47 protein-coding genes and 1 tRNA gene (2 of these 48 cut by a window edge) are annotated in these 57,671 nt (G+C 56.2%); 15 read left to right on the plus strand and 33 right to left on the minus strand.

Annotation, left to right across the window (positions count from 1 at the left end; genetic code table 11):
* The 5 genes from ACR0BI_RS09545 to ACR0BI_RS09565 form a co-directional block, all read right to left on the minus strand.
* A protein-coding gene (locus ACR0BI_RS09545) for an ABC transporter permease (RefSeq protein WP_170393891.1) crosses the window boundary here: on the minus strand, positions 1–642 show its 5' portion. Its footprint begins 309 nt before the window's first position; only the first 642 of its 951 coding nucleotides appear in the window; it begins with the start codon at positions 640–642; the stop codon falls past the left edge of the window.
* Positions 639–1,616, minus strand: coding sequence for an ABC transporter permease (locus ACR0BI_RS09550; protein WP_480562239.1), 978 nt, complete (start codon positions 1,614–1,616; stop codon positions 639–641). Before ACR0BI_RS09550 ends, ACR0BI_RS09545 begins: the two co-directional genes overlap by 4 nt.
* 88 nt (positions 1,617–1,704) lie before the next feature.
* The gene (locus tag ACR0BI_RS09555; protein ID WP_170393895.1) at positions 1,705–3,270 is read right to left on the minus strand and encodes an ABC transporter substrate-binding protein; all 1,566 of its coding nucleotides are present in this window, start codon (positions 3,268–3,270) and stop codon (positions 1,705–1,707) included.
* Between the two features lie 149 nt (positions 3,271–3,419).
* A complete protein-coding gene (locus ACR0BI_RS09560) occupies positions 3,420–5,000 on the minus strand; it encodes an ABC transporter substrate-binding protein (RefSeq protein ID WP_170663475.1) in 1,581 nt (526 codons plus the stop codon).
* 209 nt (positions 5,001–5,209) lie between these two features.
* Positions 5,210–7,516: a Tex family protein gene (locus ACR0BI_RS09565; RefSeq protein ID WP_480562238.1), complete on the minus strand. Its 2,307-nt coding sequence runs from the start codon at positions 7,514–7,516 to the stop codon at positions 5,210–5,212.
* A gap of 167 nt (positions 7,517–7,683) precedes the next feature.
* Between ACR0BI_RS09565 and ACR0BI_RS09570 the strand changes: the two genes are divergently transcribed.
* From ACR0BI_RS09570 to ACR0BI_RS09585, 4 genes are all read left to right on the plus strand, one after another.
* On the plus strand, positions 7,684–9,150 hold the full coding sequence (locus tag ACR0BI_RS09570; protein ID WP_480562237.1) for a DUF4153 domain-containing protein: 1,467 nt from the start codon (positions 7,684–7,686) through the stop codon (positions 9,148–9,150).
* Positions 9,128–9,805, plus strand: a complete 678-nt coding sequence (locus tag ACR0BI_RS09575; RefSeq protein ID WP_170393903.1) for a response regulator transcription factor — start codon at positions 9,128–9,130, stop codon at positions 9,803–9,805. Before ACR0BI_RS09570 ends, ACR0BI_RS09575 begins: the two co-directional genes overlap by 23 nt.
* Positions 9,793–10,758, plus strand: coding sequence for a sensor histidine kinase (locus ACR0BI_RS09580; RefSeq protein ID WP_480562236.1), 966 nt, complete (start codon positions 9,793–9,795; stop codon positions 10,756–10,758). Before ACR0BI_RS09575 ends, ACR0BI_RS09580 begins: the two co-directional genes overlap by 13 nt.
* Before the next feature lie 210 nt (positions 10,759–10,968).
* Positions 10,969–13,182 carry an NADP-dependent isocitrate dehydrogenase gene (locus tag ACR0BI_RS09585; RefSeq protein WP_480562235.1) on the plus strand — a complete coding sequence of 738 codons (2,214 nt, stop codon included), beginning with the start codon at positions 10,969–10,971 and terminating at the stop codon, positions 13,180–13,182.
* A gap of 385 nt (positions 13,183–13,567) precedes the next feature.
* Here the strand turns inward: ACR0BI_RS09585 and ACR0BI_RS09590 are convergent, their stop codons facing one another.
* The 12 genes from ACR0BI_RS09590 to ACR0BI_RS09645 all read right to left on the minus strand — a co-directional run bounded on the left by ACR0BI_RS09590 (position 13,568) and on the right by ACR0BI_RS09645 (position 29,265).
* Complete coding sequence (locus tag ACR0BI_RS09590; RefSeq protein WP_170393909.1) at positions 13,568–14,674, minus strand: transporter substrate-binding domain-containing protein; 1,107 nt, start codon at positions 14,672–14,674, stop codon at positions 13,568–13,570.
* A 43-nt stretch (positions 14,675–14,717) separates the two neighbouring features.
* Complete coding sequence (locus ACR0BI_RS09595) at positions 14,718–15,980, minus strand: transporter substrate-binding domain-containing protein (RefSeq protein ID WP_170663470.1); 1,263 nt, start codon at positions 15,978–15,980, stop codon at positions 14,718–14,720.
* A 22-nt stretch (positions 15,981–16,002) separates the two neighbouring features.
* Positions 16,003–16,782, minus strand: coding sequence for a PP2C family protein-serine/threonine phosphatase (locus ACR0BI_RS09600; protein ID WP_170393913.1), 780 nt, complete (start codon positions 16,780–16,782; stop codon positions 16,003–16,005).
* On the minus strand, positions 16,782–17,771 hold the full coding sequence (locus ACR0BI_RS09605) for an FHA domain-containing protein (RefSeq protein ID WP_480562234.1): 990 nt from the start codon (positions 17,769–17,771) through the stop codon (positions 16,782–16,784). The genes ACR0BI_RS09600 and ACR0BI_RS09605 overlap by 1 nt, the downstream gene beginning before the upstream one ends.
* Before the next feature lie 200 nt (positions 17,772–17,971).
* Positions 17,972–20,140, minus strand: a complete 2,169-nt coding sequence (locus tag ACR0BI_RS09610) for a serine/threonine protein kinase (protein WP_480562233.1) — start codon at positions 20,138–20,140, stop codon at positions 17,972–17,974.
* 340 nt (positions 20,141–20,480) lie between these two features.
* Positions 20,481–21,770, minus strand: coding sequence for a dynamin family protein (locus tag ACR0BI_RS09615; RefSeq protein ID WP_480562232.1), 1,290 nt, complete (start codon positions 21,768–21,770; stop codon positions 20,481–20,483).
* Positions 21,767–23,809 (minus strand): dynamin family protein, encoded by a 2,043-nt coding sequence (locus ACR0BI_RS09620; RefSeq protein ID WP_170407302.1) that lies wholly within the window; start codon positions 23,807–23,809, stop codon positions 21,767–21,769. The genes ACR0BI_RS09615 and ACR0BI_RS09620 overlap by 4 nt, the downstream gene beginning before the upstream one ends.
* 68 nt (positions 23,810–23,877) lie before the next feature.
* On the minus strand, positions 23,878–24,741 hold the full coding sequence (locus tag ACR0BI_RS09625) for a hypothetical protein (protein ID WP_480562231.1): 864 nt from the start codon (positions 24,739–24,741) through the stop codon (positions 23,878–23,880).
* 22 nt (positions 24,742–24,763) lie between these two features.
* Positions 24,764–25,165 (minus strand): hypothetical protein, encoded by a 402-nt coding sequence (locus ACR0BI_RS09630; protein ID WP_480562230.1) that lies wholly within the window; start codon positions 25,163–25,165, stop codon positions 24,764–24,766.
* A gap of 25 nt (positions 25,166–25,190) precedes the next feature.
* Positions 25,191–26,840 (minus strand): dynamin family protein, encoded by a 1,650-nt coding sequence (locus ACR0BI_RS09635; RefSeq protein WP_480562229.1) that lies wholly within the window; start codon positions 26,838–26,840, stop codon positions 25,191–25,193.
* 8 nt (positions 26,841–26,848) lie between these two features.
* The gene (locus tag ACR0BI_RS09640; protein WP_170393929.1) at positions 26,849–28,849 is read right to left on the minus strand and encodes a dynamin family protein; all 2,001 of its coding nucleotides are present in this window, start codon (positions 28,847–28,849) and stop codon (positions 26,849–26,851) included.
* 2 nt (positions 28,850–28,851) lie between these two features.
* Positions 28,852–29,265 carry a hypothetical protein gene (locus ACR0BI_RS09645; protein ID WP_170393931.1) on the minus strand — a complete coding sequence of 138 codons (414 nt, stop codon included), beginning with the start codon at positions 29,263–29,265 and terminating at the stop codon, positions 28,852–28,854.
* 767 nt (positions 29,266–30,032) lie between these two features.
* Here ACR0BI_RS09645 and ACR0BI_RS09650 point away from each other — a divergent pair.
* Positions 30,033–30,117, plus strand: a tRNA-Leu gene (locus ACR0BI_RS09650).
* Positions 30,118–30,167: 50 nt separating this feature from the next.
* Here ACR0BI_RS09650 and ACR0BI_RS09655 read toward each other — a convergent pair.
* Positions 30,168–30,785 carry a TetR/AcrR family transcriptional regulator gene (locus ACR0BI_RS09655; protein ID WP_170393933.1) on the minus strand — a complete coding sequence of 206 codons (618 nt, stop codon included), beginning with the start codon at positions 30,783–30,785 and terminating at the stop codon, positions 30,168–30,170.
* Between the two features lie 161 nt (positions 30,786–30,946).
* Between ACR0BI_RS09655 and ACR0BI_RS09660 the strand changes: the two genes are divergently transcribed.
* The 5 genes from ACR0BI_RS09660 to ACR0BI_RS09680 all read left to right on the plus strand — a co-directional run bounded on the left by ACR0BI_RS09660 (position 30,947) and on the right by ACR0BI_RS09680 (position 35,490).
* Positions 30,947–31,876 carry an AEC family transporter gene (locus tag ACR0BI_RS09660; protein ID WP_170509273.1) on the plus strand — a complete coding sequence of 310 codons (930 nt, stop codon included), beginning with the start codon at positions 30,947–30,949 and terminating at the stop codon, positions 31,874–31,876.
* Positions 31,877–31,978: 102 nt separating this feature from the next.
* On the plus strand, positions 31,979–32,812 hold the full coding sequence (gene fghA, locus ACR0BI_RS09665) for an S-formylglutathione hydrolase (protein WP_170818327.1): 834 nt from the start codon (positions 31,979–31,981) through the stop codon (positions 32,810–32,812).
* Positions 32,813–32,815: 3 nt separating this feature from the next.
* Positions 32,816–34,276 (plus strand): Si-specific NAD(P)(+) transhydrogenase, encoded by a 1,461-nt coding sequence (gene sthA / locus ACR0BI_RS09670; protein ID WP_170393939.1) that lies wholly within the window; start codon positions 32,816–32,818, stop codon positions 34,274–34,276.
* Positions 34,273–34,728: a YaiI/YqxD family protein gene (locus ACR0BI_RS09675; protein ID WP_170393941.1), complete on the plus strand. Its 456-nt coding sequence runs from the start codon at positions 34,273–34,275 to the stop codon at positions 34,726–34,728. The genes sthA and ACR0BI_RS09675 overlap by 4 nt, the downstream gene beginning before the upstream one ends.
* A 141-nt stretch (positions 34,729–34,869) precedes the next feature.
* Positions 34,870–35,490: an HAD family hydrolase gene (locus tag ACR0BI_RS09680; protein ID WP_480562228.1), complete on the plus strand. Its 621-nt coding sequence runs from the start codon at positions 34,870–34,872 to the stop codon at positions 35,488–35,490.
* A gap of 1 nt (position 35,491) precedes the next feature.
* Here ACR0BI_RS09680 and ACR0BI_RS09685 read toward each other — a convergent pair whose 3' ends face one another.
* Positions 35,492–36,733 (minus strand): MFS transporter, encoded by a 1,242-nt coding sequence (locus ACR0BI_RS09685; protein WP_480562227.1) that lies wholly within the window; start codon positions 36,731–36,733, stop codon positions 35,492–35,494.
* A gap of 148 nt (positions 36,734–36,881) precedes the next feature.
* Between ACR0BI_RS09685 and zapE the strand changes: the two genes are divergently transcribed.
* Positions 36,882–37,940 (plus strand): cell division protein ZapE, encoded by a 1,059-nt coding sequence (zapE, locus tag ACR0BI_RS09690; RefSeq protein ID WP_170465594.1) that lies wholly within the window; start codon positions 36,882–36,884, stop codon positions 37,938–37,940.
* 43 nt (positions 37,941–37,983) lie between these two features.
* Here zapE and ACR0BI_RS09695 read toward each other — a convergent pair whose 3' ends face one another.
* Genes ACR0BI_RS09695 through ACR0BI_RS09710 form a run of 4 tightly spaced genes read right to left on the minus strand, consistent with a single transcriptional unit; the run spans position 37,984 to position 44,231 of the window.
* The gene (locus tag ACR0BI_RS09695; RefSeq protein ID WP_170393950.1) at positions 37,984–39,258 is read right to left on the minus strand and encodes a bifunctional folylpolyglutamate synthase/dihydrofolate synthase; all 1,275 of its coding nucleotides are present in this window, start codon (positions 39,256–39,258) and stop codon (positions 37,984–37,986) included.
* Entirely contained in the window at positions 39,255–40,187 is a 933-nt protein-coding gene (accD, locus tag ACR0BI_RS09700; protein ID WP_170393952.1) for an acetyl-CoA carboxylase, carboxyltransferase subunit beta, read from the minus strand. The genes ACR0BI_RS09695 and accD overlap by 4 nt, the downstream gene beginning before the upstream one ends.
* 59 nt (positions 40,188–40,246) lie before the next feature.
* Positions 40,247–41,146, minus strand: a complete 900-nt coding sequence (locus ACR0BI_RS09705; protein WP_480562226.1) for a CPBP family intramembrane glutamic endopeptidase — start codon at positions 41,144–41,146, stop codon at positions 40,247–40,249.
* A complete protein-coding gene (locus tag ACR0BI_RS09710; RefSeq protein WP_480562225.1) occupies positions 41,136–44,231 on the minus strand; it encodes an ABC transporter transmembrane domain-containing protein in 3,096 nt (1,031 codons plus the stop codon). The genes ACR0BI_RS09705 and ACR0BI_RS09710 overlap by 11 nt, the downstream gene beginning before the upstream one ends.
* A 233-nt stretch (positions 44,232–44,464) precedes the next feature.
* Here ACR0BI_RS09710 and ACR0BI_RS09715 point away from each other — a divergent pair, with 233 nt between their 5' ends.
* The 3 genes from ACR0BI_RS09715 to ACR0BI_RS09725 all read left to right on the plus strand — a co-directional run bounded on the left by ACR0BI_RS09715 (position 44,465) and on the right by ACR0BI_RS09725 (position 47,192).
* Positions 44,465–45,226: a DUF6478 family protein gene (locus tag ACR0BI_RS09715; RefSeq protein WP_170509260.1), complete on the plus strand. Its 762-nt coding sequence runs from the start codon at positions 44,465–44,467 to the stop codon at positions 45,224–45,226.
* A 10-nt stretch (positions 45,227–45,236) separates the two neighbouring features.
* Entirely contained in the window at positions 45,237–45,602 is a 366-nt protein-coding gene (locus ACR0BI_RS09720; protein WP_170407248.1) for a hypothetical protein, read from the plus strand.
* 63 nt (positions 45,603–45,665) lie between these two features.
* Entirely contained in the window at positions 45,666–47,192 is a 1,527-nt protein-coding gene (locus ACR0BI_RS09725) for an MFS transporter (protein ID WP_170422711.1), read from the plus strand.
* Positions 47,193–47,240: 48 nt separating this feature from the next.
* Here ACR0BI_RS09725 and ACR0BI_RS09730 read toward each other — a convergent pair whose 3' ends face one another.
* The 7 genes from ACR0BI_RS09730 to ACR0BI_RS09760 all read right to left on the minus strand — a co-directional run bounded on the left by ACR0BI_RS09730 (position 47,241) and on the right by ACR0BI_RS09760 (position 54,535).
* A complete protein-coding gene (locus ACR0BI_RS09730) occupies positions 47,241–48,584 on the minus strand; it encodes a S41 family peptidase (protein ID WP_170393963.1) in 1,344 nt (447 codons plus the stop codon).
* Positions 48,585–48,590: 6 nt separating this feature from the next.
* Complete coding sequence (locus ACR0BI_RS09735; RefSeq protein ID WP_170561994.1) at positions 48,591–49,724, minus strand: peptidase M23; 1,134 nt, start codon at positions 49,722–49,724, stop codon at positions 48,591–48,593.
* Complete coding sequence (gpmI, locus tag ACR0BI_RS09740) at positions 49,721–51,238, minus strand: 2,3-bisphosphoglycerate-independent phosphoglycerate mutase (protein ID WP_480562224.1); 1,518 nt, start codon at positions 51,236–51,238, stop codon at positions 49,721–49,723. The genes ACR0BI_RS09735 and gpmI overlap by 4 nt, the downstream gene beginning before the upstream one ends.
* An 86-nt stretch (positions 51,239–51,324) precedes the next feature.
* Positions 51,325–52,995 (minus strand): sulfatase-like hydrolase/transferase, encoded by a 1,671-nt coding sequence (locus ACR0BI_RS09745; RefSeq protein WP_480562223.1) that lies wholly within the window; start codon positions 52,993–52,995, stop codon positions 51,325–51,327.
* A 15-nt stretch (positions 52,996–53,010) separates the two neighbouring features.
* Positions 53,011–53,241 (minus strand): (Na+)-NQR maturation NqrM, encoded by a 231-nt coding sequence (gene nqrM, locus ACR0BI_RS09750; protein ID WP_170393970.1) that lies wholly within the window; start codon positions 53,239–53,241, stop codon positions 53,011–53,013.
* A gap of 15 nt (positions 53,242–53,256) precedes the next feature.
* Positions 53,257–54,282, minus strand: a complete 1,026-nt coding sequence (locus ACR0BI_RS09755) for an FAD:protein FMN transferase (RefSeq protein ID WP_170732681.1) — start codon at positions 54,280–54,282, stop codon at positions 53,257–53,259.
* Positions 54,283–54,349: 67 nt separating this feature from the next.
* Positions 54,350–54,535 (minus strand): hypothetical protein, encoded by a 186-nt coding sequence (locus ACR0BI_RS09760; protein ID WP_170393974.1) that lies wholly within the window; start codon positions 54,533–54,535, stop codon positions 54,350–54,352.
* Positions 54,536–54,655: 120 nt separating this feature from the next.
* Between ACR0BI_RS09760 and ACR0BI_RS09765 the strand changes: the two genes are divergently transcribed.
* Entirely contained in the window at positions 54,656–55,180 is a 525-nt protein-coding gene (locus tag ACR0BI_RS09765; RefSeq protein ID WP_170393976.1) for a CBS domain-containing protein, read from the plus strand.
* A gap of 4 nt (positions 55,181–55,184) precedes the next feature.
* Here the strand turns inward: ACR0BI_RS09765 and ACR0BI_RS09770 are convergent, their stop codons facing one another.
* From ACR0BI_RS09770 to nqrE, 3 genes are all read right to left on the minus strand, one after another.
* Positions 55,185–55,964 carry a metallophosphoesterase gene (locus tag ACR0BI_RS09770; RefSeq protein ID WP_480562222.1) on the minus strand — a complete coding sequence of 260 codons (780 nt, stop codon included), beginning with the start codon at positions 55,962–55,964 and terminating at the stop codon, positions 55,185–55,187.
* 134 nt (positions 55,965–56,098) lie between these two features.
* Positions 56,099–57,322, minus strand: coding sequence for an NADH:ubiquinone reductase (Na(+)-transporting) subunit F (gene nqrF / locus ACR0BI_RS09775; protein ID WP_170393981.1), 1,224 nt, complete (start codon positions 57,320–57,322; stop codon positions 56,099–56,101).
* Between the two features lie 10 nt (positions 57,323–57,332).
* Positions 57,333–57,671: the 3' portion of an NADH:ubiquinone reductase (Na(+)-transporting) subunit E gene (nqrE, locus tag ACR0BI_RS09780; RefSeq protein ID WP_050603817.1), read on the minus strand. The gene runs 270 nt beyond the window's last position; 339 of the gene's 609 nt are visible here — the last part of the coding sequence; the start codon falls outside the window, past its right edge; the stop codon is at positions 57,333–57,335.

Here is a 57,671-nt window from a genome sequence, read left to right on the forward strand (position 1 = left end):
CAGGCGCGCGGCTTGTACATATTCCTTGTTTTTCTCAACCAGAGCAGCACCACGGACGACGCGTGCGAACTGCACCCAGTCCGACAACGCAATCGCGATGATGAGAACATAGATTGCCATCTCATCGCGGTATTCCGGCGGAGTGATCCCTTTGGCGATCCCAAAGATCAGCATTGCGACCAGAATGGCCGGGAACGTCAGCTGCACGTCTGCGATACGCATGATCAGCGTCTCGATCCAACCTCCGAAATACGCAGCGATCAGACCGAGGATCACGCCGATGATCAAGGCAAGAAGCACAGCAGAGGCACCTACGAACAATGAAATGCGCAACCCGTAGAGGATGGTCGAGAACACATCGCGCCCTTGGTCATCCGTGCCTAGCAAAAAGGTCTCTTGCGTGAACGCATTGGGCGTACCTGGCGGTGTGAACCCGTTCATCAGGTTCAGTGTTGCTGGATCGAACGGGTTATATGGCGCGATCAGCGGGGCAAAGATCGCCGCCAGCACCAGAATGACCACGACCAAAGATGCGATCATGGCTACGGGAGAGTGCCGGAACGACCAAGCGAAATCGCTATCCCAGAACTTGGCCGTGCGCGATTTAGGCGCGACTTTCGGGGTTTCCATCGTTTCGGTCATGTGGCCCTCGCGTCGACACGCAGGCGCGGGTCAATGGCATAGTACAGAAGGTCGACAATCAGGTTGATTGTCACGAACATCACCGAGATCAGCATCAGATAGGCAGCCATAACGGGGATATCCACGAACTGGATCGCGTTGATGAACAGCAGTCCCACGCCCGGCCATTGAAACACCGTTTCGGTGATGATGGCAAAAGCGATGATCGACCCCAGCTGCAGGCCCGTGATGGTGATCACCGGCACAAGAGTGTTCTTCAGCGCGTGGTGGAAATTGATCACCCGGTCCGACAGCCCTCGGGCGCGGGCAAAGCGGACATAGTCAGCGCGCAGAACCTCCAGCATCTCGGACCGGACAAGCCGCATGATCAGTGTCATTTGATAGAGGCCCAGCGTGATTGCAGGCAATATCAACGCCTTGAGCCCCGAGGTCGTCAGAAACCCGGTGGACCAACTGCCAATCATAACGGTCTCGCCCCTCCCGAAACTGGGCAGTAGGTCAAGTTCAACCGAGAAAACATAGATCAGCAGGATACCTATGAGGAACGTCGGCAGCGAAACCCCGATCAAGGAAACAGTCATGATCACATTGGCAGCGATCCCTTGTCGTCGGATTGCAGTAAAGACACCGAGGGCAATGCCCATCGTGATCGCAAGAAAGCCGGATACAAAGGCCAATTCCAACGTCGCCGGAGCGCGTTCCACCAGGATGGTCGAGACCGGTCGCCCCTGGCGATAAGACACACCGAAATTGCCCTGAACGGCGCCTTGCAGGAACTTGGCGTATTGCACCACAAAGGGTTGGTCCAACCCAAGCTCGGTCCGTAGGCGGTCAATGTCGGCCTGCGTGCGCTCTTGCCCCAGCATGTTGTCGATCGGGTCGCCGACAAATCGGAACATCGAAAAGGCGACCAACCCCACGACCAACAGCACTATGACGGACTGGAACATCCGTCTGACGATATATGCGAACATATGTTTCCCTCGTAGATCGGTCTCTCTAGGCCGACCTTGACCAGATGGTCAAGAGAGTGCTGTCAACTCAACGCGACGTTGCCGCCGATCAATTCACATTCACCCAACGCAGCAGGAAGAAGTTGTCCGGACGCTGCGTGACCTCTACATTGCTGCGCGTGCCCCAAACCAGCGGCTGGACATACATCGGCACATAAACGTGTTCGTCCTGATAGATTTGAGTAACCTCGTCCAGCATCGCCTGACGCTTGGCCTCATCCAGTTCTGACTGGATCATCGGCAACAGCTCATCGACACGTGCATTCGAGAAGCCGCCGAAGTTCCAGCTACCCAGCTTTTTCTCTTCGTTCGGGGTTGCGACAAGGAACCGGACCGGATGCTCGGCGTCGAACGTACCGGGGCTCCAGCCCAGCAGGTACATGTCGTAATTATCTTCGCGCAGTTCCGGCCAATAGTTCCGCACTGGCATCGCGTCCAGCTCGGCGGTGATCCCGATCTGAGCCAGCATACCAACGACGGCCTGACAGACGGCCTCGTCATTAAGGTAGCGGTCATTGGGGCATTTCAGGCCAAATGAGAAACCATCTGCATATCCGGCCTCGGCCAGCAGCGCCTTTGCCGATTCCACATCAAACGCGGGGCGTCCGGCGTTGGCTTCGGAGAACCCGCTCATGGCTGGGCTGACGAGCTGCGATGCGGGCTCGGCATTTCCGCGCATGATCGTGGCCAGAATGGCGTCGACATTCACCGCTTGCGCAACTGCCTGCCGCACGCGCGCGTCACGGAACGGGTTGGGTTTGCCCGCATCGTCTGTGTATTTCAGCGTGTCAGCCTCGTGGTCGAAGCCCAGCATGATCACACGCGCTTCAATGCCCTGGATGACATCGACTTCTGCGTTCTGCTGCAGCCGTGCGACGTCCTGAATGGGGACCGGGTTGATCATGTCCACATCGCCCGATAGAAGCGCCGCTACGGCCGTGGCAGGATTTTGGATCGGATTAAATTCTGCACGGGTGATGTTGTGTTCAACATCCCCCCACCAGCCTTCATAAGGTTCCAACACGGTCTTAAGACCCGGCTCGCGCTCGGTCACCTTGAACGCGCCGGTGCCGTTGGCGTTGATGGTGGCGTAGTTTCCGGTTTCTTTGTCGGGGACCACGGCGTCGTTGGCCTCAGTCCAGTCTTGATCCATGATCATCCAGTTGGCAATCGATGACGGAAACAGCGGGTTAGGTGCTGTGGTCATGATATCAACGGTGTAGTCATCAACTACAATGACGTCACTGACAGGAGCGAACCAACTGCGCGTGTCCGCCGCCTCACCCGAGGCGCGTTGGTAGCTGAACAGCACATCTTGCGCGTCAAAGCTGCTTCCGTCGTGAAAGGTCACGCCCTGACGCAGATTGAACCGCCATCCTTCGCCGTCGCCGATCGGCTCCCAACTGACAGCCAACGCGGGCTCAACGCTCATATCCTTTCCGCGGCGGACCAGCCCTTCGTAGACGTTGTTCAGGAACCCGAGAACTGGGGCCGAGTTGACCGCGTGAGGGTCCATCGTCTGCGGATCGGTGGTCGAGGCCCACTTAAATTCGGCCGCCTGTGCGGCGCTTGCAAGCAACATGGTCAGGCCGATTGCACTGTTTCTGAGGATCATGGCGAAATCTCCCTGTTAGCGCTGAAACAATCCAGCTTTTTCGCTGCCACGTAAAGCCGTTCCTGCGCCGAGATCACATGTCCGTTACCGACGGCGCAAACAAGAACAGGGCGCGTTTCCGCGCCCTGCATACCATCACAAAGGATAGTTTAGTTCATCTCAAAGTACTTGATCTTCGGTGAATCTTCCGGCTCGACGATGGTGCCCACGCCCGATTTCATGCCCCAGTTCAGCACCTGATGGTGGATCGGGATATAAAGCTGTTCGTCCTGAACAACCTGCCAGATATCACCGATCTGCTGATCACGTGCGGGCAGATCAGTTTCAGAGGCAAGGGCCACGATTTTGGAATCCAGATCCGGGTTGGAGTAGCGTGTGCCATTCCACGAGCCGTACTTTTCGCCCTTCGAATGGACGAGGAAGTTGAAGATGTACTCCGAGTCATAAGTCGGAACACCCCAGCCCAGCATGTAGAAATCTGTTTCTAGGTTGTTGATCAACGGGAAGTGCTGGGCTTTCGGTTTGGCGTCCAAGTTAACTGTGACGCCGATCTGGGCCAGCATTCCAACCGCTGCCTGACAGATCGCCTCATCATTGATGTAGCGGTCATTCGGGCAGTTCAGGGTCAGCGAGAATCCATCAGGATAGCCTGCTTCGGCCATCAACGCCTTGGCCCCTTCGATATCGGTTGACGAGGACGCATCCATATCTGCATCCCAACCATTCACAAACGGAGGTGAGATCATACCAGCAGGAGCAGACTGACCACGCATCACGACCTGTTTGATCGCATCACGATTGATCGCCTTTGACATCGCCTGTCGAACGCGGACATCAGCCAGCGGGTTCTTACCATCCACATTGTCCGAGGTCAGATCAGCATCGCCCATGTTCATGCCAAAGAAAATCACCCGGTTCTGCGGCGCGGTGCGTACGTCCAGACCATCGGTTCCGGCTACACGCTCGAGGTCCTGTACGGGCACGTCCTGAATGAAATCAACCTCACCCGACAGCAGCGCGGCAACACGGGTCGCGGCGTTCTGGATCGGGGTATAGATGATCTCGGTTACCTGCAGCGGGAACTCATCCTTGCCCCAATAGCCGTCATAGGCGGCCAGGACGGTTTTCACGTCGGGCTCGCGGCTGACCAGCTTGTAGGGACCTGTGCCATTGGCGTTCTTGGCCGCAAACGTGTCTTCGCCGCCCTCATAGTCCTGAACCTTGACAGCGTTGTTTGCCTCGGCCCAACCTTTGTCCATCATGAACATGTTAGTCAGGTTGTTGGGCATGATCGGGTTCGGGCCGTCAGTTTCGATCTCGATCGTGAACTTGTCGGGCGCACGCACCTCTTTCACAGACGCCAGCAGTTCTTTGTAATCCGAATCCGGCGTCATCGCGCGGTTCAGCGAAAACACGACATCCTCGCTGTCGAACTCGGCACCGTCGTGGAAGGTAACGCCCTCGCGCAGTTTGAACACCCAGACATTCGGATTTTCTTCCGATGGTGCCCATTCGGTCGCCAGCGATGGAACCAGTGCGCCTGAGTGATCACGCATCACCAGCGTTTCCATGATCTGATGCGCCATGGCCGAGGTCGGGCCTTCGTTTTGCGCATGCGGGTCCAGCGTCAGCGCATCACCTGCACGGGCCCATCGCAGCGTCTCCGCCGAAGCGCCCGCCGCGATCATCGCCGTCGCACTGGCGGCAAGCATCAGAGTTTTGAATGACATAAGTCGTCTCCCCAGTTTTTGTTGTGGCCGCATTTTCATACGGTTGACCGAATTTATCGGCCATCATGGGCCAGCATCATCCAGATCATGGTCCGAGTTGCAACACCCGAATGTTAGTGCCCTGCTTTTCTTTCTGTCTGCCGGGGCTTAGGTGAATGTAGGTCATGCAGAAACACGCCTCGTATTCAGCCCTATGACAGGGTTGCCGCCTAACGTTTATTGAAGGCGTCTCTAAGAGCGTCACCAAAGGCCCCGTTCTGGGTGCTCTGACCCCCATGGCTGCGCCGCTTTTCCCCTGGCTTGGGTGTTCGTGCCGGTTTGCCCTTGCCACGGAGTGCATTGCCCTCGCGTGCCGAAGCGCCACCGTCCTTGCGCATGGACAGCCCAATGCGCTTACGTGGAACGTCGACTTCGACCACCGTCACTTTGACAACTTGCCCGGTTTTGACCACCTCATGCGGGTCCTTCACGAACCGATCGGCCAGTTGGCTGACATGAACCAACCCGTCCTGATGCACGCCAATGTCGACAAACGCGCCGAAGGCGGCGACGTTGGTGACGGTACCCTCCAGCACCATGCCGGGCTTCAGGTCCGTGATTTCCTCAACCCCGTCCGCAAACGACGCCGTTTTGAAACTGGGTCGCGGGTCTCGGCCGGGCTTCTCCAATTCGGTGAAAATGTCGCGAACCGTTGGCAAGCCGAAGGTGTCACTCACAAACTGCTCGGCGCGCAGGTCTTTCAGCGCGCCTTCATGCCCCATGATTTGGCGAATGTCGCGCCCACATGCTGCCACTACCCGACGGGCGACATCGTAAGCCTCGGGGTGAACCGAGGAGGCGTCCAGAGGCTCTGAACCGTCGCGAATTCGCAGGAAACCTGCACACTGCTCGAAGGCGCGTGGACCAAGACGGGCCACCTTTAGCAAATCCTTGCGAGACGCAAAGGCACCATGAATATCTCGGTGCGTGACGATCGCCTCGGCCAATCCCGGTCCCAGACCCGAGACGTGCGAAAGCAAGGGGGCTGAAGCTGTATTCAGATCCACGCCCACAGCGTTCACCACATCTTCGATCACCGACTCCAGTGACTGTGACAAGCGGTGCTGATCCACATCGTGCTGATACTGACCGACGCCGATGCTCTTGGGTTCTATCTTGACCAGTTCAGCCAAGGGATCCTGCAGCCGGCGGGCAATCGAGACCGCTCCACGTAGCGAGACGTCGAGGTCGGGAAATTCGCGCGCGGCAAGCTCGGATGCCGAGTAGACCGAGGCTCCAGCCTCGGAAACGACGACCTTGGTGGGCGCTTTGACGGTCTTGGGCAGAAGCGACAGCGTATCGGCCACCAAACGCTCAGTCTCGCGGCTGGCTGTGCCGTTGCCGATGGCAATAAGCTCGATTTTATGTGTAGCGATAAGGTTCAGGATTGCCGCTTGTGCACCACGCAGATCATTCTTGGGCTGAAACGGATGTAGCGTATCCGTTGCAACCACCTTGCCGGTTGCATCCACCACGGTGGCTTTAACCCCGGTGCGAATGCCGGGATCCAACCCAAGCGTCGGACGTGCCCCCGCCGGAGCAGCGAATAGCAGATCCTTTAGGTTGCGCGAAAACACTTGAATTGCCTCGTCTTGTGCGCGGCTGCGCAGGTCGGCCATCAGCTCGACCATCATCGAAAGCGATAGCTTGACCCGCCATGTCCAGCCCGCGACCTTGCGTAGCCACTTGTCACCAGGAGTATCACCGCGCGTGTTCAGATGAGCCGCAACCATGGCCTCGGCCCGCGCGGCTCCCGCTTCGGGTTCTGGAGCAATGTCGAGCGTTACGATCCCTTCCTTCGAGGCGCGCAACAACGCCAGCGCTCGATGCGACGGGGTTTTCGACCAAAGCTCGGAATGATCAAAGTAATCGCTGAACTTGGCACCTTCCTGTTCCTTGCCCTCGACGACCTTTGCGCTCAGCAACGCCTCACGTTGCATGAAGTTTCGGAGCTCTCCCAGCAAAGCAGCGTTTTCGGTAAGCCGCTCTGTGATGATGTCCCGTGCACCATTCAGCGCGTCTTTGGTCGTGGGGACAGCCTCATTCAGATACCCCTCAGCCAGACCTTCTGGTTCCGCCGCACGGTCGGACAGGATCGCATCGGCCAGCGGCTCCAGACCATTCTCGCGGGCAATCATCGCCTTGGTCCGGCGTTTGGGCTTGTACGGCAGATAAATGTCTTCCAACTGCGCCTTGGTTTCGGCTTGGGCAATCGATTTCACCAGATCGTCCGTCAGTTTCCCCTGATCCTTGATCGAGGACAGAATAGCCTCGCGACGGGCCTCAAGCTCACGCAGATAATTCAGTCGGTCGGAAAGGGTGCGCAATTGGGTATCATCCAGCCCGCCGGTCACTTCCTTACGATAACGGGCGACAAAGGGCACGGTCGCACCTTCATCCAACAACCTGACCGCGGCCCCAACCTGTTCCGCGCGGGCGTTAATCTCGGTGGCGATGGTGCGGGTGATACGGTCCAAAAGGGGCCTCCTGACTTGCGGTTGGAAGATCGTCTTAGCCACCGGCACGCACAAGGGGAAGAGGCTGCGCTACGAAAAGCACCTCTGCACAAAAAATGCACGACCCTTACGCGGTGATCTGCACCTGCCTAGGCCAGACAGAACCAACACAAACAAGGAGCAGTTAAATGGGACAGTTCATCGTGCGCGGTGTACCGGCATCAGTTTTACAAGATAGTTGGTGGCTGGACACCCCTGATCGAGGCACAAACCGAGCCGATGGCTTAGCGGAACCCGGCAATCGCCACGCTTTTTTGGGTTTGGTGTTTCTGGTTGCGCTCGCCGATTTTCTGTTTTTCGACCATTCTCCTGGCCTTTCAATCGCACTCTTTACGTTGGCGGTTTCCGCTGTAGTGTTTGCCTTGCTGCGCCGCCGTGGTGGACTTGTCGGGCCAACCCTTCTTTTGCTGCTTAGCATTCTTCCGGTGGTGGAATATGTTCAGGCCCTGTCCGTAGCTTTCTTGCTGGGTGGATCGACCATTGCGCTGTGTTGGGCCGTGCTGGGCAATCATGAGGTCGCTTCGGTTCGCCGGTTTCTGTCTCTGTTTCCAATATTGGCGCTCAGACACGGGATAGAGGCGGTTCAGAAAGGTCATTCGGTTTCCCGCGTTGACGGGGTTGCCCTTCGTGCACTGCGCAACTGGAGTTTCCCGATCGGAGGCGCACTGATCCTTGCTTCGCTGATGGTTGCGGCCAATCCGATCTTGTCTGATTGGATCGATCGGATTTGGCGATTTGATCTGCGGTTCGACCGACTGCTATTCTGGATCGGGGCGGCAATCACGATCTGGCCCTTTCTTGCGGTCACCTTGCGGCCTGACTTGCTTGCCCCCCGATTTGGCCCCGGACGCAAGCGCCCATTGCCTGCTTTTGGCCTGAATGCCCAATCCGTTGCAAATGCGCTAATGGTGTTCAACTTGCTGCTGGCGGTGCAAACGGGGATGGACATGGTTTATCTCTGGGGCAGCGCCAAGTTGCCCGAGGGGATGACCTATGCTGAATATGCTCATCGCGGGGCATACCCACTCTTGGTCACAGCTTTGCTGGCGGGCGCATTTGCCTTGGCCGCGCGACCCTATCTGAACGAGCGGCAGGGGCTGACAAGATGGATGATGCTGTGGCTGGCGCAGAATGTACTGCTGGTGATCTCATCGCTGATGCGCCTGTCGCTTTACGTTGATTTCTACGGGCTGACCTATTTGCGTGTTCATGCGGCAATATGGATGGCGCTGGTTGCTGTGGGCTTGTGTCTGACCGGTTGGCAAATTTTGCAGGGTAAATCGAACCGTTGGTTATTGCTGCGATCTGCGATCCTGGGGATTGGCGTGCTCTATGCATGCTGCTTCGTGAATTTTTCAGCCTTAATCGCCCGTTGGAATCTGGAAAATCCGATACGGTTTGATGCCTACTACGCATGTCAGCTCAATGAGATGGCGGCGGCAGAGTTGCTGAAGGACAAACGGGTACGCAATTGCGTAACCCCTCCGGTCGTCGACAATTGGAGGAATTGGGGCTTTCGCGCAGATCGGGTGATCCGTAATCTGGCCGTCGAACCCATGCCGGAGAAGGTAGATGAAAATCCTCGTCGTGGATGATGATCCACGCCTGCGAGAGCTGGTCTCGATCACGCTTGAGCGCGCGGGCTACCAAACGGTTACCGCCCGCGATGGCCAAATGGCTCTAACCCACGCGATGCGGGAAGCGCCTGATCTTGTCGTGCTGGACGTCGGCCTGCCTGAGATCGATGGGCTTGAGGTTTGTCGTCGCTTGCGGGCACGCTCGGACGTACCAATCTTGTTCCTGACCGCGCGTGATGACGAGATTGATCGCATTTTGGGCCTCGAGTTGGGAGCGGATGATTACGTGACCAAACCTTTCAGCCCCCGTGAGTTGGTTGCACGGATCAAAGCCATCCTGAAACGCAGCAAACCGGGTGCTGCAGAGCTTCTACTGCGGCATGGCCCGGTTGAAATGGATGTGTCGGCGCATTTGGTTCGGGTCGACGGCAATGCGCTTGCCTTAACCGCAACCGAGCTGTCGATTTTGCGTCGCCTGATGCAAACGCCCGCCGCCATCGTCTCGCGACCACAATTGGTTGATGCGATTTATGGCGCAGGCAGTCCGGTCTCGGATAGGACACTGGATAGTCATTTGCGGAACTTACGACGCAAGTTGGGGGATCAGGGCTGGGCCGGTGCCATCGAAACCGTGCATGGGATCGGATTGCGGATGGGTGCATGGCCGGGCTGAGACGCAAATGGCGCCCTTCGCTGGGTTTTGTTCTTGGCGGAGGTCTCGCGGGTACGCTCGCCCTGTCTCTGCTGGGTCTGATCGCGCTGCGGTATCTTGGACCTGAGATCGGGTTTCGAAACGCTGCGGGCTTGCTGGCGATCGTGATCGGATGTGCGACCGGAGTGGTCGGATACCTTATGGTTCGGCTTCTGCTCCGCCCCATAACGTCGCTGGCGACCTATACAGGGGCCATTGAACAAGGGCAACGCGCCGAGCCGCCCGATCACTACGGCACACAAGAACTGTCGCGCCTCGCCGGTTCGGTTCTGAGCATGGCGGATACACTGCAACGGCGCGAAGCTTCGATCCGCGTCTTTGCAGATCATGTCACGCATGAGTTGAAAACCCCTGTCACCGCGATCCGTGCGGCAGGAGAGTTGTTGGCCGAGGCCGAAACGCTCTCGGACCAGGATCACGCATTGCTGCAACAGATATTGGGCGCAAGCGATCAGATGCAAACGCAGCTCAGCGCTCTTAACACGGTTGCACAGGCACGAGTGCCGGAACATCATGGGGAGGCAAGCCTGAACGATCTTGCCGATCAGTTACGCGCTTCGTTTCCCGAATTGGACATCAGCATAGAAGGCGGCGATCAGGCATTGAACCTTGCAGCCTCTGGCCTGAAAATTGCCCTGCAACATCTTCTGGACAATGCACGCCGTCACGGGGCAAGGCAGGTGGTCCTGCACGCAGAACTCGGTCGATTGGTTGTCCAAGACGATGGTTCAGGCATATCCGACGGTAATCGGGACCGCATCTTCAACCCATTCTTTACAACCGCGCGCGAGAAGGGAGGGACCGGGATGGGCCTGACCATCGTTACAAACCTGTTGGGGGCACATGGCGGGCGGATTTTGCTGGTGCCTTCCAAGACCGGTGCGCGATTTGAGTTGGTGTTTCCGGGTGTGTGATATCACTCAATAGCCCAAACTAATTCGACCCGTGTCAATTTGCGCCGCTCAATACGATTGATCCCAAGCCAATCCTCATTTAAGGGAGGCCCTGTCAAATCAGAGTCACCCGTGGGGCCGTCATGTCCCCTTTGGGATTGGTGCCTATGTCACGGCGGCACATGCTCTTGGATCGCACGCCCCTGAAAGGCTTAAAAAAGGTAAGGGAATATGGCAGAAAAATCGAACTTCGACGTATTGTATACCATTGTAGACGAAGCGCCTGAGCTGGCGAGCGCCTCGTTCCTGCCCATTATCCGCAAGTTTGCGTCAGCAGCCGGTGTCAGCGTCGGAACCAAAGACATTTCGCTGGCCGGGCGCATTATCGCGACCTTCCCCGAGAATCTGACAGACGAACAGCGTATTACGGATGATCTGGCCGCGTTAGGTGAACTGGTGAAAACACCGGACGCAAATGTCATTAAACTGCCCAACATCTCGGCGTCGGTGCCCCAGCTGGTGGCAGCCATCGAAGAGCTGCAATCACAGGGTTATGACATTCCGAACTACCCCGAAGAGCCTTCGACGGACGACGAAAAGGCGATCCGTGCGCGTTATGACGCCATCAAGGGTTCGGCCGTGAACCCGGTCCTGCGCGAAGGCAACAGCGATCGCCGCGCAGCGCGCGCTGTGAAGAACTATGCCCAGAAGAACCCTCATTCGATGGGAGAGTGGAGCGCGGACAGCAAGACCAAAGTGTCTTCGATGCCGGGCAATGATTTTTACGCCAATGAGAAATCGGCAACGATCACTGCGGCGCAAGCCGGCGATGCCAAGATTGAGTTTGTGGGCAAAGATGGCAGCGTTACGGTTCTGAAAGACGCTTGGCCACTGGCCGAAGGAACTGTGGCCGACGCAACATTCATGTCGGTCAAGGCGCTGTCGTCGTTTCTGACCGAAGCCATTGAGGACACCAAGAAAGATGGCACCATGTTCTCGCTGCACATGAAGGCGACGATGATGAAGGTCAGTGACCCGATTATCTTCGGCTATGCAGTCAAGGCGTGGCTTGCCCCCGTGTTCGAAAAATTTGGTGCAGAGCTGGACGCACTGGGTGTAAACCCGAACTCGGGTCTGGGGGACCTGCTTGAGCGGGTTCAGGGCAACGCAGACATCATCGCCGCAATCAATGCGATCAAAGGGGATCGTCCGTCGATGTATATGGTGGATTCGGACCGTGGCATCACCAACCTGCATGTCCCGTCTGATGTTATCATCGACGCCTCGATGCCCGCAGTGATCCGTGCTGGCGGCAAGGGTTGGGACGAAACCGGCGCCAAGGGCGATACCAACTGTGTGATCCCTGACCGTTGCTATGCACCGGTGTATGATGAGGCCATCAAATTCTTCAAAGCCAATGGTGCACTGAACCCAGCCACCGCAGGAGCCGTCGCCAACGTTGGATTGATGGCGCAGAAGGCCGAGGAGTACGGCTCGCACCCGACGACGTTTGAAGCGCCCGCAGATGGTACAATCCGTATCGTTCTGGCCAATGGCGAAACGCTGCATTCCCATGACGTCGACAAGGGCGACATCTGGCGCGCCTGCACCGTCAAGAAGGCCCCGATCGAGAACTGGATCCAGCTGGCGATGGACCGTCAGCGCCTGACCGGGTCCGAGGCGATCTTTTGGCTGGATGCCAACCGCGCACATGACGCCGAGCTGATCAAGTATGTCAAACCAGCGCTTGAAGCTGCAGGCGTGGCCGACAAGTTCTTGACTATGGCCCCGCGTGAAGCAACCCGCCAGTCGCTGGAAACTATCACGGCGGGCAAGGACAGCATCGCCATCACCGGTAACGTATTGCGGGATTATCTGACCGACTTGTTCCCGATCCTCGAACTGGGGACGTCGGCCAAGATGCTATCAATCGTTAAACTGATGAATGGCGGCGGTCTGTTCGAAACCGGTGCAGGCGGTTCGGCGCCGAAACATGTTCAGCAACTGGTTGAAGAAAACCACTTGCGCTGGGACTCCATGGGTGAATTCTGTGCGCTCGGAGAATCCCTGAACTTCCTCGCTGACAGCAAGGGCAACGCCAAAGCGGGCGTCCTGGGCGCCGCTGCCGAGGCTGCCACGCAGGGAATTTTGGATAACAACAAGTCACCCAGCCGCAAAGTCGGCCAGCCGGATAACCGCGATAGCCACTACTGGTTCGCTCGTTACTGGGCCGAAGCTTTGGCGGGGCAATCCGATGATGCTGGGCTTGCCGCCGAGTTTGCACCGCTCGCGAAAGAGTTGGCGGACAAAGAAGAACAGATTTTGTCCGAGTTGGCGGCAGCGCAGGGCGCACCCGCCGATCTGGGTGGATACTACCACACTGATCCGGCCAAAGCGGCTGCGGTGATGCGTCCAAGTGCGACCCTGAATGCGATCATCGGATAAGCCAAGGGTTGCATAAACGCCTAAAAAGAAACCGGTCCGAAGAGGGCCGGTTTTTTCATGCCCTGAAAAAGAAAAAGGCCAGCCCCCATAGCCAGCCTCTTTCTGAGTGAGTGGCGGGGCTTACGCCTCACCGGTGCAGTTGAGTTCATCCTACGCTTATCGTTCACGCTGAATATTCGGGGATTCCCGTAGACGGCCGCCTTTTATGAGCGATTAAGGATAAAAATAGTCATTATGTATGTGCAAATAAGACCAAATGCTGACTGCGCCACGTCTGAGGCCTAGTCAGTTGGCTTTGCCGTTATCATTGAAGATTCTGACCCACCGACAAAAAAAGGGCCAGTCCGAAGACCGGCCCCTAAGAAAGGTCAAAACGACCGAGGGATTAGTTTGATGCTGCGTTCAGCTTTTCATTTTGTTCGCGCAGCGTGTCGGAAATAATCGCGTACCATTCGCCGGATTCGCGCATCTCGATCAAACCCTTGTTCATCATCGCGATGTACTCGCGCGCGAATGGATTGGTGCGGTGTGCAAGGAAGCTCATCGAAGACAGTGTCGAGACATACGGGTTCTCAACAATATCCGCCGAAGTCAAACCCATGTCTTTCATTGTCGAGGCAAACAGATCAACTTCGAATGCAGCCACGTCTGCTGTACCGGTCAATACGGCATCTAGACATTCGCGGGCCGAATTGGGTTGGACTACGGTTGTGTTCTCGCGGTTCAGCCCTTGTTCTTCCAGCACCACCATGCTCCAGCCTGCCATGCGGCAAACGGTCGAGCCCTCAAGGTCGGAGAAATCTGTCGCCTTTGCGTATTCGCTTTCAGGCAAAGTGAAGAAACCTCCGACAATGTCATATACCGGAACAGAAGCGACAAATTGGGTACACCGGGCTTCGGTCTCTGCAGACCACTCATAGGAGCGGTTGGTACAATCCGGTACAGTCCACGCGATCGAAATATCAAACGCACCCAGTGGCAACAGTGTGTCCAGATGCGAACTCCAGTCATCTACAAAGCTGACCGAGAAATCGCGGCTGTTACCAGCACGCTGAAGGCTTGTCGTCGCCAGACGGGTCATGATGCCACCGCCGCTCAGATCTTCAGTAGTGAACGGTTCCCAACCGTTGCCAGCGACCATCTTGATCGGAGGCGCGTAGACATTCGAGCGCTTGACGCTTGCAGCACGTTGTTCTTCTGCAGCGATCAGTTCTTGCGCGCTCTGACCGTTGGGCAGGCTGCCATCCTCACAGGGCAGCGCCAGTACCAGACCGGGGGTTAGCGAACCGGGATTGGTGATTGCATTGCGGTTAGCGTTAAAGATCGGCTGATAGTTTGAGGTGCCGTAGGCGGCAATGGCGATGGTCGCCAATGTGTCACCATCCTGAACCGTATAGTTGGAGCAGGCCTCTTGAGCGGCGGCTGCACCTGCGCTCAGGGCGGTGAAGGCTGATGCCGACAGTACTGCTTTCTTCAATTTCTTGTTAAACATGTCCACTTCCTCCAGACTTTGTTTCGTTGGGCCAATCAAGGCCTTAGCCATTTTCCATTTGATAGCGCAGTGCGGTAGATACGATGTCGCGCCACTCGCCTGATTGCTGCATGATCGCCAGACCCTGGTTGAGCGTCTCAAGGATCGCTTCCCCATCCGGATTATCTTTGTGGGTCATGACGTTAAGCGACTTGATTGCCGCTAGGTTGGGGTTTTCGATGATCTGATGTTCGTAGCCCAGACGCCCGATTGCTTCGACCGCCAGATGCGCTTCGATCGCGACAATATCGGCTGTGCCATCCATGACTGCGCGAAAACAATCATCGGGTGAAACGGGGCGCATCAAAGTGATTGCAGGCTCGTAAAGACCAACTGCATCCATATGCGACAGTGACCAACCTTCCGGCCTACAAATCGTTGTGCCCGCGAAATCTGCATAAGTCAGAGTCTCTTCGTAACCCGAACCGCTTTTTGCGAAGAACGTATCAACGACCTCGTAGAATGGGTTTGAGAAATTATAGGTTTCGCACCGTGAACGATCATTTTCCGACAACGTAGCGGCTTGTTCACAGTTCGGCCGCGACCAAGGGAATGTGGCGTCAAAGGCGAGAGTCGGCATCAATAGGTCCAGATGCGACGACCAGTCATTAACGAACTGAATCTTGTAGGACTGCTCGGGCGCGGCCCGCAGCATCGCGGTTTCAACCAGGTTGGTATAAAGCCCACGATTTGGCAGCGCTTCATCCGTAAACGGGGCGTAGTTACCACCCGTGATCAACAAAATCTGACGGTCACGAATTTCAGGGCTTTCGCCACCATCCGCGTTGCGGATCAATGCGGCACCTTCCGCACGCGCTGCTTCGATCTCTTTCTTGGCCGCAGCCTTGGCCGCGACTACGGCTTCTTCGCTGGTCTTTTTAGCTTCGGCCTCTGCAGCGGCCACACGGGCTTCGGCCTCGGCAATGGCTTTTTCAGCCCGTTCCTCGGCAGCTTTGACCAGTTCCGAGGCCATTTCGGCAGCCATGCGGCCAGCTTCGGTATCCGGCAGTTGCGCCGCGCGCCCGATATCTTCAAGACAAGGGAAAGTCAGAACATCACCGACGCGAATGATATTGGGGTTCGACCCGATCGTATCCCGGTTCGCATCATAGATGACCCGGTAATCTTCCGTCGCGTAGACGGCAATTGCCAGTTCCCGCAAGCTGTCACCGGGCTGGATTTCATAAGTCGAACACGCCTCTTGCGCCGATGCTGCACCTGTTGCAGCAGCAAGAGCGAGGGTGGATATGATAAGATGGTTTCGCATTTTGTCCTGTTTCACTGCCTGTCTAAGTCTGTGCCGGTTTGACCACGGCGATTGAAATGTTGTCCTGATCCGGGTCTGCCTTTGCATGCAGTGCTTGAAGCAGCGCATCAGCAATATCGCGAGCCGGGGAATGAATATGCGTGCGCACCAGCGTTTCGATCTCGGAATTGCCGAGATATTGCAGGCCATCACTGCCAAGGATCAGTACATCTGCCGCAATCAGCGCCAATGGTTGTTCCGGACAATCCACTTTTGGGATCGCAGCCCCCATGATCACCGAAGTCAGTTGGTTACGATCCGGATGGCCCTGCGCCTCTTCCGCGCTCAGTAATCCTTGTGCGAGCTGTTCGTCGATCACCGGGGCCATCGAGTGATCTTCGTTGACCTGTGACAGGGCATCATTGCGGAACAGGTAAAGTGGACTGTCACCGATCGAGATCCAGAATACGCGTTGATCCAGCATCAACATGCCCAGAAGGGTGGAGCCCAGATTGACCTCGTTTTCCTCACTATGGCTCGCCATAGCGGCGTTGGCCTGCATTGCGGCCAACGGCAGAGCGTCGAGCAGTGCGCTCTCAGCAAGGTCGGGCCCATCCAACTGGGCATCCATCGCATCGCGCCAGGCTGAAATGACCAACTGCGAAGCGACTTCGCCCGCTTCATGGCCGCCCATACCGTCGGCAATCACGACATAACCCGCGTCTGCCGCGTCAGAGACCCGCGCAGCAATCGCGTCTTCCTGCGAGTCGCGCTGACCCTGGTCCAGGATCAGGGCAATATCATATGCAGGAGTCGCCAGCATTAATCGGCATCCCGCCAGTCAAAGCCGTCATCACAGAAAGCGGTGAAGCGGATCGAGGTTTCGCTGATCCGGATCAGATCGCCGCTGGACAAGGCTATGGTGCTGAGCACAGGCTTGCCATTCAGGCGCACCAAGTTGGCCTTGCCGCCATGGCCCAGATAGCATTTCCGGTCCTCTGGGTCATATGCGATGACGGCGTGATTGCTACGAGAGATCCCGGTGTCGCCGAAATCCAGCTGAATAGCCTGATCGTCGTTCCGACCGATCTGCATCAATCCCTCGGTCAAGGTAATCGCGGCACCCCGGCCCGGTCCGGCGGTCACAACCAGCCAGCCAACCGGGAATGTCTGTTCGGCCGCTTCTGTCTTTTCAACAGGCTCAGCTGTTTCCATCAGCTCCTGAACATGCGTGTCTGCACGCTCGAAACCCAAAAACGTCGTCTTCACACGAGAACGCCGATCTTCAGCCGGTGCAGGTGCAGGTGCAGGTGCAGGTGCGACCATGGCGGGTTCCGGGGTTACATCAACAGACTCCGGTTCCGGTGTGGGTTCTGCGACGATTTCCACCTCGCCCGCAACTTCGGATACGACTTCAGGTTCGATGGCGTCTGGTTCTTCTACGGTGACTTCGGGTTCATCGTCCTGAACCTCGTCTTCCGCAGTCAGATGAAGCGTGACAATCTGTTCATCTTCTTCGACCTCTTGAACCTCGGCCACTTCTTCTTCGGTCGCCTGATCTTCGATCTGGTCTTCCGAAAACTCGGGCATCGGTTCTTCGGGGATCAGTTCGTCTGCTTCCTCGTAGCTGTCCGAGCTAACGTTTCCACCCGCAAGGGCCGCGCGCAGGGCGTTGAAATCCGCAATCGGAGCAGCGTTTTCTGTTTCGACCGCTTCCGCAACGGTTTCGGTTTCGGTTTCCACCGCATCTTCTTCTTTCGGTTTTCCGGCACCTTCTAGAAGCCGGCTCAGAGGGCTTTTGTATTTGAACATGGTGTCGTCACCTTCTTTGATTTCTGATGCGGGGTTTTACCCGCGGGACTGCTACAAACCGCTTCGCCGTAGGCGCAGGGCACTGATGAAGAGGAAACAGAGAAACATTTACGTCGCGACGGGTTGGTCCCCGACGGGGTGACGCGATGGGCGGCACCCCCAGCACACTGAAACTGGCGATAGTCACATCAACTGGGCGATCACTCCTGCGTTAGTTGCATGACCGCAGTACTTTCAGCTCCGTTGCGCAGAATGCTTAGGCGCGCCTCGGGTTGGTTGTCGGAAACAAGTTGAGCAAGGATGCCGTCCAGACTTTCGGGCTCATTGATCGAGACACCAGTCTGTGTTTCGCGCAGCAGCACATCCCCCCGCTGCAAACTGCCAGCAACTTCTTCCGGTACAGATGCGACGACGGTTTGCCAACCTGCCTCGCCCGCATGAGCCACATCAAACGAATAACCGTTCAGAAGGCCAAAACTGCGGAAGGCGGGCAGGGCCAGCAATCCATTCTGCGCGCGTGTTTCGCCCAGACTGCGATAGCGCGCTGCTACACGGATATACCCGTCTGGATCGACCGAGAAATTATCTAGAACATACGATGCAAGCGTTGTGTCCGGACGAATAGGTTCACCATTCAGAGTAAAAATCGTAGCGCCCCGTTCGACCCAATCCCCGATCACCGACCTATCTTGCCCGGCGTTCAATGCATTGATGGCAATGACACTCCCGGTCGAGCTGCGACGCTTGGACATCGTGAATGGAATCTCAATATCCCAGTGCCCAAATGCGACCTGGTTTTCGGCGAGATTTACCGGCGTCGCAGGTGCGATGGGTGTGATGTCTTCAACCGCAGGTTCCGCCACTTCAGGTTCCACCAAGGCGATTTCTTCGGGTTGCTGCTCTGACACAATGGCGGCTTCCGGCACCTCATTAGCCTGCTCGACAGGTTGTTCCTGCGCCGCTTCTGGTTCTGATGCCAAAGCGACTTCGGCCTGTTGCGGCTCTGTTGTGGCTTCGGCGGTCTGCTCGACAGGTTCCGGAGCTGCTTCTGCGGGCACCGGAGTAGTCGGAGCCTCTGCAGTCACCGGCGTTGCCTCGGGCGATTTCTGATCGCCCGTCATTACGAAGTATCCACCTCCGGCCAGAGCCGCCAATACAATCGCGATACCCGCGATCATCTTGCCACTGCCGCCCGAGCCGCTTTTTACAACGGTGTCGACTGCAGCAACGGCCTCGTCCTGAGGTGCAAATTTAGCAAGAGTGTCTTCCGTTTTTTCCTCGTTCCCGAGGGCCAGATCAGAGTTCCCGGCCAGCAGCGCGGTCACGACGGCCTCCGCATTCTCGCTTTCGGCTTTGATCCGTTCTTTTTCGGCCTCTTCGTCTTTGCGATCCATGCCAACAATGACCGAAACAGGGCGATACGCGAAACTGTCGAACATCACACCGGGACCACGGAACATACGCAGCCAGTCCAATGCGGTTTGCACACGGTCAGTGGCGTGCACTTCCATTGCTTTGTCGATCGCCTCAAGGAACCCGTCAGGATAACCTTTGAATCGCCCTGTCAGCGGTTCATAAGGATCGTCTTGGCCGTTGTTGAACGCATTCAAACGTGTCTGGCCATCAATCGGTCGCTCGCCGCAGATCGCATGATACAGCGTTGCAGCCAGTACATAGAGGTCACTGCTGGGGCCCTGATCCGCGCCACGCACATAAAATTCGTGCGGCGAATACCCGTCCTTAATCACGCGCAGCGTCAATAGCGCCGCTGACTTGTGTGCCGCCTGCTCGCGTGCTGCGCCAAAGTCGATCAGGATGGGTTCGCCATTCTCATCGATCAGGATATTGTCGGGTGAAATATCGCGATGTAGCATGCCGCTTTGGTGAATGAACGACACCGCAGACAGCATTTTTTCGGTGACCTGAACGATAAAGTCCGGTCCGCTCTTGTTTTCGGGTTTTTCGACATAATCCAGAAGATCGCATCCGCGGATCAGGTCCATCGCGATATAAGCGGTGTCGTTGTCCTCAAACACCTGATGCACGTCGACGATGTTGGGATGAACCAGCCGCGCATGGTTGCGTGCTTCCTGAATGAACAGGTCGATAATGGCGCGCAGGTCTTCTTTGTGGTCGGGGTTGGCAGGTTCGACCAGATCACCATTCCGCTGGCAGAGCGCCCCCGGATAGCATTCTTTGATGACCACATCGCGATCCAGACTATCGCGCGCGAGATAGGTGATCCCAAACCCGCCGTTGCTTAGGAACCGGAGGATTTCATACTGTCCGCGCAGCAGCTTTGCGCCTGGCTGCAATCCTTCGATCTGAGGTTCGTCGTGCGTTGCGCCGACCGCCTGGTTGTGGCTCATTTCTTCCCGCCCATTCTACTCGTTTATTGCGGCATAGATAACCAGGGCTTCAGCCCGCGAACTCACAACCAAACACAACCGCAGGACACTTAAGACGGTTAGACGTTTCAAATTTGACTTTATTGGGGCCGCCTGATGGCTTCACTATGGATCACAAAAATCGAAATCGCCTATATAGTGAGACCAGACTCTCATCCCACAATATGTTGTGTTTGCCTGATGGAAGAAATGGATTCTATACCGCCGAAATAGACGCTTGGTCCACGAATTCGAAACAATATCGCGCTGATTCCGAACGCTTCGAATCGCTGCGATGCGGCTCAATTCAAGCGGGAAAAACTTATGTGCCGGTTTTTGGGGGCGCCGACGCAACAGAGCTGCCCGCCCAAGCCAGATTGTCGCTGAGTTGTGCGAGAATGCTTATTGCATCCTTCAGCGGTGCGTCCCCGGTTTCAAACTGCAGCAACAGCAACAGGTCAGTGGCCTTTTCAAACTCGGCCGGAACCCAGTCTGCTTTGGGATCGATTTCGGTACCAGATTCTAACCTTTCGGCAAAATCCTCGACGATTTCCTGACAGCTTTGCAGGAAGGCCGCCGGTTCAATATCCGAGCTTTCACGCAGATCGTTGTAAATGCTGGCGATGGCCGCAAGCCAGTCTTCAAGGATCGGATTGTCCAGGGGGGGCAGGGCGGCCTCTAGGCTTGCCTGCACAGTATTGCCGTCGGCCTCAGCGCCATCTGTCGAAGCCGCACCAGTAAGGTTCTCCAGATAAGGCATAAACTCTTCAGCCAGATCTTTTTGGGCGGCCTCAAGATCATGGCGACGGTGATCAGAGGCTATGTGCAAAACCTGTTCTGCCAAGTTCTGCCCGCCACAGGTTTCCCACAAAGCAAAGTCGGGTTCAGGCTCTTGTTCCATGGCCCGTACCGCTACCGGGGTGCCGATGGTCACAACCGCGCGAAACAAATCGCCCTTCTCCTTGTTCAGGCGTGCGACTACCCGATCCAGAGCATCCCGCACCGGAGGCAAATCGGCATGTGTTACAGCCAACAAGCTGTTATTGTGTAGCTTTTGAGGGACCTGCGACCACAAATGGCGTTCGGTTTCACGCCAGGCGTTGGTGCCATTGGTGCACCAGATCGCACAATCCACATAGTCGAGCAAATTTAGAGTCTGTTTGTAGGTATCATCCAGTGCACCGGCACCGGGCAGATCAAACAGCGAAATCTCCTGCAGGGCAGGGGTGTTCAACCCGACCGAGATGAAATCGGGTTCGTCCGCCGCTGCCTTTTCCAGCGCTATACCCGAATAGACTTTGGGTTCCTTGTCCCACCAACCAACGGTTGTCTCAGGCGTATCAGCATAGGCCACGATCACCAGGGGCAATTTCAGATGCTGCGGCCCGGTGGGCAGAATGTCTGCCCCCGCCAGCATGTTGGCAAGGCTGGACTTTCCAGCTCCAAACTCCCCGGCAAAACCAATGGAAACCGCGTTCGAAAGCCGCTCGGCATGGGCCAGCGCGCGGGCGCGCATATCATCCAGCTCTGCCGATGAGTGCGCATTTTCGGTGGCGGTCAGGAAACGCTCTAGCTGGCGCACTTCCTTCTCGGTTCCGGGGAATTCAATCATTCTGCGGCCTCTGCCTGTCGAGTGTCCACGGGTGCAGTTCCGTGCACCGCCCCTAGTTCATCGCTGATGCGCCGCGCTTGGTCAACCGCACGTTGCGCTTCGGCGCGCGCGTTCGACCCATCGGGGCCTGCGCGATGTTCCAGATGCCCGGCCAGCAGCGCCATATAATGGTCAAGAACGGTTTTCATCCGTTCGATCAGGTCGCTTCTGGCGGTATCTACAAGATCGTCTCCGATCATCTCAAACTCTTGAACGATCATCCGTTCGGCGCGGTTCAACACACTGCGACGCGATATCAGTCGCGACAGCCATGTCACACGCAACTCAACCGTAATGCCACGCGTCAGCGCGCTTGTATTCGGACGGAACCAACGCACCGCGCTGGTATTCATGCGATTGTCCACGGGCTCCTGCCATCCGGGCAGGGCGCGCAAAGCAGCATTGGTCTGCATATCGATTGCGTAAAGCTCACTAAGCATACGCTGCCGCACCACCTGGGTCGCGCCCTGGACAAGCTCGCGCATCCGCTCACGCAGAGGCGTAAAGTTCAGCTCGGTATCTCCGTCTTTGGCCAGCAAAGGCGATTGCCCATCAGGGCCGCGCACAACGATCGAGACAGCCTCGGCGACGGTGTCATCCATAACGCCCCGCAAATTGGCCAATACATCGTCCATATCATTGGTGATGGCCTTGGATTTATCTTCAACTAGCGCGCGCAACTCAGAAAGCGTTTTGTTGTTTTCTTCGACATCCGCTGTGTCGGGACCATCCTTTTCTTCAATCGCACGAAGCCGCGCAGTGCTGCGCTCAAGCTCACCTTGGGCAAAACTGTTGAGGTGCTGCCACGCAATATTAAGCTGTTCTTGGCGCGGTCCTTCGGTCAGGGCTTTGGTCACATGACGGCGCAGATCGGGCAAGCCCGACGCGATCATCGCGGCAAATCGCAATACACCTTCGCGGCTGATGGGGCCGGGACCTTGTTTGATCTCTTCGACGCCGTCAAGATATTGCTTCATCTGTTCGGGATGCGCCCGCAGCCACGCCAATATCTGATCATGGTCGATTCCGGTTTCATCCCCGGTCAGCGCATAATGGGCCCATTGGGCGCTGCCCATCAGAACGTCAATCTCCGAGTTGCCAAGCGCCTGTTCAAGCCCATCCAATACGTCAGTGCGCACCTTGCCGGCATCTTCGGCGCCACCACCCAATTCGTCCACGCGGTTGATGAAGACCACGATCTGACCAAGCTCTAGCGCTTGCATCAGGCGGAATAGCTTCAGATCGGCCCGCGACAACGCCTGATGCGCAGACAGCACGACGACGAAAAAGTCGGATTCCTTGAGATACTGGCGCGAGATCTCTTCACGGATCAGCAGCGGGTCATTGACACCGGGTGTGTCTGTGACTGTCACCGGATACGGAAAATGGCCAATGTCAAAATAGACCTCGGCCTTACGGGTGATGTCGCTGTAAAGGCCCCGATCTGAACCGGGGTCATACTGGTCTTCATCTGTCGGGTCATCCCCGGCACAGACATAGCGCGCCAGGTCATCCGAGGTCAATTCATCCAGATCGTGATGCTCGCCAAGAAGGTGTTTGTAGCTTTCCCCCAAGCGTAGCTTGGCGCGGGTTTTCATTGCCTCGACCTGCTCTTCGATCATCTCGCGCTTGTAGCTGTCCTCTTCATCAGGGAACATGTTGCGCAACTCTTCACCTTCGGCGATCAGGGCCTGCCATTGGCGATTGTCGAAGAAATGAAACTCGGCGCCCGACGTCCGACCGGACGGATGACCGAAATGCATGTCGGTGATCACTGTCGTCCATGGGTTCACGTCCGAGGGTAGATATTCTGCATGCCCGGTGAAACCGTTGATCAAGCGCGATTTTCCGGCCTTGATTTGACCTACGAATGCTATCGAAGGCTTGAGGTTCGACAAGTCGTCAACGATGCGCGAGATGAAGTGACGCGTTTCGTCATTGCTCGTCCCGTTCATGTCTTCTGCGATGCGAATAAGCTCGCGGCGGTTTAACTCACTCATAAGATTTACCCTGGTAACTCGTATTTTGTTTAACTTTGCAAAGTGGACACTATTTGGCAGGAACGCGGTTATTCAACGGCGCTATTCAATGTTTTCCATAGGTTGACGACAGCGCCCAGCTTGCGGGCGTCATGAACGGCGGCGGCGGTTTCCTGACCGTCGCACAAGATGGCGAGACCCGCGCCTTGTCCACCTGTCGGGCGAATGACGATCAGCTGTGGATCAGTTAAAGCATCGGAACCATCGGCCTGCCATCCCGCCAGATCCCGGGTGAATCGGGCCAATATATCCGTGTCCGGATGTGCGTCTTGGCCCTGCGCACACAACCCGTCAAATTGCATCTCGTCTTCAGTCGACCCAATCAGTATTCGACCTAATGCGAACCGATCCGCGCCCTCAAAGAATTTTCCGGCTATACTGGTGGCGCCTTGTGACGCAGTTTCTGGCTGGGCTTCTGGTTCTAAGGTCTGGTCGGAAACGATGGCCATGCGTGGCTCTTCGATTAGTTCAATCCGCGCGCAGGCCGCTTGGACCTCCGAAAAGGTAACCCCTACGTCATCAGCCTCAAGCGCCGTATCCGGGCGCAGAGAAACCAACTCAAGCGGGCCGGGTGCCGTTGCAATTTCCGACACCACTTGCGCCAGTCGTTCGATCAGTTTTTCGCGTGCTTCGGTTTCAAAATCCGGGACAGGGCCCGAAGCACAGCGGAATACGTCGGTGACCCGAGAGCTGTTGACTTCGATAGCCAAAGTTGCCCCGTCAGCCGCCGTAAATTCCAAACGCCGAGGCAAGATCGTGCCCCGGATGGCCCCCAGCACCTCATTCCGGCGTAACAGTGCGCTGCTACCCGATAGGTAGATTGCAGGCGATAAGCGCGCGACCGAAGTCCGCCCGATCCCTTCGAGCATATCCAGTATTTCACTATCCATCATGCGTGACCCCCTCTGGTCCCGTCTACACCGCGGCCGCCACCGGCCCGAGGCTGAGATGTGATTTCGTAAGCGCCAGCCCGACATTCGCGCTGTCGCGGCAGATATAGCATACCACGTGATCAGGATATTCTGTTGTCCTGAGAAAGATGTGCAGCCGGTCGTTTGAGAACACCGCGATTTCCCCAAATCCGGGGTGTTCAGTATCGTCGATTTTTGCCGCACGCAGGAGTTCTTCGAATCCCTTCATACCGCGTCCCTGAAACAGATTAGCTACTGCAAGTGCGAGATTTTCGAGCGCATCAGCGCTGTCTTGGTCCGACGCGTCGACGCCCAATAACATGCCGGTCTCCATGTCGACATACCCGGCTGCGATGCAGTCGGGTATGGTTTCGATGGCCGAAGCCAGAGCAAAGTCAATCGACATTCAGATGCCCACCTTCGAGTTTAATCTAAATCGCATGCCACTCCGCTCCGCCGTTCTTGCGAGCCTCAGAAACGGCGCGCGGTATGTCTTGATTCCGCTTAGCGTCATGTTCCAACGCAATCTGGTCAAACTCGGACAAGAATGCTGCAAAGGCGCTTTTCAGGCCATTTGCATCGTCAGGCAGGTTCTCACGCGCCACGATTTCACCCCACATTGCTGCAGCACTGAGTGGCGTTTCTATGAGGCGATCGCCCAAATCATCTGCCTTGTCATCGGCTGCATCTTCAATCTCTTCGGCAGCAGCTTCACCCACCATTGATACGACGCGGTTTGGAGCCAGCGCATTCGATTCGGGCTCCGGTTCATATTCGTCTGCCGAGTTTTCCGACTGTTCCGCCAACAGGGCCGCAATCGACGAAACCGATACTTCGATATCTGATGATTCTTCGGCGTCTTCCGACGGCTCTTGTTCGGTGTCCGCAGCTTCGACTGCTTCCGCTTCGTCCTCTTCTTCGCCCAAGACGATCAGTTCGGCATCTTCCTGCTCTTCCTCATCATCGTCATCCATGAAATCAAACTCATCCACGTCGGTGATGGGGTTTGCCAAGAGGTTCAGATCCAGCGGATCTTCCGTCTTGTCAGAGAACAAGGCACGTAAGTCTTCATCAGCAGGCTCCGCTTCGGTAGCCATTTCCGCACGCATCCGCTCGGCTTCTTCTGCATCAATCCGCGCCTGTCCGGACTCCTCGGTGCGACGCTCCACGCGGGCAGGGCGTACTGGGAAACTTGTAACCACATCATTCTCGGCAGAGTCATCTTCCATCGGCGTGACAAGTTTCAGCGGTGCATCGCCAGAGGTTTTTTCGGGCCGCGATGGCTGAACTTTGGGTGCGTCTGACAGGGATTTGTCAATTTGATAGCGCGACAGCATATCCGCACGGCTGTCCATGATCTGCTCAGTGATCTCAAGGAAACTGTCGACCATCTTGCCGCCGCCGCTGCGTGACCAAAGCTCAGCGTCGCCGGTTTTGTCACGGGCCATGATGGCATCACGGGCCGAGAACAGGATCGTGCGATTGAACAAATGACCCGCTTCCCGATTTACACGGCGTAAGACCTTTTGACGGTCTTTCTGATTCAAGGCATCTGCGCGCGTCACCAATAGCAGCGACTTGTGCTGCAGACGTTCTGGCAGCGAAACCCAAGTGGCACGTTCAGTCTCGCGCCAAGCTTGGGTCGAGTGCGTGCACCACAACACACCATTGGCCTGGCCAACTGCGCGTTGCCAGACGTCCGTCGAAATCTTCGGGTCCGAAATGCCGGGTGTGTCGATCAGGTCGACCGCCTCAAGAATGTCGGCTTCAAGGAAGATGCGAATGAACTGCGCGTCGTTGACACCAACCTGTTCAAGCTGATCCAATTCGATATTCTGCGTACTACCATCATGGCGTTTGATATAGGCGGGTCGATTGCCCCAACTGAACCAGATCGGCGGCAGTTGCGTGGCTGTGACCTGCGTCGGCAGTGCCTGTTTGCGCAGCAGGAAATTCATCAACGTCGATTTGCCTGCACTGAATTCCCCCATGAGCGCAAACACAGGTTTGCGGCGGGACCACTGCTCGATGCGGTTCCAAGCCTTGGGAGAGACGAAGCGGGTTTGTGATTCTTTTACCATAACTCTTCTTATGCTGCTTCGTTACTAAGGTCTTTCAGGATATCGCCCAGAATATCGTCACGTGATTTCTGCGGCTTCTGCTCGGCCATCTGGGCCGCAGCCCTTTCAGGCGATTGCGAGATACTGAGCAGCGTGTCCTTCTGTTCGGCAATAAAGTCGGTCAACGTGGCCCGCACGTTCTCTAGTACGGCGGCGATCTGGTTTTCCTCGATGTCTTTGGTGATCGAGTTCGCCTCGGACGCGATCAGTCGCGTATAATCTGCGGCATAGGCTTCGAACCCTTTGCGGCGTTGCCACCAACGTCGCCACCATGTGCTCTGCAGGTCCAGTGCGATTGTGCGGCCAATCCCTAATGGCGGGGGTACACGCGGCACGATCGGAGCTTCAATGTTGAATTCACCCAAGTGGTTGCCCAGCAGCTTCTGATACAGTGCCTCCACGTCCGCTGCAGCAGCCGAATACAGAGCACCGGCATCCTTACGCATGGATCGGGCAAAGCTGAAATATGCCGCCTTCTGCAAGGTGCGCAGACCTGCCGGATCATATTGCCATGTACCCTGCTCACCATTCTGTTCCAGATGTGAGATCAGAGAATCCGTCGCACGTTTGACAAAATTTGCTTCTGCGGACGCAAGTCGCTCTAATACCTTGTCGCGAAGCTTGGTTGTCAGTTCCGAGGCTTTCTTTTCGTATTCAGCCGAAACCTTTGCGATCGCTTCTTCGGGCGACGCACCATCCAGGTCCCGAACGATACCGTCAGAGTTTGACAGCGTCTTGGCCACTGCAGTAGCCCGGATCTGGCTGGCAATGTTGCGCGCCCGATGGCGAACGCGATCCAAAAGGCGCGTTCCTGCACCCTCAGCGATACGCTCATTCATGGCGAGCAGCAGATCAGGCAATCCTGATAGCGCCCAGATCTTATCCAGCGATGCAGCCTGATCGCCAAATCCAGCCGCCAGATAGAAGGTGTTCAACGCCTCGCGCGATTCCTCAGTTAGAATGTCCGGGTTTCCGGTTAGCGCAGCCTCGGCCCACAGAGCGCTGCCAAAAACAACACTGGTGTTGGCGTCTATGTTGTTCTGTTTCAGTGTGTCCTGAATACGATCACGTATCTCAGGCACCTGATTGACCGGGTCAGACAGTTCATCGATGCGATTCACGAACAGGATGATCTGGCGGTTCTCGAACTGCGCGATGATCCGCATCAGCGCCATGTCCATCGTGGTCAGCGCCTGGCTGGCAGCCAAAACAACAACACACACCTCTGATCCACGCAGGCTGCGTAGGGTGATTTGTTCGCGCACCATAAAGGTATCATTCACACCTGGGGTATCGCAGAGCTTGAGCGAGATCGGATATTGCGGGATATCCATGAACAGCTCGGCCGATTTGGTCACATCGGCGAAACGACCCGTCTTGGGGTCGATATCCGGGTCATCCTCATCCCCGAGGCACACATACCGCTGTATCAGTTCATCATCGAAGTAATCATACTGGTGGCTCTGACCAAGAATCAGGTCAAAGTGCTTCCCAAGCCGCTCTTCTGATTTGGCCTTCATCTCGCCGATTTGACGGCGAATATCGTCCATCTCATCATCGGCACCGGCTCGATTGGCCAACTCGCCCAGACGACCGCCGCCAACCATCAGATTATCCCATTCTTCCTGCTCGAAGAATGTGAATTTGGAACGGGTGTCGCCTTCTGTGCGGGTGTTGATGTTCAGCGTTGTAACCACCGAGGTCCACGGGTTCACATCCGAAGGCAAAAGATTTGGCCGCCCGGCCAAAATGTTCACGATCGAGGATTTGCCGGCCTTCACCTGCCCCACCATCGTGACACTGGCGGTAAAATTCTCCATTTTGGTCTTGAGCGCAGCCAGCCGTGCGGAAGACCGTGCATCCGCCACCTCTGTCAGTTGGTCGATCTGTGTCGTCAACGAGGTCATTGCCTCTGTCATCTCAGACAGGGACTCGTTTCCGACAGACAGAAGGTGGTCGTTACGCGCCATGGTCAGCCTCCGGTACCAGTTGCAGCGATGTGGTTCCCTGCCCCGTCAGGCAGGCTTGCAAGCGTGTCGATTCGTGCGATCAGGTCCAGCGCGTTGCCGAGGATTGCGGCCTCGGTTCGCGGTGAAATCGATTCATATGCGAAAGAATCAGCCAGAACTTCGATTGAACTGAAGCCTTCACCATTTTCCAAACAAGCCACACGGCGTCCGGTCGGAAAATCATCTGTTTTGTTGGCAGGCAGCGGCATGCGGGCATTAGCCAGCAAGTAGCGATTGCCCGAATGCGTACGAAGAGCGACGCCGAATCCTGTGCCAGGGTGCTGACGGTTCAGGGTTTTCAGTTCGCCAATAAAGCTTTCACGCGCAAGGCTGACAGCGTCTTGCTCGGAAGCAACGGATTTGATCTGGTTGGTCACGACAGAGACCCTTGTTCTGGAGTTGAGCAGAAACTCGCACGGTGCCAGAAGGCAAAAAGACTCATTAACTCCTGCGCCCAATCAATTACGATTACCGCGGTGTTATTTTGACGCGAATAGGATATTTTGGCGTTTGAAATGTGGCACAATTATGATGGCGTCTCATAGAAAAACCTCAACCTATGAGAGTGTAAGCCACGACGTTGACGAGTTGCCCAAGTTTTTATGGCTTTGATTGCTTGTTAAAAAGTCCGAGGTTCCGTGGCGTCAAGGATTTACATGCTGCTTCTTACTTTTTTGAAATATATAGAAATAATTTCTATTTCTGTGATCGAAGGAACCTCTGATTGAAATTCGATACGAAACCACTCACCTCAAGTTACACTTTTTGGAATGTGCTCCACACAAAGAAGTCTTTGAGCGACTCAACGTATGCGAGTTTAAGATAAAGAGAAAAATTGCGATAAATGTTCGCTAAATGGAAACAAAAAGAAGGACCAGAAAACGGGCCTTCACACAGGTGAAATTACGACCAAAACCAGCACCTGAGCACTGTTCGTGCTGGAAAGACTGGCCAAACTGCATTCTCACTGTCCAAGGCACGTTCTTTAACATTTGGCACATGCGAGTTCTGGTTAAACTTACTTGGGCAAAAGATTGTTTCCAGCGAGACGATAATAAACTGCCCTCTCGCTTGATTTTACCTCTCGCACTCATTCAAAAGCTTTGCTATTCAGCGCGTCGTCGCGGTGCTTCGGCATCGGGTTGCGGGTGTGGCGAAATTGGTAGACGCACCAGATTTAGGTTCTGGCGCCGCAAGGCGTGGGGGTTCAAGTCCCTCCACCCGCACCAACACGACTTCTTACCATCAATGTGATTGATCGCTGGCGAACTTACGCAGTTCAAACGCCGTAGCGGGCCATAAACATGTCGACGGCCTGTAATGCAACCTCGTCTATCTCGTTCTGGTCAAATCGATTTTGGATACCGAAAGCCGCGCGGCCCCATAGTCGGACTTTGCACAGTTCAGAAAACTGCTCGGCCGCGATGTTGACGTCTTCAACCGCCAACTCACCTTTGCCAACTGCCTTGGTCAGATATTCGGCCATCTGGCGTTGGCCGTTCTTCGGTCCTGCTTCATAAAACGCTTTACCAAGCTCGGGGAATCGGTCGCGCTCGGCCACACATATGCGAAAGACTTGCTGCGCGAAGTCCGAGACGAGAAAAGCCGTAAGCTGAGTGGCTGCTATCGTCAGCACCTCGCGGGCTGGCTTGGTCTCATCGATCATCGAAAGGATGCGTTCAGACATCAGGCGACATTCGGTCTGGGCAACCTCGGTGAACAACAGTCGCTTGTCGGGGAAATAGCTGTATAGCGTTGCCTTCGAAACACCCGCCGCACGCGCGATGTCATCGACGCTTGCGCCTTCAAACCCATCCGCCATGAAAACCTCTCGGGCCCCACGTAACACCTGGTCGAATTTACGGCCTGTACGCAGGATGGTGGCGGCTTGGGTCATGGTGTCTCCGGATTGCGATATCCTGCAACACTATAAACCGTTCGGTTCAGTTTCAACGCTTTTCACTCCGATAGCGGTTTTGGCACAACGTTACGGCTTCAATCGTACCGCCGACCGTGCGTCAACCTTGCGAGCCTGACCAGCCATGTTAACACGTTGCCATGGTCGAGATATTTCTGCGCACTCTCCCCTTTTTCGCAATCATCGGCCTGGGGTTCTGGGCCGGACGCAGCCGGTTTTTCCCTCCCGAGGCGACAGCATATCTAACCAAGTTCGTGTTTTTCTTTGCTTTGTCGGCTATGCTATTCCGGTTTGCCGCCACCCTGCCCTTTGCCGAAATTTTCAACGGTCGGCTGGTGATCGGGTATCTGATCGGCACTGCTGGCGTCTATGCGCTGGCGACGGCTATCGCTTATCTCCGAGGGCTGGACATCCCCACCGCCGCGGTCGAGGCGCAATGTGCTGCTATTGGCAATGTTGGGTTTCTGGGCCTGCCCATGCTTGCGCTTTTATTCTCCGAAGCTGCCATAGGTCCAGTGATGTTGGTGCTGACAGTTGATCTGGTTGTGTTTTCCTCATTGATCGTGATCCTGATCAACGGTGGCCGCGATGGTCGGCTCAGCCTGGGGACGATGCGCCTGATCGGGATTGGCCTGCTGAGAAACCCCATGATCTTGTCAATCTCCGCCGGATTGCTCTGGTCTGCATTAAAAGCGCCTGTACCGGTGCCTCTGAATGATTTTCTGACGATTCTGGGCGGCGCTGCTACGCCAGGTGCGTTATTTGCCATCGGGGCATCACTGGCGGACAAATCGGCCGAGCGCATCCAGATCGCGGGTTGGTTAAGCTTTTGCAAGCTGGTGCTGCATCCGCTTTTCGTCGCACTAATGGTGATTTGGCTGATCCCGGTTGCCGCCTTTCCGGCGATGGTCGCAATCGCGGCGGCGTCTTTACCAGTAGCGGGCAATGTTTACATGCTGGCCGCGCACTACGGTGTGGCCCCGCAACGGGCATCTGCTGCCATCCTGTTATCTACCATCGCCAGCATTCTGACCGTCCCGCTGGCGATAGGATGGGTCAGCGGATTCTGATCTTCACCTTTTCGAAAAATGAGCTTTCCAGAGGTGGCTGCACTTTACGCCGACGCTGCAGAGCGTTAGCCATGGCCCGGACACAACGTAAGGATCAGCTTGATGGAAACCCTTTCGGAAAATGCCTGTTTTGGTGGTGTGCAGGGCGTTTATCGCCATGCTTCCTCGGCCTGCAAATGTGATATGACATTTGGCCTTTTTCTTCCAGCCGAAGCCAAGGACGGCCCCGTTCCTGTTCTGTGGTATCTGTCGGGCCTGACCTGCACCCATGAAAACGCCATGACGAAGGCGGGTGCCCAGGGTTGGGCGGCCGAACAGGGCATTGCGCTGGTGTTCCCCGACACTTCACCACGCGGCGAAGGCGTGGCAGATCACGAAGACTATGACCTTGGCCAAGGCGCAGGGTTCTATGTCAATGCCACGCAAGGCCCTTGGACGCCTCACTTCAACATGTGGGATTATATTGCCGAAGAGTTGCCGGCCCTTCTGGCCAAGAACTTTGCGATTGATCCTGATCGTCAGGCCATCACAGGACATTCGATGGGTGGGCATGGCGCATTGACGCTGGCGATGAACCTGCCCGGGCGTTACCGCTCTGTTTCGGCCTTCTCGCCGATCTCGAACCCGATGGGTGCGGATTGGGGCCGCAAGCAACTCAGCGCGTATCTGGGCGGTGATGAGGCCGCATGGGCCAAGCATGACGCGTCGGCGATGATGAAAAGCACAGGCTTTGACGGACCGATCCTGATCGACACCGGTGCAAACGATCAGTTTATGGATCTGTTGCGCCCGGAGGCACTGGCGCAGGCAATTGCCGAGCGTCGCCAGCAGGCCACCTATCGCCTGCAGCCCGGCTATGACCATTCCTACTATTTCGTGTCCACCTTTATGGAGGATCACATCACCTTCCACGCCGAAGCGCTGTATGGGGACTGAGGCATGAGCAAATATGACTATGACCTGATCATCATCGGCTCGGGCCCTTCAGGCCGGGCGGCGGCGATTCAGGCAGGCAAATTGCAGCGCCGGGTGCTGGTGATTGACCGCAAAGATCGTTTTGGTGGTGTCTCTGTTCATACCGGAACGATCCCATCGAAAACCTTGCGAGAGACGGTGCTGAACCTGTCAGGCTGGCGCGAGCGCAGTTTTTATGGGCGCTCCTACCGGGTCAAGGATCAGATCAGCGCCGAGGATCTGAAAGCACGGCTGCACATGACACTCGATCATGAGGTCGATGTGCTGGAGCATCAATTCAACCGCAACCATGTTGAAACGCTGAACGGGTTGGCGACGTTCACGGGTCCACACGAGATCGAGGTGGCTACGGATGCAGGCGAATCCACGCGTCTGACAGCAGCCAAATTCCTGATCGCCACCGGCACCAAGACCTACCGGCCAGATTACGTGCCTTTCAATGGCAAAACTGTCGTCGATGGGGATGATTTCCTTGAGATGGAGGAAATCCCGCGTTCGCTCTGCGTGATCGGTGCGGGCGTGATCGGCGTTGAATATGCAACCATGTTCTCGGCGCTTGATGTCCGGGTGACGTTGATCGAACCGCGCGAGACGTTTCTGGATTTCATCGACAAGACACTGATCCACGATTTCACGCATCAGATCCGTGAAAATGGCGTCGATCTGCGGTTGGGGGCAGCCGTCGAGAAAATTGAAGACGCCGGTAGCCATGTTGAGATCACGCTGGACAATGGGCGACACGTCCGGGCCGAGATGCTTCTGTTTGCAGCCGGGCGGATGGGGGCGACCTCGGCGCTGAACTTGGACGCGGTTGGCATTGAAACGGATCATCGCAATCGTATCAGTGTGGACCGCAAGACCTATCAGACCTCGGTGCCGCATATCTATGCCACCGGAGACGTCATCGGGCATCCGTCGTTGGCCTCAACTTCGTTGCAACAGGGACGGGTCGCGGCCTGTCATGCGCTGGAGACTCCAACCCTGCCGGAAAGCCCCTGGTATCCGTATGGGATCTACTCGGTCCCCGAAATCTCAACCTGCGGGATGTCCGAGGAAGAACTGCAGGAGCGTGGTATTCCCTACGAAGTGGGTGTGGCCCGGTTCCGCGAAACCTCGCGCGGGCACATCATGGGGTTGGAGCATGGCATGCTGAAGATGCTGTTCTCGCTCAAGACCCGCCGGGTCTTAGGGGTTCAGATTGTCGGCGAAGGCGCAACCGAGCTGATCCATATCGCGCAGGCGGTGCTGAACCTGAAAGGTACGGTGGACTACTTCGTGCAGAACACGTTCAACTATCCGACCCTTGCCGAAGCTTACAAAATCGCGGGGCTGGATGCCTTTAACCGGATGCCCATTCCGGACGAATTCAAGGTGCGCAAATCGACGCCAAAGGCAAAGTCAGCGCCAAAGGTCAAAGAGGCGTGACGACGCTTTACATCGATGGGGATGCCTGCCCGGTCAAGGCCGAGGCTGAACGGGTGGCAACCCGGCACAAGGTGCCGATGGTTCTGGTCTCAAACGGAGGGCTACGCCCCTCTGCCAACCCGTTGGTGCAGGTAGTGATCGTCGCCTCGGGAGCAGATGAGGCGGATAAGTGGATTGCCGAACGCTGCGGCACCGGCGATATTGTCGTTACCTCTGATATACCGCTGGCCGCCAAGTGTATTGAAGCCGAAGCACGTGTGCTTCGGCCCAGTGGCGAGGCTTTCACCGCGGCCAATATCGGTCAGCAATTGGCAATGCGCGATCTGATGGCGGACCTTCGCGCGGCAAACCCGCTGGGGACAGGTGGCGGAGGAAAACCATTTGGCAAAGCCGACCGGTCGCGTTTTCTAGATGCGCTTGAGCGCGAGATACGCGCTGCCCTTCGCAGGTAGTGCTCCCGCCGGTCAGAGACGCATCAAAGATGCATATCCTTCCGTTGGGCTGGGCAGCGCGTGCGGCGCTGCGGTTGGCGCTTGCATCTCTGACCTGCGCTTGGTTCAGTCGTTGTGATTGAACTGGTATGGGATTAAGTCATGGCCATTGAAGCCGTCATCTTTGACATCGGAAATGTGCTGATCGAGTGGCAGCCCGAGCGCTATTATGATCGGGTAATCGGCGAGGATCGTCGTCGCGCCATGTTTGACGAGGTCGATCTGCATGGGATGAATGATCTGGTAGATCAGGGCCATCATTTCACGGATACAATTTACAATTGGGCGGACAAGTACCCGGAATGGCACGATGAAATCCGAATGTGGCATGACAACTGGATCGAACTGGCCGCGCCCGAGATCCCACATTCAGCGCGACTGCTGCGCGCGTTGCGGACCAAGAAGATCCCGGTTTTTGCCCTGACGAATTTTGGGGTTCAGAATTTTGACTATGCCACTACCGTTTATCCGTTTCTGAATGAGTTTGATCGTCAATATGTCTCGGGTCGGATGAAGACGGTCAAACCTCGTATGCCAATTTACGAAATGGTTGAGGCCGATTGCGGCATCCCTCCCTCGGCGCTTTTGTTTGCAGATGACAGGATCGAGAATATCGAAACAGCAAGGGCGCGCGGATGGCAAACGCATCACTTCATCGATCCGCAGGGTTGGGCGGATCGATTGGTTTCTGAGGGGCTGCTGACCGCTGAAGAGGCCGCATAGCTCAGGCTGTCACGCCGGTTGGTGAGCGATTTTCGCGGATGGGCAGGTGAATGATGGCGCTGAACGCTCCGATAGCGACGCCGATCCACCAAACCATGGTGTAATCACCGAATTGGTCGTACATGCGCCCGCCTAACCAGATGCCCAGAAAACTGCCGATCTGATGGCTCAGGAATACGATCCCGTAGAGCGTGCCCATGTACCGCAGGCCATAGAGATGTGCGACAAGGCCAGATGTTAGCGGTACGGTCGCCAACCAGAGCGACCCCATCACAAGCGAGAATGCGATCACGGACAAGGGCGTGATTGGGAACACGATGAAGGCACCTGCGGCAAGCGTTCGGCCGGTGTAAACCGCCGCGAGCAGGTACTTCTTCGGAAAGTGATTTCCAGCCCATCCGGCCAAAAGGGTTCCGCCGATATTGGCCAACCCAATCAACGAAATCGCAATCGCCCCCAAGGCTGAAGTTGTGGTGATCCCCATCGAATGTAAGAGGCCTCCGGGTTGGATCGGGCCGCACATCTCGGTGACGAAGGCGGGGAAATGGGCTGTGACAAAGCCCAGTTGATAGCCACAACTGAAAAAGCCGATCGCAATCAGCGAATAAGACGGGTCGCGGAATGCCTTGGACAGGATCTGCCCCATACTCTCTTCTAGCTCCGTCCTGCTGACGGGCTGAGGCGCGCGCATGAATGGCAATGTCAGGATCAATGCAAGGATAGCCACCGCAAAGATCAGAAACACTTGCTGCCAGGGTAAGAAAGTCAGCAACCACTCCGCTGTGGGTGCGCCAATGACTTGCCCGAAACTGCCCGCTGCGGTGACAATCGCCAATGACATCGAGCGGTTCGCATCCGATGAGGCACGACCTACGACCGCAAGGACCACGCCAAACCCCGTCCCAGCGATCCCGAAACCCACGAGCCAGGCATACATCTGATGTTCAAACGGGGTAACGGACCATGCCGTCAGGACCATTCCCGCCGTATAGGTCAGAGCGCCCAGAATGATGGCGCGCCGATCCCCAATCTTTTCCGCAATGGCGCCAAAGATCGGCTGGCCGATCCCCCAAGCCAGGTTTTGTATGGCGATCGCCATCGAAAAATCGCTGCGTAGCCAGCCGAACTCATCCGCAATCGGTATCTGGAACACACCAAAAGAGGCGCGTACGGCAAAACTGACTGTAATTACGAGGCAGCCGACGATCAGGATCGGGTTCAGCAAACGGGTGGATTGCGACATTGAGGCTCCGAAGATTGGTTCCAGCAGACGTTAGCGGTACAACTCGGCGCGTCAATTCAGGAGTTTTGTGACGCCAGTTCAGCAAAATTGATGTGTCTGGAAAAAAGGTTTCTTTTCAACACACGAAGCGATCGGTATGGCTCAACTCATGACGGATCTAATTTCACACTATGAAGATCTTATTGCTGATGGGACACTGACCCGGGACGACGCGCAAGAGGCTGTGCTGCCCCGGTTTGAGCGCATTCGGGCAGCCTTGGCCGAACCGGTTAAGCGTGGATTTTTCCGCAAAGCGCCGCCGCCACCCAAGGGTTTGTATCTTTGGGGAGGTGTTGGGCGCGGCAAGTCGATGTTGATGGACATGTTTGTCGAGACATTGGGTGAAATCCCAGTTCGACGGGTGCATTTTCATGCGTTCATGCAGGAAATCCATTCCGGTCTGCACAAGGCGCGTGAAGACGGCGTTGAGGACGCTCTGGTCCCTGTGGCCGATGCAGTCATCAAATCGGCGCGGGTGCTGGCCTTTGATGAGATGCAGATCGTCGATATCACCGACGCGATGATCGTGGGGCGGTTGTTTGATCTGCTCTACAAGGGTGGTGTCGTTATCGTTACGACTTCGAACAGACATCCGGATGATCTATATAAGGATGGGTTGAACCGGCAGCTTTTTCTGCCTTTCATTCAGCATATCAAAGAGCAACTGGAAGTGTGGGAGTTGGTTTCACCCACGGATTACCGGCAGAACCGACTTGAAGGCTCGCCGGTTTACTTCACCCCCATCGGGCCCGAAGCGCGGGAAAAGATTCGTGAGGTGTGGAATGATCTGTCGGGTGGACCGGCAGAAGAGCTGGCCCTTCAGGTGAAGGGTCGCGAAGTTGTCCTGCCCGCCTTTCGCAACGGCGTTGCACGGGCCTCGTTTTATGACCTCTGCGGACGAATGTTGGGTCCAGGAGATTACCTGGCTATCGCAGAAGCGCTGAAGGTATTGGTTCTTGAAGACATCCCGCGTTTGTCACGCAATAACTTCAATGAGGCAAAGCGCTTCGTCACCCTGATCGATGCGCTTTATGAGGCGAAAGTTCGGCTGATTTGTTCCGCCGCTGCCGAGCCCGAGATGCTCTATGTCGAAGGAGAAGGAACCTTTGAGTTTGAGCGTACGGCCTCGCGCCTGCGGGAGATGCAAGACAAGGATTGGGGCAGATAGGGGGTGCTGCCCTGGCGCAGGATCTTTTTCATCAGGCGGAGGATCAGGCGTTTTCTCTAAGGATGTTTCCCGCAAGATAAAGCGACCCGCAGATCAGAATGCGTGCATCAGGGGTTTGAGCGGTGATTGCGGCGAGCGCGTCTGTGACGCTGTCTGCTGTTGTGGCGGTCAGATTCACCTTAGCAGCAGCGGCGGCGGTTTCGTCCGAGCTCAGTGTATTCTGCTCACCCGGGATCGATACGGCCGTCAAGCTGTCTGCCCTTTGGGCCAATGGCGCGAGATAACCGGTGACATCTTTGGTATTCAGCATACCACAAATCATATGCGTGGGACGTTCTGGTAGTGACGCTAAAACCTCGGCCAAAGCAGTGCCTGCAGCCGCGTTGTGACCGCCATCCAACCACAACTCAGCTTGAGGGGCCTGCTCAACCAGAGGACCGATTTTTAGCCGCTGCATGCGCGCGGGCCATTCGGCCTTGGCCACAGCGGCCTCGTAGGCATCATCACCCATTTGCAGGTGGCGCAACGCAGCCAGAGCCGCGCCTGCATTTTCGATCTGATGAGCACCCAGTAGGTTTGGCATAGGCAGATCGCGCAAACCGGTTTCGTCCTGATAAATAAGGCGACCGTTCTCAGTATGAACATGCCAGTGCTGCCCGTGGACCATTAGCGGAGCGCCCAGACGGGCTGCAGTATATTCGATGACTTCCAGCGCCTCATCTTGCTGCGGGCCGACGATGCAGGGAACGCCCGGCTTGATGATTCCGGCTTTTTCAGCGGCGATCTTGCCCAAAGTGTCGCCCAGGAACTGCTCATGGTCGATCGAGACGGGGGTGATGACCGTCAACTCGGGCCGTTCGATCACGTTGGTGGCGTCCAGCCGCCCGCCCAGCCCGACTTCGAGCAGCGTATAGTCAGCTTTGGTGCGGGAAAATGCCAGCAGCGCGGCGCAGGTGGTGATTTCAAAATAGGTGATGTTCTCACCGCCATTTGCGGCGTAACACTCATCCAGCACGGCGGTCAGGTCGGGCTCGGAAATCAGCTCACCTGCCAGTCGGATTCGCTCGTGAAACCGGGCCAGATGAGGTGAGGTATAGGCATGGACCGCATGCCCTGCCCCTTCAAGCCCCGCCCGGATCATGGCCTGGGTCGAGCCCTTGCCATTGGTTCCAGCGATATGAATGACCGGAGGCAGCTTAACCTGAGGATTGTCTAGTGCCGCCAGCAAACGCCATACCCTGTCCAAGGTCAGGTCGATGATCTTGGGGTGCAGCGCCATCATCCGGTCTAGGATGGCATCCGAAGATGGGGAGGTCATTTTTCGACCGCGTCCTCGGTGGGTGCCTCGGTTGGGGCTTCTTCCGGCTCGGGCGCAGGAAGGTCGCCTTTGACCGCAGGGGGCTGCTTCATCAGCATTCGGGTGATGGTGATCAGCTCATCCCGCATCTCGGTGCGTTTGGTCACTCGGTCGAGCATCCCGTGATCCAGCAGATATTCAGCGCGCTGGAATCCTTCGGGCAGTTTCTCACGAATGGTCTGTTCGATCACACGGGGTCCGGCGAAACAGATCAGGGCATTGGGTTCCGAAATATGAACGTCACCCAGCATCGCGTACGAGGCTGTAACGCCGCCTGTTGTCGGGTGGGTCAGGACAACAATATAGGGCAGGTTTGCTTCTTTGAGCATCTCCACTGCGACCGTCGTACGCGGCATTTGCATCAGGCTCAGAATGCCTTCCTGCATCCGCGCGCCGCCGGCTGCCGAAAACAGGATCAGGGGCCGCTGTAGCCTAACAGCCTCCTGTGCTGCAGCAATGATGGCATTGCCTACATACATGCCCATCGATCCGCCCATGAACGAAAAATCCTGCGCGGCAGCCACGATCGGGGTACGGCCGATTTCGCCAACGGCGACCAGCATCGCTTCTTTCTCGCCGGTCTTTTTCTGGGCCGCCTTCATGCGGTCAGGGTATTTTTTCTGATCCCGAAACTGCAGGGGATCGTCTTTCGGTGCCGGGACATCAACCTCGGAAAAAATACCGCCATCAAACAGATGTTGGAACCGATCGCGCGGCGTGATTGCCATGTGATGGTCGCACTGGGTGCAGACATTCTGGTTTTCCGCCAATTCGCGGTGGAACAGCATGGTTCCACACTCATCACACTTGTGCCAAAGGTTTTCGGGCACTTCGCGGCGCGAGAAGATCGAATTGATCCGGGGGCGGACGTAGTTTGTGATCCAGTTCATGTCGGAACCTTGATAATGCGGCGTTGACGTCAAATAAGACGCAATGCCGGGAAATGCAATCAGCGCCTGAGGACCAATCTTGCGGTGAGCCACCCCACGATCATCAGCGCAAAGTCGACTAGCAACCAAGGTCGCAACGCTTCGGCGTCCGATGCCTCATAAGGAAGATGGAACAAGGCCAGGCCACCAAGGTTGTCGGGGAGCGAAATGACAAGCAGAGCCGCGATGTTATTGAAAAAATGCAGCGCAATGGCGGGGCCCAGCGTGCCCGCTCGCGCGGTCAGATCGGCGGTCAAAAGCCCAAATGTCAGCGCCCAGATGGCAATCAAGACCGCATTGTCTCCGACCGTCGCGGGGCTGTAGTGGCCAGCTGCGAACAAGATTGATGGCAGAACCATCCAGATCAGCGGAGACCGAAACCGCGCGGCCAGGCCCTGTTGCATATAGCCTCGGAACAGGATTTCCTCGGCGCTGGTCTGAATCAGCACCGCAACAGCGGATAAGGGAAGCAGCAAAAGCCATTTGGTTAACGCGAGATTCGCCACCAATGGTGCACCAAGGTCATAGGGGGGGAGTATGAATATGACTGCACCCAGCAGAAGCAATGCGCGAACAACGCGCCAAAACTGCCAGATTGCGATGGATTGTTCGCCCAGGACCGAGGCAAGTGACCGGTGCTGAAATAATCGTGCCCCCAACGCCACGCCAATAGTGACAAAAATAAAGCTGGAGAGCACAATAAGGAGCGCTGTTGGCGACGATCCATTCAAGAATGTGACCGCCGACCCTGATGAGCCAAGACTGGCAACGATTGCGAACAAGATTGCATTGAGCGTGACCACAACCACTGAGACCAGCGCAAGACCAGCCAACAAGCGCCATATCTCGGGATATCTGCGGGCGGCACCTAGCAATTGCTGATGACTTGAATAGGCACCCCGCCTTTCATTAGTGCTCATGGGATTGCTCAGCACTTACCGAAGGCAGGTCATCCCCAATTGGAGTGTTGGGGTCACGCAACCGCTCGGACACCGTGGACAAATATCCAGCCACGGTTTCAAGCAACCTCATCGCAACGCCCGCGTCACTTTCAATCACAGCACGCAATTCCTCCGCGCCGATCCGCAGGAACGAGCAATCCGTGAGGGCCACCAAATCTAATTGTCGCGGCTCATTGGTGATAATCGCAAGATCGCCGATAAGGCGCCCGGGTTCTACTATCGAGAGCGAACGCATTTCACCGTGTTCATTCAGCCAATTCAGGCTCGCCGAACCCGAAATACACAAATACGCCGCATCGGGAGCCTGGCCACGTGCGAAAATGGTTTGACCTGCCGCGACCTCGTACCATTGGGCCGAAAACGCCAGAAGACGCTGGTTGCGCCCATCGACTCGTGAAAACAACTCGGTAGAAGAAATGATCTTGAGTTTCCGGCTCAGGTCGTCCGTCCCGGTATCTTCGGCATCGGTGGACACGCGCGAGACACCATCGATGCGACCGTCCTTTATTTCAACAAACAAATCATAGGCTTCCGGATGGGCAAAATGATCCTCCATAAAGATCATAATCGAGTCGGGTAATAACTCGCGCAGCTTCAGACGGGTCCGCAGGCGGCTTTCAGAGTCGTGGCTGGCCAGTGCCTTGTCGAGTATCAGGATATCGGGGCGTTTGATCCCGGCACGAGAAAAGGCAGCACGCTCCTGAAACACTGTCGGAAGGTTATTCCCACCTAACCCGGACGGCAGGTCGTAGATGATCGCGGCGGCCCTTCGGCGCAGCCCGGCCTCGTTCAGAACCTCCGCGACCAGATCTTCGATCTCTTCTGCATGAGCACCAGCCATGATGGATACCCGACCATACAGAGCGTTTTCCATTGCTGTCAGGCGGGGAACGTAGACGTCCGGTGACACCGGCACGAACATCGCACCCATAGCGCCCCGCAGCCGTTCGGCCTGACTGTGACGAATGGAAAGGATTTTGTCCTTGTACTCCTCAGGGAAACTCGGGCCGATTTGTTCAGCGGTCAGCATGAATGGGACGGTCAACAGCAGCGCACGTTCCTGATCGCCGATGGCTTCCTCGCCCTTGGTTTTGCGGCGCTCTTCGATATCGAGCAGACGGTGGTACATGTCTTTTGACATGCCAAGCCGCAAGAACAATGGGTGATCGGCCCCATCTCGCCCGAAAGTCTGGTTTAGGGTTTCCAGAACGGCCTGAGCGATGCTGAGCGCGTCATCATCAAGGCCATTGCCCGTAAGCAACGACAGAAACCGGTGGTCCCCCGCCAGAATGTCCGGTGCGATATCATGCGTCGGTGAAGCGAACAGCAGGTTCCCGCCCAAGGGCACGGCGGGATTGAACTGGTCAGGATCGAACCGATAGACATACTTGTCCAACCCGCGCTCTTGCAGGCGTGTCGCAACGGTATCTCGCAGATCGACTATTTCTTTCGCCAGTACCGGGTGTACTTCCGGGTCGAACTGAGAGCGCAAAGTGCGCCGGAACATAAATTCATCAATGCCCATCGCTTCGACAAGCTGGAACCACCAATCACGAATATCCTCGATGTCATCAAGACCCGCGAGGCTTGGATCGATCCATTCATCGGACAGTGAATCGGGTGGGTTCCCGGCGCGCACGGCTTCGATCTGGCGGCGTGAGGGGGCCTGCAATGCACCACTTTCGTGTTGAGGATGCGTGCGCAGCGGCATTAGCAGGTTATCACCCAATGTTCCGTCGAACAGGTAAGGGCGTGAATAGGCATAGCCGATCCGCGCCGCAATCACCGCCTGATGCAGGCTGTTGAGGTTGTGGCCAGCCATCAGAACCTCGCCTTGAACCGGCAGCACTTCGCGCGTCAGCAACTGCGCAAGCGCACTGCGTTCCGAAGCGTGTTTCGACTGAATCGCAACCCGAGCGCCTTGGGGAATGGTAAGATCAATATCCTCAAGGATGGTCTTGCCGTCATCATCACGAACGGTCACGTTGCGCAGTTCGATATCGCCGGTTAGGTGCGGGATTGCCTCGGGGACGCCCTCAAACAACTGTTCGGGTATCATATTCGATGGGGCAAACCGTTCGGTCACAATTTCCCAGCGCAGTGACATGTCCTGTACTTGGTTGTAGTAGGTCAGAAGATCCTTCCAAGGGCCGCTGAGGTCTTTATATGCACCCAACGCGGCGACCAATGCGCCTACTGTCACCTCGCCCGTGATCGCCAGATAGCCGCCTACTGAATAGAACAGGAAGGGTGTCATCTGAGTGATCAGATTGTTGAGGAACTTCATGAAGAACTTCTTGTTGTAGATCTTAAAGCGGATCTCGAACAAGGTTCCTAGCCGATGGCTGAATTGCGCCAGACGATAGCGCCAGCCGCCATTGGTGCGCAGATCGCTGATACCAGCAGCACTTTCGCCAATCTCAGAGCTCAGCCGCCGGACCTCCTGAATGCGATCCTTGTTTAGAAGGTTGATCTGACGCTGCAATTTGGGAATCAGCCAGGCCTGCAAAGGGATCAATGCAATACTGGCCAGACCAAACCACACGCTTTGCATGAAAAGAAACGTGACGATCGTCATCATCTGGCCGAACTGAAAAACGGGCTGCGCGATGGCATCTCCCATCAACCCGCCCATGGGTTCGGCCTCGGACGTGATCATCGATACCAGTTCACCTTGGCTGGTGGTGGCGAAATAGGATTTGGGAAAGCGCATCGAGCGGCTGATCAAGGTAAAGCGAAGGCGACGCAACATCCGCTCGGCGAGAATGCCTTTCATGGTATTGATGCGCATTTTCATCACGCCACTGGCGATGACAGTTGCCAAAAAGGCAAAGCACAGAATCAGCAGGTACTGCACCTGTGTCACGGTGATACCGAGTACTTTCACGGTGTCTGCGGGCGCACCAATCGCGTCGTTGATGATCTGCTTGGGAAGCTCCAACGAAGCGTAAAGGAACGGAAATGACAGAACGGTCAGCAATAGTAGGACCAATTGCTGTTTTTTCGAATGCTTCCATATGAATGAAAATAGGGTGGGTTCCATTCCCCTGCCTCATGATGAGCCTGCATGATCCGGGACAAATGCCGATTGCCCGAGCGCCGACGGTAAGCCTCGGCCCGAGCTATTGCAAGAATGGCGGCTCTTTGCGACGCAGAAACCAGCTGGATAGGAGATCACATTTAGGATTCGGGAAGATTTATCCGCTAATCAAGTAAGACTGGTTTGTCCCCTGCCCCGACTTTGACTAAAGAGGGGCTGTCTTGAAAGATGGGGCGATGGGCAGATTACTGGATCGATATATTCAACTAAAGGCTCTGGGGCGCTGGCAGCGTGCCGCGCAGCAGTCTGACCACCTCGCACTGCCTGAGCTTCGCCGCCAACGTGATGACGCCCGGCGGTTGCGCGGCAAACTTGAACAAGCAATTCAAAAAGCTGATGCTCGCCTGATCCAACCCTTGATTGGGGCGACCCAGTTTCCAAAACCCTTGGGAACGGATTGGTCGTGGCGACCGGACCTGTGGCGGACGCCACTGATCCGCAAAGGTATAGCCTCGGCCCCGCGCAAGGCGCGGATGGATGGGCAGGTCATCCTGTTTCACGATTGCAGCCAGGTCGAGATCGGGCTGCAGCAAATCCGAAATCGGCGAGACAAGGATTTGGCGCCTTTCAGTCTGGCCGTTGAGGTATTTGATTTTCAGGGATCTTTCCTGTCGCTCTCCGTTGATCTGCCCACTGATGCCGCCATAAATCTGTCCCGCCAGCATCTGATGCGGGTCGACACTCTGGTTGAGTGCGAGCGTTCTACCGTTGTCTTCGCCCGCCTGAACATTCAGCATGGCCCTAATACCGAGCAGGTTCTGCGCGAACTTGATCTTTCAACACCTGCGGCGACTGTAGATTTTGATCTGGCCCATCTGAACGTGAATGAGCGTCGAATTGAAAAACTCTGGCTGGATCTGATCATTGATCAACCCGCGATGAACCGTGTGGTGTTTCGTGACCTGACATTTTGCCGTTACCACCGGGCTGATCTGTAAAGGGTACTCAATGTCTCATACCACCCTGACACCAATCCGCTTCGAAAACGGCCTGTGGGAAGGCCATTTGACCAGCGAAAGCCCCCCTCAGATCAAGGTGCTGTTTCTTGGTGAGCCTTTGACTGATGTTGAGTTGGAACCAGCAACAGATGGCTGGGCCTTGCGCATCCCAGTGCCGCCCGCCGCCCTGTCGGAAGGTGTCCATACTGTCGTGATTCACGATGGAACAACAGGCCATAAGCTGGGGGATTTCACCATCATCGCCGGTTCACCCGCCGCAGATGACTTGAGGGCCGAAGTCGCTTTGTTGCGCGCCGAGTTGGACATGTTAAAGCGCGCGTTCCGCCGCTCTCAGGCATCTCAAAGCGAAACCTGACCACAGTACCGATAGGATTGTCCCTATCTTTTCAGGTCCATACGTGCATCATTGGATTGGCCTATGGATCGCAACAGCATCATAAAGGTCATCGCGCTGATGGTGACGGGTTTCGGGATCGGGATCGATTTTACCGGTGCCCTCATGCTGGTCCCGGCAATCGAAAACAGCTTTGACGCCGACATCACCAGCACCCAGTGGGTTCTGAATATTTACGCTCTGTTCTTTGCCATGACGATGGTGGCCGGAGGTCGCCTGGGTGACATGTATGGTCATCGCAAGATGATGATCATCGGTCTTTCGATCTTTCTGTTTGCGTCGGTTTTATGCTTTGTCTCACCCGGTTTGGACTACCTGATCGGCGCACGCGCCTTGCAGGGGATCGGGGCGGGATGCGTGTGGCCCTGCACACTGGCATTTGGAGCCACCAAAGTGTCGAAAGAAGAACACCGCGCATTGGTGATGGGGCTGATACTGGCGGGTGTCACCACGGGTAATGTCTTTGGACCGATGATTAGCGGCGCGGTGGTCAATCTGGGTGATTGGAGGTTGTTTTTCCTCGCCAATGTGGTGTTTTCCAGCATTTCGATGACGACTGCGATCCTGCTGATGGAGCGTGAGACCGAGCATAAGAAAGGTGAACACATCGACTTTGCCGGGATGGGTATCCTGTCTTTTGCAGTTTTGCTCTTGCTTTACGGTTTGGACGTTGGTGCCGATTGGGGCTGGACTTCGCTGCCGCTTTTGCTGCTGTTTTTTGTCAGCGCCGTTTTGTTCTTCCTGTTTCCGAAAGTCGAAAAGAGGGTCAAGGAACCCTTGCTAATGCCTCAGTTGATGCAGAACCGAGAGTTTTTGATTACCTTAGGTCTGAATATGTTCAACGTCTCGGCAGCTTTTGTCGGGCTGCTTTATTTTCCGCAGTATATGCAAAAAGTCTTGGGATGGTCTGTGTTCCAATCGGCGCTGGGTTTGGCACCGCTGACGGTGTTGCTAGCGGTCGGATCGATCGTCTCGGGTACGCTGTATAACGATTTTGGGCCCAAGCGACTGCTGTTTTGGGGATATATTTGCGCCACAGTCGGGGCGGCAAGCGTTGTCATCATGCCCTCCGGGACCGGATATTTTCAGATTCTTCCCGGAATGGCGCTGATTGGTTTGGGCGCAACGCTGACGGTCGGGCCTTCGGGAACAGCCGCTGTATGCGCGGTCAAGCCGGAACGCGCCGGACTGGTTGGCGGCCTGAGTTTCATGACCCATCTGGTCTATGGGGCAATCGCGGTCGCCTGTGCGACGGCGGTCATGTATGTGACAAGCCTGTCCAGCCTGAAAACCCGATTGACTGCGTCAGGCATCAACATGTCCGAGGCTGATCAGAAAGCGATCAATGGTGGAACGCTGAACACAGACTCGGCAAAAGCAGTGCTTGAAAAGTTGAATTCAGGTGAAACTGAAAAGGTTCAGGCCGCCATTGCGGCGGCCTTTGATACCGGAATGAATATGGCTTTTGTATTCGCCACGATCTCAGTCGCTGCTGGAATCGTCCTAGCGCTGATGCTGGATGAGAAAAAGCTGCACAAGGTCGAAGGGTAACCCGTACAGGTGTAAGTATGGGGCCGCTGGTGGCGGCCCCCCTCCCCTTTATTGTGACGGTCCAGTCGGATTGAATGCGGACAGGCCCTTGAGAATATCGATGGCATAGGCCAGTTGATAATCCTCTTCCCGCAGCTCCGCGGTGGCTTCGGCCTTGGCGCGATCTTCTTCGATCTGGCGAATCTCGTCCTCGCTGAGGCTGTCATTGTTCAGGCTGCCACGCAGATCGGCCTCGGACCGGGTGCGGGTGTTTGTATCTTCCTCTTCCTCGTCAACCGGGTTGTTGCGTGGTTGTTCAACGATGATGTCCGGGCTGACGCCAAGCGCCTGAATCGAACGACCCGAGGGCGTGTAGTAGCGAGAGGTTGTCAGACGCATAGCCCCGTCACCCCGAAGCGGCATGACCGTCTGCACCGATCCCTTGCCGAAGCTCTTAGTGCCAACCACGATGGCGCGATTGTGATCCTGCAAGGCGCCCGCGACAATTTCCGACGCCGAGGCCGAACCACCGTTGATCAGCACAACGATGGGCTTGCCCCCGGTCAGATCGCCGGGTGTTGCGTTGAATCGCTCACCATCTTCGAGATTGCGACCCCGGGTCGAGACGATTTCGCCCTCATCCAGGAATGCGTCAGAGACCTTGATGGCCTGAGTCAACAACCCGCCGGGATTGTTACGCAGATCCAGAACGATCCCATTGACGTTTTCGATGCCCCCGGCCTCTTCAATCTGTTCTTCCAGTCCTTCCTTAAGGTTCGGATAGGTTTGGTCATTGAAGGTCGTGACACGCAACACGACACTTGTACCTTCGGTACGTGCACGAACTGCGGTCAGCTTGATCGTGTCGCGAACGATCGTCACGTCGAATGGCTCCTGCTCGCCTTCACGCACGACTGTGATCACGATTTCCGATCCCACCGGGCCGCGCATCAGGTCCACGGCTTTATCCAGCGTCAGCCCCAAAATGCTCTCGCCATCCACATGAGTGATGAAATCGCCCGCTTCGATACCAGCAGCATCCGCTGGGGTGTCATCGATGGGCGATACAACTTTGACAAAGCCTTCTTCCTGCGTGACTTCGATACCGAGCCCGCCAAACTCGCCACGTGTCTGCACGCGCATCTGCTCGGCATCATCAGGCGACAGGTAGCTGGAATGTGGGTCTAGCGAGGTCAGCATCCCGTCAATCGCAGCCTCGATCAGCTCGTCGGTTTCTACCTCTTCGACATACTGGGCGCGAATACGTTCGAAAATGTCACCGAACAGATCAAGTTGTTCGTAAACGCTTGCCTTGTTCTCGGCCTCTTGCGCAAGCAGAGGGCCTGCGATCTGTGTTGTTGCGACTATCCCTGCCACGGTGCCGGCCAGTCCGGCCATCACAAATTTCTTCATACTCGTTTATCCATCCTTGTCCGTCCGGAACCATGATTCCGGGTCCACTGGGCTGTTATCCTGTCTTACTTCTATATAGAGCGTTTCTGACCAGTCAGTTCCAGTGCCATCACCGCTTGTTGACATAATAGCGCCGATTTCCGGAGTTTCACCCGGCATCAAACCTACCGGAGTACCCTCGGGTATCACTTCCCCGGTCAGACCATATACCTCTTGCAGACCTGAGAACACGAATAGCAATCCGGGCTGGGGTTCAAGGATCACAAGATTCCCGAGATCCAGCAACGGCCCGCGGTAACGGATCGTGGCAGCCGTTGGCGCGGTGACCAATGCGCGGGGTCGCGTGCCCAGCACCAGCCCGGGGCGCGTTACCCCCGCTGCGTCCGTTTCGCCCGCCCGGTGCAGCATGACCCCTTGTGCGGGCAAGGCGATTTGACCTTTCCGGCCCGAGACATCTGCATTTGTATCTTCAATCTCACCATCGGTGATCTCGGATAACCCACTGGCAAACCCATCCAGCGTTTCGGTCGAGGATATCAGGATCGCTGTACGCACAGGATCTTCTACGAAACGGCGAGGCAGATCGGTCCGGTCCGCTATCGCCTCACTAAGCTGCGTGCGGGCATCCTGAACACCCTCCAACCCTTCGGTCAGCGTATTGGCAGCGTTTTGTTGAAGCTGTCGCAGTGTCTGTACCTCTTGCAATTCGTTTGCAAGCGCCTGAGCCTGCGCGTTCAACCCAGGCGTGACTTCGGACAACATCATACCAGTGCGCGCGGCCCCAAGTGGGCCGGACGGGTGCAGCATAAGTACCGGAGGCGCGGTGGTTTCGATCGTCTGCAGAACACCTAACAGCTGCGCCACCTCCTGCTCTTGTACCTGCAATTCCGCAGTCAATTGCGCCTCGCGCAAGGCCGCGCGGCGCAGGCCGTCGCGCATGGCGCTCAGACCAGCCTCGTAGGCTTTTATGGTTTCGGTCAGAGCTTTGACACGGTCGCGGGCAGATTCGGCCTCAGTCAACGCGATCGAGGCTTGCTCCAGCATCTCGGCCGCTTCTAGTGCCGCCTTTGACGGGCTGGTTTGGGCGACGACAGGGGTGGCCCAAATCAGCGCTGCAGCAACGATCGGGCGCAATCTCATGTCAGCAAGCTTTCCCCTGTCATTTCAACGGGTTTCGGCAATTCCATAAGCTGCAACAAAGTTGGAGCAAGATCGGCCAAGCGCCCATCGCGCAGGCTTGCCCCTTCGGGGCCGCCGACCAGAACAACAGGCACGGGATTCAGCGTATGCGCCGTATGTGGACCGCCCGTTTCCGGGTCAACCATCATTTCACAATTACCGTGATCTGCGGTCAAAATCATCGCACCCCCGACCTGCTTCAGCGCTGCAACCACCTGCCCCAGCCCTTGATCAACAGCTTCACAGGCTTCAATCGCAGCTTGCAGATCACCGGTATGACCAACCATATCTGGATTGGCGTAGTTGGTGACGATCAGATCATATGCGCCGTGGATCGCCTCGACGAACTTTTCTGTCACTTCGGCCGAGGACATCTCGGGCTGCAAATCATACGTCGCCACTTTGGGCGATTTGGGCATGAAGCGATCCTCGCCACCCTCGGGCTGCTCTTTGCCACCGTTCAGGAAGAAAGTGACATGAGGGTACTTCTCGGTTTCGGCCAGCCGGAACTGGCGCAGGCCTTGCTTAGCAACCCATTCGCCCAGCGTGTTCACGATATCCCGCTTGGGAAATACAGTCGTCATATAATCGTTATGGCCATCGGAATACTCAACCATGCCCAGTAACGCCGACAACTGCGGGCGCGGACCGGAGTCGAACTCGGCAAAACCGGGCTCCCCAATTGCCCGCAGGATTTCTCGGGCACGGTCGGCGCGGAAGTTCAGGCAAAAGAACCCGTCACCGTCCTTAATACCGGAATAACCAGCAAGAACCGTGGGCGCGATAAACTCGTCGGTTTCGGATTGGGCGTAGGCATGGTCGACGGCCTCATGGGCCGAGGCCACGGTGCGCCCCTGACCTTTGACTATTGCGTCATAAGCCTCGGAAACGCGTTCCCAGCGATTATCGCGGTCCATGGCAAAGTAGCGCCCACAGACGGTGACGACATTTGCGCCATCGGGCAACCGGTCTTCGAGTTCGGCGATATAGGTAAAGGCCGATTTCGGGGCCACATCGCGCCCGTCGGTGATCGCATGTAGCGCCACAGGCACACCCGCATCGGTAACCGCTTTGGCGGCAGCCACGATATGATCCAGGTGCCCGTGCACGCCCCCATCCGATACCAGCCCCATCAGATGCGCTGTCCCGCCTGCAGCTTTCACCTTAGCGATGAAGCTCTGCAGCGCCTCATTGTGAAAGAAAGAACCGTCTTCTATGGCCAGGTCAATCTGCCCCAGATCCATCGCAACCACGCGCCCAGCCCCGATATTGGTGTGACCAACCTCGGAATTACCCATCTGACCACTAGGTAGACCCACATCCGGCCCGTGCGTTATCAGTTGCGCATGAGGACCTTCAGCCATGAGAGCATCAAAGGTTGGCGTATTTGCCAGATAAACCGCATTGGCCTTGGTGTCGTCGGATAGGCCCCAACCATCAAGGATACAAAGGACAACGGGCTTTGGGGCGGTCATGAAAGCTCTCCGATTGAGGCGGCGTTGCTGTCTTCTACCCCCTGCCCGCTCAAGGTTGAACCGTCATTAGGGCCGCGAATGAAGAATTAATCTGTCTTGTAGTCCCCAAAGGGTCGCGCTTTGCGGTTGCGGTATTTAACGGTCAGCTCAAGCGGCATCTCGTTTTCGTCGTAAATACCGATCACCACGCCTGTTCCTCGGCTTGATCCACGCATGTTTAGCAGTTGTTCTTCCGACCGGGTCGTGCGCTGCGACTGGCGCCGCGTCCAGGTGAACAGGTGATCATACATCTCGGCGATGATGTCTGTGTGCTCATCGCTTTCGCCCAGGTCCGTCAGCTCATTCGGATCATTCTCTAGATCAAACAAAAGCGGGCGATAGCCCCCTTCACAATGGATCAGCTTCCATTTCTCGTTTGCAACCATGAACATGACCGCATCCCGAACCGAGGCGTTCAGTGTCTGCGCTATGGGAGATGCAGAGTAGTCATATTCACAAATCACTACATCGCGCGGGGTGCTGTCAGCCTGAGCGTGCAGGATGGGCAGCAACGAATGCCCTTCCAGAATGTGCCCTGCGGGTTCACCGCCTGCAACATCCAGAAACGTGGGCGCTAGATCGATGGATTCGACCAATTCATCGCATGTGGTGCCGCGCGTGGCATCAGCCTCGGGCGATGGATCAAAGATGATCAGCGGCATTTTGGTCGAGGCGTCATGGAAGAAGGTCTTCTCTCCCATCCAGTGATCGCCCAGAAAATCCCCGTGATCCGAGGTCAGCACGATCATCGTGTCCTGCATTCGTCCGGTCTGATCCATCCAGTCAAACAGCCGCCCCATTTGGTCGTCAGCCTGCTTGATCAGGCCCATATAGGCTGGGATCACGGCCTCGCGTACATCCTGACGCGAGAAGGTCTGGCCGATTTTCGTATCCATGAACGCTTTCAGCACCGGATGAGCGTTCTGCCGTTCAGCTTCGGACCGAATGACAGGCAGAATATGTTCGGGACCATACATCGAGGCGTAGGGTTCCGGCACAATATAGGGCCAATGCGGTTTGATATAGCTAAGGTGGCAGCACCACGGCCCGTCATGGTTTTCCATGAACTCCATGGCGCGAGAGGTGAGATAAGGCGTTTCGCTGTCTTCCTCGGCGATATTCGCGGCCTCTGACGAATTCTTCAGGAACCAACCCGAAAGTACATTGCCCTCTTCATCCAGCCCCGAATTGGCGAAGTCGTGCCAGGGGTTGTCACTCTCATAGCCTTTGTCTTTCAGATACTCGTTGTACCTTTTGGCGCCATCCGGGTCATAAAACCCATCCGGCCCTTCGGGGCGCATCCCGTCATCGCGCTCAAAGACATCAAACCCGCATTCAGCGACGCGTGCCCCGATCAGGCTGTCGGGCTCAAGCCCCAAACGAGCCATGCCCTCGGCGTCTGCGCGCATATGAGTCTTGCCAACCAACCAGCAATCCATCCCTGCCTTGCGCAAGTGATCGCCCATGGTGACCTCACCAACTTTCAGCGGGATTCCGTTCCATGACGCGCCGTGCGAATGCACATAGCGGCCGGTATAGGTCGACATACGGGAACTGCCGCAGATCGGAGACTGGATGTAGGCCCGCGTGAACCGCACACCCATCGAGGCGAGACGGTCAATATTTGGCGTATGCAGATGTGGATGCCCGTAGCAGCTGAGATAGTCCCAGCGCAATTGGTCGAACATGATGAAGAGGACGTTCTTGGCTTTGTTCATGCCAAGAGGGTTATCCTAGCCTTCCATCTGTTGCAGCATCTTTTTCGCACGCTTGCACTGCAACTGGTCGCGCAGAGGGCTGTCGGGATCGATATCCTTTTGGCAGACCACACATTTATCGGCACCCGAGATCGCGTTCAGGCCACCGCAGCTGCCTTTGATGGTTTTGCCCATCAACATCACACCCAGCGCCATGCCAACCATGACGATCAGCAACAGGAAAAAGGCCAGAATAAAGGTGCTCATAGCGGTTCCTACCGGTCAGTTGGTCCCCAGCGCATCCTTGAAGGCGCTGCTTTGTACGGTGATATAGGCTTCTTCTCCGCTTGTCACATCCCGCGAGATGAAGAACACGGCAAGTTTATGCTCTTCGGCCAGTTCCAGACCCTTTTCCAGACCCAATGCCAGCATCGCCGTTGCCCACGCATCCGCCATCATGGCGTTGTCTGCTATAACAGTAACCGAAGTGGTGCGATGAGTAATCGGGCGGCCCGTCGTCGGGTCAATGATATGCGAATAGCGCACCCCGTCCTGTTCGAAGAAGTTCTTGTAATCACCCGAGGTCGCCATTCCCAGATTGTCGAGCGGCACGATCAACTGGATTGATTGCGCGCCAGTCTCGGGTTTTTCGATCCCGATCCGCCAGCTTTCGCCTTTATCATTCTCGCCCATGGTCACCAGATCACCACCGATCTCGACCATATAGTTCTCGATCCCGGCCTCGCGCAGCTGTGCGGCAACCGCATCGATGCCATAGCCTTTGGCAATCGCAGACAGGTTGATTCCGACTCCGGCCTCTGACTTGGTCAAAGTGCCCGCTCCGCGATCCAATTCTAACAACCGCGCTTGTCCCACTTGCCCAAGCGCTGTCGCGATCTCGTCATCTGCCGGAATTGGGTCTTCAGGTTTTCGCGGTCCAAACCCCCACAATTCGATCAGCGGACCAAGGGTAACATCAAACGTACCACCGGATTTCTCGTGAACCTCATTTGCGGCCTCGATGACGAAGGCAAATTCGTCTGACACTTGCATGGGGTCCGTGCTGCCTGAGGCCGAGAAGGTCGAGACCTCGGATTTCGGGTCCCAGTTGGACATCTTGGCATTGACCTGCGCCAGGGTCTCCTGAACCGCTTGCCCCAGCGCTGCTTCGTCCAAATCATCGCCGATTGCGGTGATGTTGAACGTGGTGCCCATCGTCTCGCCGGACAGGCGTACCACGTCAGGCTCTTTGCCAAACAAGCAGGCCGAAACAGTCAAAAGTAAGGCCAGTGCGATCAGTGGGCGCATGGTGCAATCTCCCGGGAGTGTTCTTGCCCGGCATATGCCAGTGAGCCTGTTCAGAGTCAAACCGGCCTCAAATCTTGAGCGGCAAAAACGCCAATGTAAAAAGCCCGATTGCTGCCGGGACGCCAAACAGCCAAGCGCGCTTTTGCCAACCTTCCGGTTGCTGTTTCCAAGCCATGCGAAAATTATGGCCGCAGACCACCACGATAAAAAATATCAGCGCGGCCACTGGTGGCGTCAGATACAGGTTGCTCACAAGCAATTTCCTTTTGAAGTGGCCAAGTTACGCCGGTTTTCGAAATTGCACCCTATACAGGGCCGGTCCCTGCGGTAAGGTAGGTTGTAAGGACAATACCGGTGAAAGAGGAGACCGCCCATGGCCCCAAGCTCTTACCAGCCTCCGACACGCGGCGACAAGGCCGCGGCGACAACCCGCAGTCAATCAGTTGAGACCAATCTGTCGCATACCCAGACAACGGTTGCGAAACTGATGGAAGGCAAAGGGGATGCCGTTTTTTCGGTGCGGCCCAACGACACGATTCACTCGGTCGTGGATATCTTGCGCGAAAAACGCATCGGGGCCGTTGTTGTGACGGATCAGAATGGTGCCCTGCAGGGTATCCTTTCCGAACGTGATATCGTGCGCCGTATGGCGGAAACGCCCGGCCAGACCCTACCCCAATCCGTGGCTGATCTTATGACGACTGAGGTTAAAACCTGCAGCCCCGAAGATTATCTGAACGATGTGCTGAAAACCATGACCGAAGGCCGGTTCCGGCATATGCCCGTGCTGAGTGATGGAAATCTGCGCGGGGTGATCACCATTGGCGATGTGGTTCATTTCCGCTTGAAAGAACTGGAATACGAAGCACTTAGAATGAAGCAAATGATCGTCGGCTAGCGACTTACGCTGATACGCGCGCGATTCCGGTGTGCGTTGTCGAGATAAATAGGACAGAACCAGGCGAGATTTCCGCAGCCGTCAACTGATCGGTGATGAACGCACCTGTATCGATCGAAATGACATCATGCTCGACCCGAGCTTCGTCGACGATGGTATGGCCATGCACCACCCATTGCTCGTCTTTCCTGCGTTTCTTGCGGAACTGAGGATGCCCCCAAAGGCAAGTTCTGTCCTGTTGCCGATCGACCGGCTGCGAAGGATCAAGCGCGGCATGAACAACCGTTACATTCCCGCTCGTCCAGGTCAGCGGCCGATCTTGTAACCAGTCCAGAAGCGGTTGTCCCATCGCTTGCTGCAGTTGTTCGGCAACGGCTTGCGGGTTGGACTGGTCAATATCCGCAAGCCCAAACGAAGCCAAAGTCTGAGCACCGCCATTATACAGCCAGACACGCTCCATCCGGGTTGGATCAGACAAAAACCCAAGCAGCATATCTTCGTGATTGCCTTTCAGGCAGATCGCCCGGGTTTCAGGGTTCGTCTCGAGGTGGTGTAGCTGACGCAACACCTGCGCGCTGTATCCGCCCCGGTCAACATAGTCGCCTACAAACACCACCGGACAGTCGTTATCCAGCGCAGGTAGCAGCCGTTGTAAAAGATCCAACCTCCCATGTATGTCTCCGATTGCGTAGAATTTTTCTGTAGGCGCCAATGAATGCAGAATCACCGTCTGATCAGGCGGTGTTTGAGATGCGATAAGCCTTTTGATCCATCCGGTGAACATAAGACCTGCTGTCCAATGCGGCAAATTATGAAACGGAATTCGCCAAATGCAGACGTTGATATTGGCAGCCTGCCCAACATCAGACCCAAAAATGAAAATGGTCGGCCCCAAGGGTTGGAACCGACCGATTCTGTTTATCCGCCGAAATCGTCGAGCATGATGTCTTCGCGGTCCACGCCCAGATCCAGCAGCATGTTGATGACCGACTGGTTCATGATTGGCGGACCACACATGTAGTATTCGCAATCCTCGGGTGCGGGGTGGTTCTTCAGATATTCCTCGAACAGAACGTTGTGAATAAAGCCAGTGTAGCCTTTCCAGTCATCCTCGGGCTGGGCGTCCGACAACGCAACGTGCCATTCGAAATTGTCGAATTCCTTGGCCAGCGTGTCGAAATCTTCGACAAAGAACATCTCTTTCTTCGACCGCGCTCCATACCAGAAGCTGATCTTGCGGTTGCGGTTTTCAAGGCGTTTGAGCTGGTCAAAGATATGGCTGCGCATTGGGGCCATACCAGCACCACCACCGATGAAGACCATCTCTTTTTCGGTCTCGCGAGCAAAGAACTCGCCAAAGGGACCAGAGATTGTGACCTTGTCGCCCGGTTTCAGGTTGAAAATATACGACGACATCTGACCCGGAGGAATGCCTTCGGATCCAGGAGGGGGCGAAGCCACGCGGACGTTCAGCATGATCATGCCTTTTTCATCCGGATAGTTTGCCATGGAATAGGCGCGTTCGATCGGTTCGGCGACGACGGATTTGTACTGCCATAGATTGAAGCGATCCCAATCCTCGCGGTATTCTTCTTCTACGTCGAAATCCGTATAGGCGAGCTGGTGTGCAGGCGCTTCGATTTGGATGTAACCACCAGCGCGGAAATTCACATCCTCGCCTTCCGGGAGGTCCAGCGTCAGAGCCTTGATAAAGGTCGCCACATTCTCGTTCGAGCGAACTGTGCATTCCCATTTCTTGACGCCGAAGACCTCTTCGGGAACTTCGATGTCCATATCCTGCTTGACTGCAACCTGACAGGATAGCCGGTCACCACAAGACGCCTCGCGCTTGGTGATATGGCTTTCCTCGGTCGGCAGGATCGAGCCACCGCCGGAATGCACGCGCACGCGACATTGCGCGCAGGTGCCACCACCACCACAAGCGGAGGGCACGAATAGCTTCTCTGCCGCAAGCGTCTGCAGCAGTTTGCCACCCGCCGGGACCGAGATTGTTTTCTCACCATTGATGGTGATGTTCACGTTACCGGTTGAAACCAGCTTGGACCGCGCCGCCATGATGATGGCAACCAAACCAAGAACGATAACGGTGAAAAGGGCTACACCTAAGCCAAAGGTTTCCATTCCGCCCTCCTTACAGTTTCACGCCCGAGAAGGACATGAAGGCCATCGCCATCAGTCCAGCGGTGATGAAAGTGATGCCCAGGCCTTGCAGACCATCGGGAATGTCCGAATACTTCAGCTTTTCCCGAACACCCGCCATCGCAGTAATCGCCAGAGCCCAGCCAAAGCCAGAGGACAGACCGTAAGTCGCCGCTTCGGCAAAATTGTAGTCACGTTCCACCATGAACAGTGAACCACCCAAAATGGCGCAGTTCACCGTGATCAGTGGTAGGAAGATCCCCAGCGCGTTGTAGAGTGGGGGGAAATACTTATCCAGCACCATCTCTAGGATCTGAACCATCGCTGCGAT

Source organism: Ruegeria sp. E5 (assembly GCF_056534105.1).

Bases quoted from the DNA above. Each gene is read 5' to 3' on its own strand.
- ACR0BI_RS09550 (WP_480562239.1), bottom strand. From the start codon at position 1,616: ATGTTCGCATATATCGTCAGACGGATGTTCCAGTCCGTCATAGTGCTG.
- ACR0BI_RS09555 (WP_170393895.1), bottom strand. From the start codon at position 3,270: ATGATCCTCAGAAACAGTGCAATCGGCCTGACCATGTTGCTTGCAAGC.
- ACR0BI_RS09560 (WP_170663475.1), bottom strand. From the start codon at position 5,000: ATGTCATTCAAAACTCTGATGCTTGCCGCCAGTGCGACGGCGATGATC.
- ACR0BI_RS09570 (WP_480562237.1), top strand. From the start codon at position 7,684: ATGGGACAGTTCATCGTGCGCGGTGTACCGGCATCAGTTTTACAAGAT.
- ACR0BI_RS09575 (WP_170393903.1), top strand. From the start codon at position 9,128: ATGAAAATCCTCGTCGTGGATGATGATCCACGCCTGCGAGAGCTGGTC.
- ACR0BI_RS09580 (WP_480562236.1), top strand. From the start codon at position 9,793: ATGGCCGGGCTGAGACGCAAATGGCGCCCTTCGCTGGGTTTTGTTCTT.
- ACR0BI_RS09585 (WP_480562235.1), top strand. From the start codon at position 10,969: ATGGCAGAAAAATCGAACTTCGACGTATTGTATACCATTGTAGACGAA.
- ACR0BI_RS09590 (WP_170393909.1), bottom strand. From the start codon at position 14,674: ATGTTTAACAAGAAATTGAAGAAAGCAGTACTGTCGGCATCAGCCTTC.
- ACR0BI_RS09595 (WP_170663470.1), bottom strand. From the start codon at position 15,980: ATGCGAAACCATCTTATCATATCCACCCTCGCTCTTGCTGCTGCAACA.
- ACR0BI_RS09600 (WP_170393913.1), bottom strand. From the start codon at position 16,782: ATGCTGGCGACTCCTGCATATGATATTGCCCTGATCCTGGACCAGGGT.
- ACR0BI_RS09605 (WP_480562234.1), bottom strand. From the start codon at position 17,771: ATGTTCAAATACAAAAGCCCTCTGAGCCGGCTTCTAGAAGGTGCCGGA.
- ACR0BI_RS09610 (WP_480562233.1), bottom strand. From the start codon at position 20,140: ATGAGCCACAACCAGGCGGTCGGCGCAACGCACGACGAACCTCAGATC.
- ACR0BI_RS09615 (WP_480562232.1), bottom strand. From the start codon at position 21,770: ATGATTGAATTCCCCGGAACCGAGAAGGAAGTGCGCCAGCTAGAGCGT.
- ACR0BI_RS09620 (WP_170407302.1), bottom strand. From the start codon at position 23,809: ATGAGTGAGTTAAACCGCCGCGAGCTTATTCGCATCGCAGAAGACATG.
- ACR0BI_RS09625 (WP_480562231.1), bottom strand. From the start codon at position 24,741: ATGATGGATAGTGAAATACTGGATATGCTCGAAGGGATCGGGCGGACT.
- ACR0BI_RS09630 (WP_480562230.1), bottom strand. From the start codon at position 25,165: ATGTCGATTGACTTTGCTCTGGCTTCGGCCATCGAAACCATACCCGAC.
- ACR0BI_RS09635 (WP_480562229.1), bottom strand. From the start codon at position 26,840: ATGGTAAAAGAATCACAAACCCGCTTCGTCTCTCCCAAGGCTTGGAAC.
- ACR0BI_RS09640 (WP_170393929.1), bottom strand. From the start codon at position 28,849: ATGGCGCGTAACGACCACCTTCTGTCTGTCGGAAACGAGTCCCTGTCT.
- ACR0BI_RS09655 (WP_170393933.1), bottom strand. From the start codon at position 30,785: ATGACCCAAGCCGCCACCATCCTGCGTACAGGCCGTAAATTCGACCAG.
- ACR0BI_RS09660 (WP_170509273.1), top strand. From the start codon at position 30,947: ATGGTCGAGATATTTCTGCGCACTCTCCCCTTTTTCGCAATCATCGGC.
- fghA (WP_170818327.1), top strand. From the start codon at position 31,979: ATGGAAACCCTTTCGGAAAATGCCTGTTTTGGTGGTGTGCAGGGCGTT.
- sthA (WP_170393939.1), top strand. From the start codon at position 32,816: ATGAGCAAATATGACTATGACCTGATCATCATCGGCTCGGGCCCTTCA.
- ACR0BI_RS09680 (WP_480562228.1), top strand. From the start codon at position 34,870: ATGGCCATTGAAGCCGTCATCTTTGACATCGGAAATGTGCTGATCGAG.
- ACR0BI_RS09685 (WP_480562227.1), bottom strand. From the start codon at position 36,733: ATGTCGCAATCCACCCGTTTGCTGAACCCGATCCTGATCGTCGGCTGC.
- zapE (WP_170465594.1), top strand. From the start codon at position 36,882: ATGACGGATCTAATTTCACACTATGAAGATCTTATTGCTGATGGGACA.
- ACR0BI_RS09695 (WP_170393950.1), bottom strand. From the start codon at position 39,258: ATGACCTCCCCATCTTCGGATGCCATCCTAGACCGGATGATGGCGCTG.
- accD (WP_170393952.1), bottom strand. From the start codon at position 40,187: ATGAACTGGATCACAAACTACGTCCGCCCCCGGATCAATTCGATCTTC.
- ACR0BI_RS09705 (WP_480562226.1), bottom strand. From the start codon at position 41,146: ATGAGCACTAATGAAAGGCGGGGTGCCTATTCAAGTCATCAGCAATTG.
- ACR0BI_RS09710 (WP_480562225.1), bottom strand. From the start codon at position 44,231: ATGGAACCCACCCTATTTTCATTCATATGGAAGCATTCGAAAAAACAG.
- ACR0BI_RS09715 (WP_170509260.1), top strand. From the start codon at position 44,465: ATGGGCAGATTACTGGATCGATATATTCAACTAAAGGCTCTGGGGCGC.
- ACR0BI_RS09720 (WP_170407248.1), top strand. From the start codon at position 45,237: ATGTCTCATACCACCCTGACACCAATCCGCTTCGAAAACGGCCTGTGG.
- ACR0BI_RS09725 (WP_170422711.1), top strand. From the start codon at position 45,666: ATGGATCGCAACAGCATCATAAAGGTCATCGCGCTGATGGTGACGGGT.
- ACR0BI_RS09730 (WP_170393963.1), bottom strand. From the start codon at position 48,584: ATGAAGAAATTTGTGATGGCCGGACTGGCCGGCACCGTGGCAGGGATA.
- ACR0BI_RS09735 (WP_170561994.1), bottom strand. From the start codon at position 49,724: ATGAGATTGCGCCCGATCGTTGCTGCAGCGCTGATTTGGGCCACCCCT.
- gpmI (WP_480562224.1), bottom strand. From the start codon at position 51,238: ATGACCGCCCCAAAGCCCGTTGTCCTTTGTATCCTTGATGGTTGGGGC.
- ACR0BI_RS09745 (WP_480562223.1), bottom strand. From the start codon at position 52,995: ATGAACAAAGCCAAGAACGTCCTCTTCATCATGTTCGACCAATTGCGC.
- nqrM (WP_170393970.1), bottom strand. From the start codon at position 53,241: ATGAGCACCTTTATTCTGGCCTTTTTCCTGTTGCTGATCGTCATGGTT.
- ACR0BI_RS09755 (WP_170732681.1), bottom strand. From the start codon at position 54,282: ATGCGCCCACTGATCGCACTGGCCTTACTTTTGACTGTTTCGGCCTGC.
- ACR0BI_RS09765 (WP_170393976.1), top strand. From the start codon at position 54,656: ATGGCCCCAAGCTCTTACCAGCCTCCGACACGCGGCGACAAGGCCGCG.
- ACR0BI_RS09770 (WP_480562222.1), bottom strand. From the start codon at position 55,964: ATGTTCACCGGATGGATCAAAAGGCTTATCGCATCTCAAACACCGCCT.
- nqrF (WP_170393981.1), bottom strand. From the start codon at position 57,322: ATGGAAACCTTTGGCTTAGGTGTAGCCCTTTTCACCGTTATCGTTCTT.